General features: G+C 57.6%; 57 protein-coding genes, 2 tRNA genes and 1 pseudogene (2 of these 60 cut by a window edge). 34 read left to right on the forward strand and 26 right to left on the reverse strand.

What is annotated here, in order from left to right; genetic code table 11:
* The 3 genes from L8H52_RS03355 to L8H52_RS03365 all read left to right on the forward strand — a co-directional run.
* Positions 1-614, forward strand: the 3' end of a protein-coding gene (locus L8H52_RS03355; RefSeq protein ID WP_242204604.1) for a diguanylate cyclase. It extends 736 nt beyond the left edge of the window; only the last 614 of its 1,350 coding nucleotides appear in the window; its start codon lies off the left edge, out of view; it ends in the stop codon at positions 612-614.
* A 117-nt stretch (positions 615-731) separates the two neighbouring features.
* Entirely contained in the window at positions 732-887 is a 156-nt protein-coding gene (locus tag L8H52_RS03360; protein ID WP_242204602.1) for a KGG domain-containing protein, read from the forward strand.
* Positions 888-962: 75 nt separating this feature from the next.
* A complete protein-coding gene (locus L8H52_RS03365) occupies positions 963-1,466 on the forward strand; it encodes a DUF4142 domain-containing protein (protein ID WP_242204600.1) in 504 nt (167 codons plus the stop codon).
* An 89-nt stretch (positions 1,467-1,555) separates the two neighbouring features.
* Here L8H52_RS03365 and L8H52_RS03370 read toward each other — a convergent pair whose 3' ends face one another.
* Positions 1,556-1,966, reverse strand: coding sequence for a low affinity iron permease family protein (locus tag L8H52_RS03370; protein ID WP_007911483.1), 411 nt, complete (start codon positions 1,964-1,966; stop codon positions 1,556-1,558).
* Positions 1,967-2,131: 165 nt separating this feature from the next.
* On the opposite strand from L8H52_RS03370, the gene tam reads away from it, so the two are divergent.
* On the forward strand, positions 2,132-2,902 hold the full coding sequence (tam, locus tag L8H52_RS03375; protein WP_242204597.1) for a trans-aconitate 2-methyltransferase: 771 nt from the start codon (positions 2,132-2,134) through the stop codon (positions 2,900-2,902).
* Positions 2,903-3,065: 163 nt separating this feature from the next.
* Here the strand turns inward: tam and L8H52_RS03380 are convergent, their stop codons facing one another.
* On the reverse strand, positions 3,066-3,794 hold the full coding sequence (locus L8H52_RS03380) for a class I SAM-dependent methyltransferase (protein WP_242204595.1): 729 nt from the start codon (positions 3,792-3,794) through the stop codon (positions 3,066-3,068).
* 572 nt (positions 3,795-4,366) lie between these two features.
* Between L8H52_RS03380 and L8H52_RS03385 the strand changes: the two genes are divergently transcribed.
* Positions 4,367-4,729, forward strand: coding sequence for a DUF6124 family protein (locus L8H52_RS03385; RefSeq protein ID WP_242204593.1), 363 nt, complete (start codon positions 4,367-4,369; stop codon positions 4,727-4,729).
* A 76-nt stretch (positions 4,730-4,805) separates the two neighbouring features.
* On the opposite strand, the gene L8H52_RS03390 is transcribed toward L8H52_RS03385, so the two are convergent.
* The 9 genes from L8H52_RS03390 to L8H52_RS03430 all read right to left on the reverse strand — a co-directional run bounded on the left by L8H52_RS03390 (position 4,806) and on the right by L8H52_RS03430 (position 11,292).
* On the reverse strand, positions 4,806-6,065 hold the full coding sequence (locus tag L8H52_RS03390) for a type II toxin-antitoxin system HipA family toxin (RefSeq protein ID WP_242204591.1): 1,260 nt from the start codon (positions 6,063-6,065) through the stop codon (positions 4,806-4,808).
* Positions 6,058-6,375, reverse strand: coding sequence for a helix-turn-helix transcriptional regulator (locus L8H52_RS03395; RefSeq protein WP_242204589.1), 318 nt, complete (start codon positions 6,373-6,375; stop codon positions 6,058-6,060). The genes L8H52_RS03390 and L8H52_RS03395 overlap by 8 nt, the downstream gene beginning before the upstream one ends.
* 144 nt (positions 6,376-6,519) lie before the next feature.
* Complete coding sequence (locus tag L8H52_RS03400) at positions 6,520-6,927, reverse strand: type II toxin-antitoxin system HicB family antitoxin (protein ID WP_137218087.1); 408 nt, start codon at positions 6,925-6,927, stop codon at positions 6,520-6,522.
* Positions 6,928-6,963: 36 nt separating this feature from the next.
* Positions 6,964-7,143 carry a type II toxin-antitoxin system HicA family toxin gene (locus tag L8H52_RS03405; RefSeq protein ID WP_242204587.1) on the reverse strand — a complete coding sequence of 60 codons (180 nt, stop codon included), beginning with the start codon at positions 7,141-7,143 and terminating at the stop codon, positions 6,964-6,966.
* A 278-nt stretch (positions 7,144-7,421) separates the two neighbouring features.
* A tRNA-Gly gene (locus L8H52_RS03410) sits at positions 7,422-7,495 on the reverse strand.
* Positions 7,496-7,653: 158 nt separating this feature from the next.
* Positions 7,654-8,538 (reverse strand): alpha/beta hydrolase, encoded by an 885-nt coding sequence (locus L8H52_RS03415; protein WP_093438451.1) that lies wholly within the window; start codon positions 8,536-8,538, stop codon positions 7,654-7,656.
* 317 nt (positions 8,539-8,855) lie between these two features.
* Positions 8,856-9,548, reverse strand: coding sequence for a pseudouridine synthase (locus L8H52_RS03420; RefSeq protein WP_242204586.1), 693 nt, complete (start codon positions 9,546-9,548; stop codon positions 8,856-8,858).
* Between the two features lie 33 nt (positions 9,549-9,581).
* A complete protein-coding gene (locus tag L8H52_RS03425) occupies positions 9,582-9,812 on the reverse strand; it encodes a cysteine-rich CWC family protein (protein WP_242204584.1) in 231 nt (76 codons plus the stop codon).
* A complete protein-coding gene (locus L8H52_RS03430; protein ID WP_242204582.1) occupies positions 9,805-11,292 on the reverse strand; it encodes a sensor domain-containing diguanylate cyclase in 1,488 nt (495 codons plus the stop codon). The genes L8H52_RS03425 and L8H52_RS03430 overlap by 8 nt, the downstream gene beginning before the upstream one ends.
* Before the next feature lie 323 nt (positions 11,293-11,615).
* On the opposite strand from L8H52_RS03430, the gene L8H52_RS03435 reads away from it, so the two are divergent.
* From L8H52_RS03435 to L8H52_RS30415, 5 genes are all read left to right on the forward strand, one after another.
* Positions 11,616-11,867, forward strand: coding sequence for a hypothetical protein (locus tag L8H52_RS03435; RefSeq protein ID WP_242204580.1), 252 nt, complete (start codon positions 11,616-11,618; stop codon positions 11,865-11,867).
* Positions 11,868-12,047: 180 nt separating this feature from the next.
* Positions 12,048-12,455, forward strand: coding sequence for a hypothetical protein (locus tag L8H52_RS03440; RefSeq protein ID WP_034153134.1), 408 nt, complete (start codon positions 12,048-12,050; stop codon positions 12,453-12,455).
* 196 nt (positions 12,456-12,651) lie between these two features.
* Complete coding sequence (locus L8H52_RS03445) at positions 12,652-13,896, forward strand: glycosyltransferase family 4 protein (protein ID WP_242204578.1); 1,245 nt, start codon at positions 12,652-12,654, stop codon at positions 13,894-13,896.
* Positions 13,897-13,906: 10 nt separating this feature from the next.
* On the forward strand, positions 13,907-14,752 hold the full coding sequence (locus L8H52_RS03450; protein ID WP_242204575.1) for a hypothetical protein: 846 nt from the start codon (positions 13,907-13,909) through the stop codon (positions 14,750-14,752).
* A gap of 2 nt (positions 14,753-14,754) precedes the next feature.
* A complete protein-coding gene (locus L8H52_RS30415) occupies positions 14,755-20,316 on the forward strand; it encodes a calcium-binding protein (protein WP_277930211.1) in 5,562 nt (1,853 codons plus the stop codon).
* 67 nt (positions 20,317-20,383) lie between these two features.
* On the opposite strand, the gene L8H52_RS03465 is transcribed toward L8H52_RS30415, so the two are convergent.
* Entirely contained in the window at positions 20,384-21,496 is a 1,113-nt protein-coding gene (locus L8H52_RS03465) for an enoyl-CoA hydratase/isomerase family protein (protein ID WP_242204573.1), read from the reverse strand.
* A gap of 132 nt (positions 21,497-21,628) precedes the next feature.
* On the opposite strand from L8H52_RS03465, the gene ung reads away from it, so the two are divergent.
* Positions 21,629-22,321 carry a uracil-DNA glycosylase gene (gene ung, locus L8H52_RS03470; RefSeq protein ID WP_242204571.1) on the forward strand — a complete coding sequence of 231 codons (693 nt, stop codon included), beginning with the start codon at positions 21,629-21,631 and terminating at the stop codon, positions 22,319-22,321.
* A 119-nt stretch (positions 22,322-22,440) separates the two neighbouring features.
* Here ung and L8H52_RS03475 read toward each other — a convergent pair whose 3' ends face one another.
* From L8H52_RS03475 to L8H52_RS03495, 5 genes are read right to left on the reverse strand one after another with little or no spacing between them, the layout of a single operon-like run.
* A complete protein-coding gene (locus L8H52_RS03475) occupies positions 22,441-23,475 on the reverse strand; it encodes an AbrB family transcriptional regulator (RefSeq protein WP_242204569.1) in 1,035 nt (344 codons plus the stop codon).
* A complete protein-coding gene (locus L8H52_RS03480) occupies positions 23,468-24,982 on the reverse strand; it encodes a tripartite tricarboxylate transporter permease (protein ID WP_123594781.1) in 1,515 nt (504 codons plus the stop codon). Before L8H52_RS03480 ends, L8H52_RS03475 begins: the two co-directional genes overlap by 8 nt.
* A 1-nt stretch (position 24,983) precedes the next feature.
* A complete protein-coding gene (locus tag L8H52_RS03485; protein WP_123594780.1) occupies positions 24,984-25,448 on the reverse strand; it encodes a tripartite tricarboxylate transporter TctB family protein in 465 nt (154 codons plus the stop codon).
* Between the two features lie 60 nt (positions 25,449-25,508).
* Entirely contained in the window at positions 25,509-26,486 is a 978-nt protein-coding gene (locus tag L8H52_RS03490) for a tripartite tricarboxylate transporter substrate binding protein (protein WP_242204567.1), read from the reverse strand.
* A 53-nt stretch (positions 26,487-26,539) separates the two neighbouring features.
* On the reverse strand, positions 26,540-27,832 hold the full coding sequence (locus L8H52_RS03495) for an OprD family porin (RefSeq protein WP_242204566.1): 1,293 nt from the start codon (positions 27,830-27,832) through the stop codon (positions 26,540-26,542).
* 235 nt (positions 27,833-28,067) lie between these two features.
* On the opposite strand from L8H52_RS03495, the gene L8H52_RS03500 reads away from it, so the two are divergent.
* Positions 28,068-28,739, forward strand: a complete 672-nt coding sequence (locus L8H52_RS03500; protein ID WP_242204563.1) for a response regulator — start codon at positions 28,068-28,070, stop codon at positions 28,737-28,739.
* Positions 28,732-30,117, forward strand: coding sequence for a sensor histidine kinase (locus L8H52_RS03505; protein ID WP_242204561.1), 1,386 nt, complete (start codon positions 28,732-28,734; stop codon positions 30,115-30,117). Before L8H52_RS03500 ends, L8H52_RS03505 begins: the two co-directional genes overlap by 8 nt.
* Positions 30,118-30,222: 105 nt before the next feature.
* Here L8H52_RS03505 and L8H52_RS03510 read toward each other — a convergent pair whose 3' ends face one another.
* Positions 30,223-31,044, reverse strand: a complete 822-nt coding sequence (locus tag L8H52_RS03510) for an HDOD domain-containing protein (RefSeq protein WP_242204559.1) — start codon at positions 31,042-31,044, stop codon at positions 30,223-30,225.
* Positions 31,045-31,079: 35 nt separating this feature from the next.
* Positions 31,080-32,021 (reverse strand): folate-binding protein YgfZ, encoded by a 942-nt coding sequence (locus L8H52_RS03515; protein WP_242204557.1) that lies wholly within the window; start codon positions 32,019-32,021, stop codon positions 31,080-31,082.
* Between the two features lie 150 nt (positions 32,022-32,171).
* Here L8H52_RS03515 and L8H52_RS03520 point away from each other — a divergent pair, with 150 nt between their 5' ends.
* Together L8H52_RS03520 and L8H52_RS03525 are read left to right on the forward strand one after the other, a co-directional pair.
* Complete coding sequence (locus L8H52_RS03520) at positions 32,172-32,426, forward strand: succinate dehydrogenase assembly factor 2 (RefSeq protein ID WP_053118052.1); 255 nt, start codon at positions 32,172-32,174, stop codon at positions 32,424-32,426.
* The gene (locus tag L8H52_RS03525; RefSeq protein ID WP_242204555.1) at positions 32,410-32,862 is read left to right on the forward strand and encodes a protein YgfX; all 453 of its coding nucleotides are present in this window, start codon (positions 32,410-32,412) and stop codon (positions 32,860-32,862) included. The genes L8H52_RS03520 and L8H52_RS03525 overlap by 17 nt, the downstream gene beginning before the upstream one ends.
* Here the strand turns inward: L8H52_RS03525 and nadB are convergent.
* The gene (gene nadB / locus L8H52_RS03530) at positions 32,831-34,447 is read right to left on the reverse strand and encodes an L-aspartate oxidase (RefSeq protein ID WP_242204553.1); all 1,617 of its coding nucleotides are present in this window, start codon (positions 34,445-34,447) and stop codon (positions 32,831-32,833) included. The two genes, L8H52_RS03525 and nadB, sit on opposite strands and share 32 nt — an antisense overlap.
* Positions 34,448-35,005: 558 nt before the next feature.
* Between nadB and rpoE the strand changes: the two genes are divergently transcribed.
* The 4 genes from rpoE (at position 35,006) to L8H52_RS03550 (ending at position 38,822) form a co-directional block, all read left to right on the forward strand.
* A complete protein-coding gene (gene rpoE, locus L8H52_RS03535) occupies positions 35,006-35,587 on the forward strand; it encodes an RNA polymerase sigma factor RpoE (protein WP_003172477.1) in 582 nt (193 codons plus the stop codon).
* 30 nt (positions 35,588-35,617) lie between these two features.
* Entirely contained in the window at positions 35,618-36,205 is a 588-nt protein-coding gene (locus L8H52_RS03540; RefSeq protein WP_034153146.1) for an RseA family anti-sigma factor, read from the forward strand.
* A gap of 8 nt (positions 36,206-36,213) precedes the next feature.
* Entirely contained in the window at positions 36,214-37,179 is a 966-nt protein-coding gene (locus L8H52_RS03545; protein WP_242204551.1) for a MucB/RseB C-terminal domain-containing protein, read from the forward strand.
* A gap of 209 nt (positions 37,180-37,388) precedes the next feature.
* Complete coding sequence (locus L8H52_RS03550; protein WP_242204549.1) at positions 37,389-38,822, forward strand: DegQ family serine endoprotease; 1,434 nt, start codon at positions 37,389-37,391, stop codon at positions 38,820-38,822.
* 81 nt (positions 38,823-38,903) lie between these two features.
* Here L8H52_RS03550 and L8H52_RS03555 read toward each other — a convergent pair whose 3' ends face one another.
* Complete coding sequence (locus L8H52_RS03555) at positions 38,904-40,337, reverse strand: M48 family metalloprotease (RefSeq protein ID WP_242204547.1); 1,434 nt, start codon at positions 40,335-40,337, stop codon at positions 38,904-38,906.
* Between the two features lie 98 nt (positions 40,338-40,435).
* Between L8H52_RS03555 and L8H52_RS03560 the strand changes: the two genes are divergently transcribed.
* Both L8H52_RS03560 and L8H52_RS03565 read left to right on the forward strand, forming a co-directional pair.
* Complete coding sequence (locus tag L8H52_RS03560; RefSeq protein WP_242204545.1) at positions 40,436-40,675, forward strand: sulfurtransferase TusA family protein; 240 nt, start codon at positions 40,436-40,438, stop codon at positions 40,673-40,675.
* A 31-nt stretch (positions 40,676-40,706) separates the two neighbouring features.
* Positions 40,707-41,777: an AI-2E family transporter gene (locus L8H52_RS03565; RefSeq protein WP_077571529.1), complete on the forward strand. Its 1,071-nt coding sequence runs from the start codon at positions 40,707-40,709 to the stop codon at positions 41,775-41,777.
* 137 nt (positions 41,778-41,914) lie between these two features.
* On the opposite strand, the gene L8H52_RS03570 is transcribed toward L8H52_RS03565, so the two are convergent.
* Both L8H52_RS03570 and L8H52_RS03575 read right to left on the reverse strand, forming a co-directional pair.
* On the reverse strand, positions 41,915-42,388 hold the full coding sequence (locus L8H52_RS03570) for a peroxiredoxin (protein WP_093438315.1): 474 nt from the start codon (positions 42,386-42,388) through the stop codon (positions 41,915-41,917).
* Positions 42,389-42,398: 10 nt separating this feature from the next.
* Positions 42,399-42,959 carry a glycine cleavage system protein R gene (locus L8H52_RS03575; RefSeq protein ID WP_007911394.1) on the reverse strand — a complete coding sequence of 187 codons (561 nt, stop codon included), beginning with the start codon at positions 42,957-42,959 and terminating at the stop codon, positions 42,399-42,401.
* A 330-nt stretch (positions 42,960-43,289) separates the two neighbouring features.
* Between L8H52_RS03575 and dapA the strand changes: the two genes are divergently transcribed.
* From dapA to L8H52_RS03610, 7 genes and pseudogenes are all read left to right on the forward strand, one after another.
* A complete protein-coding gene (gene dapA / locus L8H52_RS03580) occupies positions 43,290-44,168 on the forward strand; it encodes a 4-hydroxy-tetrahydrodipicolinate synthase (RefSeq protein WP_127926200.1) in 879 nt (292 codons plus the stop codon).
* A gap of 17 nt (positions 44,169-44,185) precedes the next feature.
* Positions 44,186-45,301 (forward strand): outer membrane protein assembly factor BamC, encoded by a 1,116-nt coding sequence (bamC, locus tag L8H52_RS03585; protein ID WP_242204543.1) that lies wholly within the window; start codon positions 44,186-44,188, stop codon positions 45,299-45,301.
* Positions 45,302-45,307: 6 nt separating this feature from the next.
* Positions 45,308-46,069, forward strand: a complete 762-nt coding sequence (locus L8H52_RS03590) for an MBL fold metallo-hydrolase (protein WP_007911390.1) — start codon at positions 45,308-45,310, stop codon at positions 46,067-46,069.
* Positions 46,070-46,097: 28 nt separating this feature from the next.
* On the forward strand, positions 46,098-46,811 hold the full coding sequence (gene purC, locus L8H52_RS03595; RefSeq protein WP_008077821.1) for a phosphoribosylaminoimidazolesuccinocarboxamide synthase: 714 nt from the start codon (positions 46,098-46,100) through the stop codon (positions 46,809-46,811).
* Positions 46,812-46,894: 83 nt separating this feature from the next.
* Positions 46,895-46,984: transfer RNA gene (locus tag L8H52_RS03600), tRNA-Ser, on the forward strand.
* Positions 46,985-47,234: 250 nt separating this feature from the next.
* Positions 47,235-47,354, forward strand: a pseudogene (locus L8H52_RS03605) (type II toxin-antitoxin system HicA family toxin); the annotation flags it as partial.
* The gene (locus tag L8H52_RS03610; protein WP_242204541.1) at positions 47,351-47,683 is read left to right on the forward strand and encodes a type II toxin-antitoxin system HicB family antitoxin; all 333 of its coding nucleotides are present in this window, start codon (positions 47,351-47,353) and stop codon (positions 47,681-47,683) included. The pseudogene L8H52_RS03605 and the gene L8H52_RS03610, both read left to right, overlap by 4 nt.
* Positions 47,684-47,832: 149 nt before the next feature.
* Here L8H52_RS03610 and L8H52_RS03615 read toward each other — a convergent pair whose 3' ends face one another.
* The gene (locus L8H52_RS03615) at positions 47,833-48,024 is read right to left on the reverse strand and encodes a DUF1508 domain-containing protein (RefSeq protein WP_016984684.1); all 192 of its coding nucleotides are present in this window, start codon (positions 48,022-48,024) and stop codon (positions 47,833-47,835) included.
* Positions 48,025-48,302: 278 nt separating this feature from the next.
* Between L8H52_RS03615 and L8H52_RS03620 the strand changes: the two genes are divergently transcribed.
* From L8H52_RS03620 to L8H52_RS03645, 6 genes are all read left to right on the forward strand, one after another.
* Positions 48,303-49,268: a glycosyltransferase family 2 protein gene (locus L8H52_RS03620; protein ID WP_242204539.1), complete on the forward strand. Its 966-nt coding sequence runs from the start codon at positions 48,303-48,305 to the stop codon at positions 49,266-49,268.
* Positions 49,269-49,271: 3 nt separating this feature from the next.
* Positions 49,272-49,982, forward strand: coding sequence for a methyltransferase domain-containing protein (locus L8H52_RS03625; protein WP_242204538.1), 711 nt, complete (start codon positions 49,272-49,274; stop codon positions 49,980-49,982).
* Positions 49,979-50,365: a GtrA family protein gene (locus L8H52_RS03630; RefSeq protein ID WP_242204536.1), complete on the forward strand. Its 387-nt coding sequence runs from the start codon at positions 49,979-49,981 to the stop codon at positions 50,363-50,365. Before L8H52_RS03625 ends, L8H52_RS03630 begins: the two co-directional genes overlap by 4 nt.
* Positions 50,362-52,458 carry a DUF6311 domain-containing protein gene (locus L8H52_RS03635; protein ID WP_242204534.1) on the forward strand — a complete coding sequence of 699 codons (2,097 nt, stop codon included), beginning with the start codon at positions 50,362-50,364 and terminating at the stop codon, positions 52,456-52,458. Before L8H52_RS03630 ends, L8H52_RS03635 begins: the two co-directional genes overlap by 4 nt.
* A 73-nt stretch (positions 52,459-52,531) precedes the next feature.
* Positions 52,532-53,452, forward strand: a complete 921-nt coding sequence (locus tag L8H52_RS03640; RefSeq protein ID WP_194933718.1) for a LysR substrate-binding domain-containing protein — start codon at positions 52,532-52,534, stop codon at positions 53,450-53,452.
* Positions 53,453-53,633: 181 nt separating this feature from the next.
* Positions 53,634-53,999, forward strand: a complete 366-nt coding sequence (locus tag L8H52_RS03645) for a 5-carboxymethyl-2-hydroxymuconate Delta-isomerase (RefSeq protein WP_242204532.1) — start codon at positions 53,634-53,636, stop codon at positions 53,997-53,999.
* A gap of 3 nt (positions 54,000-54,002) precedes the next feature.
* On the opposite strand, the gene L8H52_RS03650 is transcribed toward L8H52_RS03645, so the two are convergent.
* The gene (locus L8H52_RS03650) at positions 54,003-54,938 is read right to left on the reverse strand and encodes a LysR family transcriptional regulator (protein WP_242204530.1); all 936 of its coding nucleotides are present in this window, start codon (positions 54,936-54,938) and stop codon (positions 54,003-54,005) included.
* Between the two features lie 176 nt (positions 54,939-55,114).
* Positions 55,115-55,629, reverse strand: the 3' portion of a protein-coding gene (locus L8H52_RS03655; protein ID WP_242204528.1) for a cyanate transporter. 676 nt of this gene lie beyond the right edge of the window; only the last 515 of its 1,191 coding nucleotides appear in the window; its start codon lies beyond the right edge, outside the window — the gene reads right to left on this strand; the stop codon is at positions 55,115-55,117.

Consider the following 55,629-nt stretch of genomic DNA (forward strand, 5'->3'; position numbering starts at 1 on the left):
TGATCGTCAAAAGCCTGCCCGGCGGCGAGCGCTACACCGAGCAAGACAAGGAATTGCTGCAATACGTCTGCGCCCAGGTCGCCACCGCCATCGAGCGTCAGCAATTGCACGCCCGGCTACGACGCATGGCGCAATACGATCAACTGACGCAACTGCCCAATCGTGAATTGCTGCGTGATCGCTTGAAAGCCGCGTTGGCCGGCGCTCGCGAGCAATCCGGGCACATGGCCTTGTTGTATGTCGATCTGGATCGCTTCAAACAGGTCAACGACACCTTTGGTCACGCTGTCGGCGACATGCTCCTGCAAACCGTGGCCAACCGCTTGAAAGGCTGCGTGCGGGAAACCGACACCGTGGCCAGAATTGGCGGCGATGAATTTGTCGTGCTGCTGCACAGCGTGCAGGTTTCGGAAGATGCTGACGGCGTGGCGGAAAAAATCCGACAGGTACTGGTGCAACCGATGCGCCTCGATGGCCACAACCTGCGCATCGAACCGAGCATCGGCGTTGCCCGCTACCCAGAACATGGCAGGGAGGAGCAGCAACTGTTTCGCCATGCCGATCAGGCGATGTACGCCGCTAAACGCCTGAACCATCACGCGCTCAACAGCTGAGAAGTCGGCGCCGTTCGTCGCAGCAACTGCAACTTTTCTAAACCTTTGCCGGGCAGAAAATTCTCAATCATAGGCGGGCAACGGCTCGCCACGATCATTACCAAGAGGTAGAGAATCATGCCTAACTCAAGAAACTCGAACTCGGGAAACTTCGCCAACGATCGAACGAAGGCCTCTGAAGCAGGTCGCAAAGGTGGGAAAACCACCACAACGACTGTCGACAAAGAGCCAAAACCAGAGATGGGCCGCAAGCCCGCTCAGAAATCGAAGTAGTTGGTGAAGGTTGTTTGATTGAGAGGCGGGGGCGTAAGCTCCCGCTTGAATTTTGCAAGTAAGGAGGGCGCGACCATGAGCCGAATGGCCACCCGTATACGCACTATCAGTTTTGCATCGCTGTTGGGCCTGTGTGCCAGCAGTGCTTTTGCCCAGTCGCCCGCCGATTTCATCAACGATGCCTCGGCCAAAGGCATGGCCGACATCGAGGCCAGTCGTCTGGCCCACAGCAAAGCCGAATCGAAAGAGGTCAAGGACTACACCATCGTCGTCATCAACGACCGCACGACGGCCAACCAGCACCTGGCGAAAATCGCCAAGAAGCTCGACCTGCCCGTCGCGCCCCGTGAAGAACTGGCCGACAAGGCCAAGGAATTGATGCCACAAGTGACCGATGGCGCCTCCTTCGATCAGGCCTATGCCGCGAGTCAGGTCAAAGCCACCGAAGAGGCCATCGAGCAGATTCAGCAGGAAGCGCAGACCACCGACGTGCCGGAGATCAAAGCCTTCGCCGACGAGACACTGCCAAAACTGCAGATCCACCTGGAAATGGCCCGCCAGTTACAGGCAAGCCGTTAATCAAGATCAAAAGATCGCAGCCTTCGGCAGCTCCTACACCAAACTTTGTAGGAGCTGCCGAAGGCTGCGATCTTTTGATTTTTCAACCCTCAACATTCATTCAAGTCCTGCTTCGACTTACTCTTCTCGCCCAGCCCCTCAAGATTGAACACTTCGCCTTCGCCCAAAGAACGGTAGTGCCTGCGCAGTGCCTCCAACTGCTTCAAATCCAGCGCCTCCAGCCCGAGCATCGCGTTCTGCGCCTCTTTGGTCACCAACAGCAATTCATCGATCTTCAAATGCAGAATGTCGGTATCGCGGTTCTGTGTGTTCTGGATCAGGAACACCATCAGGAACGTGATGATCGTGGTTGAGGTGTTGATGATCAGTTGCCAGGTATCGTTGTAATCAAAGATCGGCCCGCTTAAACCCCACAACCCGATCAAGATCAACGCGCCCATGAAGGTCTTCGGACTACCGGCCACCATCGCGAGCTTCTGGGAGATTTTTGCGAATTTCATAGCCGTGTTCCTTATTGGGAAGAGTCTTGAAATTCAGACATCTGCGGTACGTGGAAAATTCTAATTACAAATCAGTTCATGGCATCGGACGTTGGTAGGGGAGGCACATGTACTGGATCGCTGTATCGTGACGGACCGCTGAAATGTCCCCGACAGGAGAACGCAATGAGTTGGTCCGCCAAACAATACGTCGCTTTCGAAGATGAACGCACCCGCCCGGCCCGCGATTTGCTGGCGGCGATTCCCACGCCTGAAGCGGGAACAGTGGTTGATATCGGTTGCGGTCCCGGTAACTCGACGGAGCTGCTGGTGCAGCGTTTTCCCGGGGCGAAGGTCAGCGGGCTGGATAGCTCGGCAGACATGATCGACGCGGCTCGCAAGCGCTTGCCGCAGTTGCAGTTCGATGTGGCCGAGATTGATCAATGGGCGGATGCAGGCCCCTTCGATGTGATCTTCGCCAACGCTGTGCTGCAGTGGGTGCCGGATCACGCGACGTTGCTGCCAGCATTGGCCAGCAAGTTGTCGGTGGGCGGTAGTCTGGCGATTCAGATGCCGGACAATCTCAATGAACCCTCCCACCGTTTGATGCGTGAAGTCGCCGCGAATGGCCCATGGGCGAGCAAGCTTTCAGGCGCTGCGGGGCAGCGTACCGACATGGCGAGCGCCAGCGATTATTTCTCGATGCTGCGGCCACACTGCGCGCGGGTCGATGTGTGGCGCACCACCTATCACCATCAGCTGTCTGGCGGGGCGGCGGGGGTGGTGGAGTGGTTCAAGGGCAGCGGGTTGATTCCGTTTTTGAATCCGCTGACCGAAGCGGAAAAGGCGCAGTACCTGGAGCAGTATCTGGCGGAGGTTGAGAAGGCTTATCCGGCATTGGCGGATGGCTCGGTGCTGTTGCCATTCCCACGGTTATTTATCGTCGCGACTCGCTGAAATAAATTGGCCCCCTCACCTCAGCCCTCTCCCGAGGGAGAGGGAGCCGATTGGTATCGCTTGCAAAACCTGAGTTCGCTTCGATTTTGCACGTCGGCGTAGTTCGTGCCGCCACCGCGGTCAGTCCCCTCTCCCTCTGGGAGAGGGTTAGGGTGAGGGCTTCTCAGCGCTGCACCGCCACCAACATCATCATCGGCCGCTCCCGCTCTTCTGCCAGCGCCGGTTGCGCCGCGACCTCCGCTTCGCTCGGCCCCCATTCATTGACATGTCGAATCGAGAACCCCGCATCGATCAGCGAATTGAGCAATGTCCCGACCGTACGATGCTGCTTGATCACGCCTTCAGCCAGCCAGTTCGTCACCCGCTCACCCTCCAACTGATAACTGTCCAGCGGCCAACGCTTGTTACCTTCACCATCCACAAACGAACCCGGATTACGTGGCGCCATAAAGATCGGATGCTCAATGGAAAAGACAAAGTGCGAACCCGGTTTCAGCGCCGCGTACAGGTGCGCAAACAGCCCCGGCAAATCCTTGATGTAATGCAGCGCCAGTGAGCTGTAAGCCAGATCAAAACTGCAGGCGGGCAAGTCGATCTGTTCCAGATCGGCACGCTCATAACGAATATTTGCCGCCGTTGTGGTCGCCCGCGCCCGCTCCAGCATCTTCTCCGAGACATCCAGTCCCAACACACTCCCCGCATCATTCTCGATGGCCCAACGGCTGAACCAGCCATAACCGCAGCCCAGATCCACCACTTTCAAGCCATGCATTGATGGCAGCAGCGCTTTTAGCGCCGGCCACTCCGGCGCCGCGTCGAGGCCGCCGATGGAGCGGTTCATCTGGCTGTAGCCCTGGAAAAATTCGGGATCGTCGTAAATGTTTTGCGTCATGTTGAAATGCTCTTTTGAGTTCGATCGTCAGCGGCAAAGTGGCCGCGATTGGAATCCCTCGAAAGTGATGGCGCGTATTCGTCGATGGCCGCGCAGGGGGAGGGTAGTGGCTGATATGGAAATGCTAGTCGGTCGAGAGGAAGGTGAAAAACGATGGAGTGTTGTGGATCTGTAATGTCAGAAAATGCTGCAAGGTTTTTGTCTGCTTAAACGCATTCGGTGGCCAGTGTTTATAAGTGTTCGGTGTTACGTCCTGAAGCCTACAAATCCTTGCGCCGTTGCCTACCGCTACGCCAGAATCCGCCGGCTTGTGCGCTTTAGGAGCGGTCGGTAACTTGGTTCGCGTCACTGATTTCCAGTGATCGGGTTTAGTAGCCCGGAATCCCCCCTAAATGGCTGCACAAGTACCATTCAAACAGGCAATGCTTGTACTCGATGGTGGCTGTGCGCATGGCGCCCTCGGGTGCGCCGGATTTAGGGGTTGGGATCCGGTCTACTAACTTGCGCACAGCTGCCTCCCATCCGTTTAGTAGCGAGATTGGTTGCGGCCCCTATTGATAGGTACCAAGCCCATGTTCAAAGTAACGCCAAATCCGCCGGAAACCGATCCGGCATCCCCCTACGAATCACCCAACTCAAAGAAATTCCACGAAGCCGCCGAACGCGCCCTCGACCACTACCTCAGCCCCACAGCCAGAATCATGGGTTGCACCCGCGAACCCGAACCGATGTACCTCGCCAACCCTGCCTACGACACCGAATCCTTGCTGGCCAACGCCAGCGAAACACTCGGCTCGGCCACCACCATGCTTAACAACTTCGCCGCGCTGCTCGACACCTCACACCGCAAGACTGCACTCGGCATCGCGCAGGTGGTCATGTTGGGTGAATTAGCGGTGAATCAGGCACTGGATAAGGTTGTGCCGGCGGATTAACCCTAACGCTTTAAGAAGCCAAAGAAACCGGCCAATTAGCGCCGGTTTCTCGAGACTGCAACGTGGCAGCACGAACTCAGGCAAGTAGCCCGATGTTTTGGTCGATGCGTTGTTGAATGGTGCGCAAGGTTTCCTGGGTGATCACACCCGGATACAAACTTTCAGCCATGGCTGAGAATCGGCCAGCTACCTCGCAAAATCTGTCAATGATGTCGGCGGCGGTAGCGGCGTTTACTTCAGCCTCCACTGCAAGGTTGAGCAGGTTTTCTCTTCCAATTTCCAAGGCTTCACCCATCACGTCCATCTGGTGATAGCCTCCCGGCCCCTCGCAGAAAGTGACGTCATAGGCCGGCGCTAATTTCCAGTCTCCGCCAGGCGACATGATGTAAGCAAAGTTCTTCGGATGGTCGTCTCGGTTGTTGAATGCGACATTGAAGACGACCCGCTCAAACGCTGCGGCTTTCTCTCGTACGTCATTGCTGCACTTATGAGTCGCACGCAGGAAGTTGACGTAGTCCAGCGCCCCGGGGGATCTGAAATCCGCACCGGTAAAGGCTGCAAGACTCTGCATGGGCACCCGCAAGTCATTTTGTCGGTCAAAGCGTTTGGTGGCAAAAGCGGCCATTCCCTCAGACAGGCTGAAATAACGAGTGTCAGGAGTTTGGATACCGCACAAGCGTAAACACTCGGCATAGACCATTTCGATGGCGCACACCTCGGGATGTTCTTGCTGAGCCGGAAATTTCACCAACCAGGCTTCGAAACCGGGAGTGGCAACCGTAGTGAAGGCATCAGTGTGCGGATCGCGATATACCAGCGCTTTTGGTCGGGCGCCCTGTGGAGAACCTCCGACCAGTAGCAGCTTCTGAAGAAGCTCTCCACCTTTACCTTTGAGTACTTCCTGCACTTCGGACGCGAGCAACTCGATGGGAACATGCATTTGCGGTTCCAGCGCCTCGGGTGCAACAGGTTCAAACGACATGGCCCCCATGGCATTGTTGCCAATGTAGGCTAGCCGCTCCAAGGGGCCTATGCGCGCAGGGTTGAGGCCTCGACGTTTGAACAATCGGTCCATCAGCAACATGCCCCAGCCATCCGGCAGCGAGTCATAAACCGGCCCAGGCAGTCCCAACTGATGTGACGGGAAATCCCGGTTTAACCTGGCTCCCTGTAATGAAAGCCTCAAGGACGAGAGTTCCAGCCCTCTGTTTTTTGCCTCATCGCTGTACTCAAACATGACCTGCGGGCGACCGGTCAGGGCTTTCGTCGAAGCAAGTGTGCCCCACCGCCAACGTTCACCCCAGCCCTCGTAGTAGACGTCAACTCGTTCAAGCATTGTCGACTTTCCTTTTGATGCGATGACGCTTGGCCGTTTTTTCGTAGCGAATGATATCGTCAAGAGTTTCGAGCCTTGGCAGAAACAACCCTTCGAGTTCCTTTTCGCGCCCGAGAACCATCGCCACTCGCACCATGTTGTCGAAACTCACATTACGACCGGCTTCAAGGTTTGACACCGTATTCGTCGCAATGCCCGCGCGAGCGGCCACGTCTGCCTGTGTCATCTCCAAAGCCAATCGTTCTGTGCGCAGGCGTTGGCAAATCCGGTTGACGATCTCGCTTGCGGTGGTGAGGCTTAAATCCAGCATGTCGTGGGTACCGTCGGCGTTCAGTTTTGATTCTCTATACGCAATATACTGTGGATTAAACCTAAAAATATCATTTAACCCACATTAAAATGTAATTAGGTTTAATGGGTAGGATAAGGTCGGCACAGGTTGACGCGACAAGTTTCAACCCTGCTGCAAAACTTTCAGAGCCGCCGACGCCAGAAAGCCGGAGCGGCTTTTTTCTTCCGGGTGGTGCAACACATATTCGTCAATGCGGTTAAGCAAATGCCCCGGCAACGTGATGTTGAGTTTCTGGGCTTTACCCAAGTACTTCACGACATCTATATCGACCACGGCCCATGCACATCCTGCGTACTTCGGATTAGCGACGTTCACGCCCAGTTTGCTCGCAGCCGGGATCGGCGCACCGTCCTCAGCCAAAATTTCGAAATGTCCCTCGATGGCTTCGCGAGCCATGGCGACGGCATCATCCAGATCATCGCCAGCCGAAAAGCAGCCCGGAATGTCCGGCACCTCCACGCCCCAGGCGTGTTCCTCATCACCTATTGAAATCGCAATCGGGTAGAGCATATTCGTTTCCTCCATCGCGCCGATGACCTGAACAAGTCAGAGCAGCGCTTGTTGCAAAATACTGATGGCCGTTTTCTTCAACAGATCTTTCTTCGGATGCGGCACAGTGACCAGTCCAGGCTTGACCGGGTGTTTGAAGTGATGGTGGCTGCCTCTGACTCGCACTAAATACCAACCGTCTGCGACGAGTTGGCCGATTAAAAAACGGCTATTCACAACACCTCCTTGTGATGTGCTTGGTGGGTACTATACCTGCTTGGCTTTTGCGATCAACACTATAACCACCAAGTGGTCATCGTCCATCATTCGGCTCAGCGGTGTGAATCAGTCTAGATGGGGAGGCAGCGCAGGGATTCTGACTGTGTTGCAGGTTTTTGCATTGTTTCGAAATGCAGCATCGGATTTTTTCAGGCACAAAAAAACCGGCCATCAAGGCCGGTTTTTTCTGTTCCTGCATCCCCCGTCAAAAAACACAACGTGAGACAAAAATTGAGTGGAGCGGGTAGAGGGAATCGAACCCTCGTCGGAAGCTTGGGAAGCTACTGTTCTACCATTAAACTATACCCGCTCAGAGCGGCTGACTTTGTACCAGACTCGGCCACGGATTTGAAGTTTTTCTTTTACTCATGAACGCTTTGAATCACTGAAAACGGTCAATCGCGGGCGAGCACTGCGGTGAGAAAAGCAAAATCTCAATCCCGCAGTCCCGCACGCGAAGACACTCTTTCAAATAGCCAATGCATGTTGATCCTGAACAAACGAGTAACGCGTTCGGCTGGCCTGCTGCGCCGGTTTCAGAAAGCCGAGCAGGGCATTCTGGCTATCGCGGCACGCGGCCTTGTGTTCCATGTCGAGGAAGTGCCCGGTGGCTTGCAGCGTGGTGAACGTGCTCTGCGCCACGTGGTTGCCGAACAGGCGTGCATCTTCGGCAGCGGTGTATTCGTCCCATTCGCCGTTTAAAAACAGCACCGGCACGTTGATCTTTTTCGCCGCATTCAAGTAGCACTGCCGATCGCTGTGCAGCACGTCGCTGATGTGAAAGTGCATCTGCCCGTATTCGTGCTCGGCGAGGCTGCTGACGTGGCGATAGTTGAAGCGTTTGAACAGTGACGGCAGGTGTTTGCCGATGGTGTTGTTGACCAGATGGCCGACGCGGTCGCCGTCGCGTTGGCCGAGGTAGTCGACGCCGCGTTCGAGGTAATCGAGCATGTGCGCGTTGATCACTGGCGAGAACGAGCTGATCACAGCTCGTTCAATGCGCCGTGGCTGATGGGCGAGGGCGACCAGGGTCGCGGCGCCGCCCCAGGAGAACGACAGCACGTGTTCGGCGGCGAAGTGGTCGATCAGCTCGAGCAGAATCTGCCCTTCGACGTCCTTCGTCAGATGTTTCTCGTGGCGATTGTGGGCTTTTGACCGGCCCGCGTAGGGCTGGTCGTAGCAAACCACGTTGAATTGCGGGTGCAGGTTTTTCACAGTCTGTGCAAACGACGCAGTCGTGGCCATCGAGCCGTTGACCAGGATGATGGTCTTTTCTGCGGCGTCTGCGCGATAGAACTCCGTGTAAACCCGATACTGACCCTGTATATCCAGCACAGCGATTTCTGGCCTCATGTCATAAGACTCCTGGCAAGCAAGCGGGTATGCGCGCAAATAGAGATTGCACGAGCTTTGTGACAGGTAGGCATACGCCTGGAATTTGCTTGGCCCATGTCGATCCGTTACGGCAGGTCGACGGGTATTGTTATTGGCGGGCAGTCTGTCGGCTGAGGCGAAGCCCTTGGGGCTTACGACCGACAAAAAGTTTCTTGGAAGTATGGTGTGACTCGTCGGTCACAATTTGGCCGACGTCCTGATTCAAGCAGGGGAGTCGGGATCGCGCAAGTGCCGTTGGTAAATTGTTCGACAACTTCTGCTGAGCGGTCGCGGGCTTAGAACAAATGGATCTCTTCGGTGCGCAAAGCGCGGTACTCGCCCGGTTTTAGCGCGTTATCGAGCAGCAGCGGGCCCATCGATTCGCGGTGCAGGTGCAGGACTTTGTTGTTGAAGTAACCAAACATGCGCTTCACCTGATGGTAGCGCCCCTCGATGATACTCAGCCGCGCCGACCGTGGCCCGAGCAGCTCCAGCTGTGCCGGTTGCGTGGTCAGATCCTCGAAAGCGAAGTAGATGCCCTCGGCAAAAGTGCTCGCATATTGCGCGCCAATCTCCTGCTCGGTCTCGACGTAGTAGACCTTCGGCAGTTTGGTCTGCGGTTGGGTCAGGCGGCGCGACCATGCGCCGTCGTTGGTGATCAGCATCAGGCCGGTGGTGTTGAAATCCAGGCGTCCGGCGATGTGCAGGTCGTCCTTGTCCGGTTCATCGATCAGGTCGAGCACGGTCGGGTGTTGCGGATCGCGGGTAGCGCTGACGCAGCCCGGCGGCTTGTGCAGCATGAAGTAGCGTGCTGGTTTGCCGCATTGCAGGACTTCGTCATCGACTTCGACGCGGCTGAACTCCAGCACTTCACTGTGCGGATCACTGACGACTTTTCCGTCAATCCGCACGCGCTTTTCCACCAGCAACAGGCGAACCTGCTGACGGTTGTAGCGGGGCAGGTTGCTGAGGAAACGGTCGACGCGCATGTTCAGTGTTCGTTGAATGAAGGGGCGCGCATCTTACGGGATCGGCCGCCCGGTTGCTTGCAGTTGCGCCTCGACCTGCGCGCAACGTGGGCACAGGCAGGATTGGTCGCGCAGTTCTGGCGGCAGCGCTTCAAGTACGGCCGGATCGATGCTCACGCCATAACACCAGCATTCGCGGTCGGCTGTGCGCGGGTCGGCCAGGCTGCAGTCGTTACGGGCGCCGCAGGCCGGGCAATGGTCGGGTTTAACGTCGGAATCAGGCATAAGTCGAGTGAGGCATTTCCACGCAGGTGCGATTGCGGCCGGTTTGTTTGGCTCGGTACATCGCATGATCGGCCCGCGACAGCAGGCTGTGCAAGGTGTCATCGCGTTGTAGGGTGGTGGCGCCGATGCTCACCGTCAGATTGAGGCGGTGGCCGTCGTAGGCATATTCGTGCTGTTCGACATGTTGGCGGATCTTCTCGGCAATTTTCTGACCGGTGTCGCCGTCGGTGTCCTTCAGTAACACGATGAATTCCTCACCGCCCCAGCGGCAGACGATGTCGGCGTGGCGCAGGCAGCTTTGCAGATCGCGGGCAAAACCGATCAACACCTGATCGCCGGCCATGTGCCCGTAAGTGTCGTTCAACACCTTGAAGTGATCGAGATCGAGCAGCAACGCGGTCAACGGTTTGGTCTCGCGCTGGGCTTCGTGCAGGGCCTGTGCGGCGAGAATGTCGAAACCTCGGCGGTTGGGCAGTTCGGTGAGGCTGTCGAGAATGGCCTGCGCCTGGATTTTGCTTTGATAACGTTTGATCACGCGGTTGAGCAGCGCCAGCACAATCAGCGTGACCAACAGACAGATCAGCAGATTCAGATACAGCGACTGACGGATTTCGCTCAAAGCGCCGTCTTCGCGTTTATCCACGAACAGGTACCAGTTCAACTCTGGAATAAACCGCACGTTGAGAAAGTGCCCCTGACCGTGGGCGGAGTATTCGTAACTGCCGCTGTGCGGTTTGGGCAACTGGCTGACCAGACTCTTCATGCTCTCCAGTTCACTCAGGCTCTGGTCAATGTGCGCGCCTTCCGGACCGCCTTCGGCGCCGGTCAGGACCAGTCGGCCAAAGGTGTCGACGAAGTACACGCTGCGTTGATAGCGCTGTTGATACTTGTCGATCAGCTTGATCACCGCATCCACCGTCAGACCGACGCCCGCCGCGCCGATGAAACGATTGTGGTAGTCGTAAACCTTGTAGTTGATGAAGAAGGTCAGGTTGTCCTTGTTGGCCAGATCCGGGTCGACGTTGATCTCGTACGGATCCTTCATGTCACGCACGCGGAAGTACCAGGCGTCGCGCGGTTCGTCGACCTTGACCTGCTTCAGCACGCCTTTGGCGTGGTAATAGGTGTGCGTACTGTTCGAAACGAAGAACGCCGTGTAGGCGCCGTAGTGGGTCATGACCTCGTCGAGGTAGCGGGTCATCTGCTCGGGATTCTGCTCGCCGTTGACCACCCAGTCGCGCATGAAGGTGTCGCGGGACATCATCGAGGAAATCAGGATCGGCCGGACGAGGTCTTTCTGGATTTCCGAGTAGACGGTGTCTGAGGTCAGCGGCAGTTCGGTGTTGACGATGTTGTCGCGGATCGACGCGCGGGAGGCGTAGTAACTCAGCAACGACGTGGCGAGGAAACCGGCGCCGAGCAGGGCGATCAGCGTCAGTACCAGCGAGCGTTGCGAGTAGAGGGGAGAACGAAGCGGCATGGCAGATCCGTTGGCAGTGGCCCGATGGCATGCATTCTAGTGGCACTGCCGGGAAATAACTGCTTCATGTACGGCGCGAATGGTCGTTCCTGCATCGTAGGAGGGATGGACATGAACCTGTGGAAGCGAGCTTGCTCGCGAATGCGGTATGTCATTCAACACGGATTGGCTGACCCACCGCCTTCTCGAGCAAGCTCGCTACATCGTGGCGGACACCGCTGATCTGAAGCCGGGTCGGACCGGGCACTTGATTGATCTGCACCAGTCAAACATGTGTCGGCAGCTCTGTTCCGTTGCTGCCGTGGGTCTTTCAGGAGGCCGCCATGCGTGTTCAGAAGATGTTGCTCGGTGCAGTGCTGATTTTCGGTTTGTCCGGTTGTTACTACTACGCCGGTCCCTACGATGCTTACCCTGCCACCTATTACTATCCCGGTTATTACTCACCCTATTACTACGGTGGTTATTACGGCCCGCGCTACTACGGCGGTTCGCGTTATTACTATGGTGGTTACGGTTATCGGGGTGGCTACGGGCGGGGTTATCACGGCGGCGGATATCACGGTGGCCACCATTGATCAGTGGCTGAATGACAGCGTTTTGCAAATGAACAGGATTTCATCAATCACTTGTTTCAACTTGTTGCAGGAACGCACCAGATTCGGAAAACGCTGTCTGATTTTTCGACAGTCACCGATTAAATGACTGTCGCCTGCCAGCGTCGCTGGTGTGGCCAACCCGCGGTCCAGGAGGCCGCCATGTATAGACGAATTCTTCTACTTGCTGCGTTGATGTTTTCCGTTGCCGGTTGCGTCCCGTACTCCTACGCGGACTCGTATTACAGCTCAGAGGTCTACACATCCCCCGCACCGGCTTACTACAACACGGGCGGCACCTATTACAACGGTGGCAGCACGTATTACGCGCAACCACGCTACTACCAGCCAGCCCCGCGGTATTACCAGCAACCGCGTTATTACCAATCGGCGCCGCGCTACTATCAACCGGCCCCGCGTTACTACGAAAGCCGTCGCTGGCACGACAACGATCGCGGACGTTGGGATGGCCACCGTCGCGGCGGTTGGGATAACGATCATCGCGGTCGTGGCAACTACGATCGACACAGTGGGCGCGGTGACCACAACGGACGTGGCAACCGCTGGTAATCACCCGCAAATGAAAAGCGGCGCTTAGAGCGCCGCTTTTTTGTGCCCGTCGAAAAGTCGCCTCATTCGCCATCTCCTAGGGCATTCCCAGACGCTTCCTACAGTTTCATTTCCTTGCATTTGTTAGCGTTTGTTCCTGCCGATCGAGGTGAGGAAAACTCAGTTCAATAGCGGCGAATAAGAGGACGATGCCGCTATGAAGCTTCTTGTTATTCACCAAAACTTTCCGGGCCAGTTCCGTCACGTGGTGCTGGCGGCGATTGACAGGCGTTATGAGGTTTTGGCGATAGGTCGGGATACGGCGCCGGGTATCGCGGAGGTGAAAATATATCGATACCGTGCTGCCCGCAGAGCACCGGGCGATACTCACCCCTATCTGGCCCGTTACGAGCAAGCGGTGATTGATGGACAGAAGGTTTTTGAAATTCTGAGCAGGCTGAAACATTCGGGTTATCAGCCGGACGTGATTCTCGCTCATCCCGGATGGGGGGAAACGCTCTTCGTCAAGGATGTCTATCCTGACACGCCACTTATTCACTATTGCGAATATTACTATCGAGCGCAGGGTGCGGACTCTGGGTTCGACCCTGAATTCCCGCGAGCCACAAGGGAGTCATCAAGCCTGCGAATACTCAATTCGCTGCATCTTTTGAATCTCGAACAATGTGACATTGCCATCGCGCCTACGCGGTGGCAGCGCAGTCTGTTTCCTGCAGCTTATCAGCCGGCCATTCGGGTTATTCACGAGGGCGTCATTCAAAGTTCTAACCTGGCGAAAGCTGGGGCAGTCAGGTTGCCCAATGGCGTCGAGCTGAGAGCTGGGCAGCCGATCATTACTTATGTCGCGAGGAATCTTGAGCCTTATCGCGGGTTTCATAGTTTTATGCGAGCGATCCCGCATATTCAGGCTAAGTGTCCCGATGCACAAATTATCGTAGTTGGCGGTGATGACGTCAGTTACGGGTGTAAGCCGGTTGGATATGCAAACTGGCGCAGCAGGATGGAGGCAGAGGTAAGTTTCGATCATTCCACCGTTTATTTTACAGGGAGGCTTCCTTATCAGACTTACCGGGCAGTTCTGGACTGTTCAAAGGTTCATGTTTATTTGACGTATCCGTTTGTTTTGTCGTGGTCGTTACTGGAGGCGATGGCGGCTGGGTGTCTGGTAATAGCGTCAGATACAGCTCCGGTAAGGGAGGTGATCGTAGATGGTCACAATGGAATGCTGGTGGATTTCTTCGATCATCACGGTATCGCCAAACGTATTGCCAAGGTTCTTGATTCCGTTGATGAGTACGACTGCCTTCGCAGTGCTGCGAAGTTGACAGCTAGCAGATTTGATGTGGAGAACGGCACGAAACAACACTTTGAGGTGTTTGAAAGCGCGATGTCCGGGTATCTCAAAAAACAGCCTGTTCCTCAGTTTGACAGGGGGATTTGAAATGCTCCGGATGTCGCGTAAGCAATTGGTTAAATGGTTTAAGAAGTTGTTGAAGTATGGCCTGTTTATTTATGTTTTTTATTGCGTGGTAGATTTTTATATTCGTGAAGAAGAAATCGCCAAGGCGATGGCAATCTATTACGCGGATCAGGAGGCCTGTCAAAAGAAGCTGGCGAGCATGAAGCAGGTGCCCATACTGGGCGGCAGCTATGTGGATAAGACTCTGGTCCCGGAGTTTTATGTTGGCATGCCTGAGTTGTCGAATAAGAAAGCGTGTCTGGCCAATACGCTCAAGGGGCATTTCTGGTGGACCGGGACGGATATACGGTCGTACCACGATCAGAGTGTAAAGCCGACTCCTGAAAGTTGGCGTCTTTATAAAGTGAACGCCGGGCTTTATACAAAAAAAGAGACTGCCGAGCCCCATGAACGGGGCTATCGCCACATCAACTGGCCGGATGAGTTGATTGTAAAGCTAAAAAATTATCCAGGACTGGAGCTTTGGCTTAATGCGCCTCCGCCGCATTTCAAGAATGAGGCTTCCGTTCGCAAGTTTGTCATTGCTGACTGGCCGCGGCGTGATGGCACCCCTCGATTGATAAGCTGTAACGGCTTGATTCGCCCGGCTGCTGAGGAAGAACTGACTGACAAGAAATTGGCAAAGCTCAGTAGAGCCGAATTGGAAAACCTGGATTTTGGGAGTTTGAATTTTTTTTGCACTGTGGAGTTACACAGCTTTGATTTTTCCGGAGGGCACGGTCGGGTAAGTCTCGGTCTAACGTCATTACGAGAGTCACCTGAGATGCTTAAGTTTCTCAGTGGCTATCTTTCACGCTCTGTTATTACAAGGAAGTAACGATGAGTTATGTTTTTAATGATCTTGAAAAAACAGAAATCTTAAATGCAGCAAATATTTGCAAGGGACTGATGTTCGATTCTGAAGATGTCGAATATCTTGCGCTGGAATTAACAGGGGCTAGCTGCGCTCCCTTGTATCAAAAACTATTCGATATTATTGGCGGAAGAGTTTCTGAGGTTACAGTTGTCGATAATGAAGCGGGAAAAATTCTGAAAAGCGCCAGGCTCTGGCTTGCCGTGGCCATTGATGCCAACGGTGGAAACGGTGCCTACTCCGCCCTGATTCGCGGCTACACCTCGCGGCAAGGTGAACTGAGATTGAATAAAATCTTCAGTGAAAACCTGATGCAGCTGTCATCGAATCAGGTCGCCGCCAATTTCATCAATACCTTGATCGACGGATCCCTCGCGGGTCGGCTGGCACCCTGGACGGTTCCATCCATCAGCCAGATTGCAGAGATTGATGCCAGCGCGATCGGCAAGGCACTGTTTAGTGAGGCTTGCGGAGAGAGGGATACAGCGGTGAGCCATAACACCGGCTGGTCCGGGACAGTCGGATTCAGCCTGTTGGGTGGAGCGCCTCCCTATGAAACCTGGAGATTGATCTCCGCTGGTGATTCGCAAGGGGAGGATGGCGGACCGCCGACTCAAGCAAAAGCCAACAGGCTCGATGACTATAAAAATATTCTGTTCGCCATCGATTCATACAGTGTCGGCCTGCGGGCGGCGCTCAGCAATTTCGGCGTTAATCCATTGCAAAGTCTGCTTTCGGTGGTGCCGGAACAAATCAATATCGCGCTCGCCAGTGGCAGCCTCAATCCGCTGATTCAGCATGTCGTGAAAGGCACGCCAGTTTCCGTCGTGGTCGACCTGATATTGCGCTATGGCCAGAACGAATTCCTGGACATGTTCAAGCGCACCTACGACGGCGATTCAGCAGCACCTACCACCGATGAAACCTTCGCCACCAACGCTTACGCATTCTTCTCGGCATTTTCACCAGAGCAGTCCCAAAGCATCGTCACTCAATCAATAGGCGAATATGGAAGCGCTAATTCATGGGCAAAACTGGCTGGCGAGTCGACACCCATCGGCCTGTCGTTGCGCAACTCCCTGAAGCAACTCAGTGAAATCGTCATTGAACGAGCTGACGGTTACCCCGGACGCGGACTGGAACTCTACGATCCGCTGACCGGCGAAGGTTTCATCACCGCGCAATGGCTTGCCGATCGTGCGCAGATGCTGGCCCGGTTGATTGCCCGAACTCAGCACTCGTTTGGAGAACACTCGCTGCAGAAGTTTTCCTACTCCGATCTTGCTTCCGCCAAACAGGTGCCGATGACCACCGGTGTGTTGAACCCGCTGGTCATGTTCGGTGATGACGGCGCGCGGTCTTTCGAGGGCGGTGCGAACACGGATCATCTGTTTGGCGGCGCGGGCAATGACACGATCAACGGGCTGGCAGGTGAGGATGTCATCGAGGGTGGAGGCGGCAACGACTTGCTTGCCGGAGGCGACGGCAATGATGCGTTGCACGGAATGGCCGGTGATGATGTTTTGGTCGGCGGCAAGGGCAATGACTCTTTGATCGGTGGCGAAGGCAGCGACCGCTATGAGTTTTCCAGCGGTGATGGCATCGATGTGATCTTCGACACCAACGCAAATGGGCAGCTATGGATCAACGGCTTGCCGATTCCTTCACTCAAACGTCGCGCCCCTTTGAGCAATATCTGGTCGACCGAGGATCAGGCCATCACCCTGACCCTCATCGAAGAAAGCAATGAACCTACGCTCAACATCAAATATGGCCTGAACGATCTCGTCGTTATCAAGAACTTCCGCCCGGGGATGTTAGGTATCCGACTTCCCGAATACCAAGGCCATACGGTATCTGCTCCCGATCTGGTTCTCCAGGGCGACTGGAAAGCGAAGGATATCGACCCCAATGTTCCCGGTGATCAGTTCTCATACGATGAGCTTGGCAACGCCTTGCTATTGGCCAACGTAAAACAGAGAAACAAGGCCGATGTGCTCTACGGCTCTGCAAAAGACGACGTCATTCTCGGACTTGGCGGATCAGACCGATTGTTCGGCAAGGACGGAAACGATCAGTTGTTTGGGGACAAACAGACGACGCTCGAAAAGGCCATGGCCGCTGGCGACTCTAAAGGGAAAGCAACTCGCGGCGATTGGCTTGATGGAGGTGCGGGTCACGATCTGCTCATCGGTACGGCATCCCAGGACGTGCTTCTGGGCGGTAATGATCGGGATACGCTGATTGGAGGTGCGGGAGATGACGTTTTATCAGGGGATGCAACGACCGGCGCGCTGGAGCAGAAATGGGGATTCAAACGCGTCGACGTACTTATAGACGGTGGTGTCACCAGCCACCGAACTGTCTTTTCAAAGGCCTCCTTTAACAGTTCGACGCAGGGCGATAACGATGTTCTCTACGGCCAGGGCGGTCGCGATGTTCTCAATGGCGGATGGGGCGAGGATCTGCTTGATGGCGGAACTGAAGATGATCTTCTTGGAGGGGATGGGGGGGATGACACGCTGGCGGGAGGATGCGGTAACGACACACTATTGGGAGACAACCTCGACTGGGGAGGTGGACTGCAAAGCAAACACCATGGCAACGATGTATTGGACGGTGGCAGTGGCGATGATTGGCTCGCTGGTAACGGTGGAGCCGATGCAATTTATGGTGGCCCAGGCAATGACACTCTCCACGGGGATGACGATGTACTGAACGGCGTTGCCGGTGACGCCGCCCACTTTTTTGGAAATGACCTGCTGGACGGTGGTGCGAGAGACGACAAACTTTTGGGCGGCGGGGCGAATGATCTGCTGTTCGGAGGGGAAGGTAACGACGCGCTGGCCGGGGACAATGCTGAGCATCCGATTCGGTACCACGGTAATGATTTACTTGATGGTGGAGCGGGCGATGACACACTTCAGGGAATGGGTGGCTCCGATACCCTGATCGGTGGGGCAGGAGCTGACGCGCTGGATGGCGATGTCTCCAACCTGCAGTCAGGTGGAATCAACAATGATTACCTTCAAGGCGATGAAGGAAACGATACCCTTTTAGGCGGCTTGGGCGCCGACACGCTTTATGGTGGCGCTGATGATGACATTTTATCCGGCGACTACGAGCAGACAGCCGAGGTTGAACACGGCGCAGATTATCTGGACGGTGGTTCAGGCAACGATACCTTGCTCGGCGGTGGTGGGAATGACACGTTATTGGGCGGGGAGGGCGTAGACCACCTTCGTGGGGATTCCGGCAATAACGTGTTTGATGGCGGGGCCGGTAACGACGTGATGGAGGGCCATGACGGCGCTGATGTTTACTGTTTCGGGGTGGGTGATGGTCTTGACGTTATCACCGATTCAGGTGGCAGCAATGTCATCAAGTTCGGCGCCGGGTTTTCTGCGGAAAGTCTGAAGGCCGACATCATTGAAGTTTCCGTAGGCCGGGTCTTGCGACTGTTCAATGGCGAGGGGGACGCCATCCTTATCAGGAATCATGAAGAATGGAAGAATTCAACGTTCACGTTTAGCGATGGTGTCATTCTCGGCTATCAAGAGGTCATGAAAAAAACGCTGCCAGCCGTAGAGATCATCGAGCCGCCAGCAGGGGATGGAGTGCTGGCCAAAGAAGAAGTTAAACACATCATTGAAGAGAAAGATCAGGTTGCTGTTCCGGACCAATCAGGGATCGTTGTTCCTGGCGAGGAACGAAGTAATGCCATTGATCATGATGTTGGCTGGACAGACAGGTTCCTGGCGGAGCTCAAAGCAAAGCGCTCCGCTAGCAGGCATGCAACAGGATTTACCTTGAGCAAACCAGGTGTCTGGGTTCGTAACCATATAACCACCAACGATACGGGTTATATCACCCACATTGATGTGATCGATGAAAGCATCGAAACGGGGGCATTGTCTGAAACGCCTCAATGGATGGGGTCTGCCACTGGCGATGCGGTGTTTAGCGAAAGACAGTCAAGCTCTACATCCCAATCAAGTTTTCGAGAGGTAAAGAAAGAGGGCATTACGGCGCCGTCATCGCTGAAACCGCATTATTTTCGATCTGGCACTGCCAGCGTTTTTTCATTCAAAATCGGCGACGTAATTATCGCGGATAGAAAAGATTCAGGCGCTATTGAAGGGTGGTACATCTATCCCGCTGAAAGTTTCGCGGCGGGCGAAACTGTCCGCAAGGAATTTCGGCGGGATGTCACAACTGAAACGATCAAGCATAAACTTGTCCACGGCAACGATGCCGGTGGGCGAGTTAATGTCGAAGTCGGCAATCTTTTCCAGGGTGGTGCGGGCGATGACCTGATCGTCGCCTATTCTGGGTTTCTACTTAATTATGGCTCTGTTAATGACAGGATACCGGGTGCCTTTTTGTCCGCCGGGGCAGGCAACGATACCCTGCTCGGTTCTGAAGGCGCTGATTATTTATTGAGCGGCGCGGGGGATGACTACCTGTACGGTGAAAACGGTGCCGATACTTACATCGTGCAGGCGCATGCTGGCGCAACGACCATTATCGCGGATGTGCTGAATCCGGTTTTTCTCCGACCTGAAGTAGGTGTGGCCGGATGGAAGGACGAGTATGGATTGGTCGATCAAGATACTGTCGTGCTTCCAGAGGACGCGACGCAGGAGAATTTGCAGCTCAGTTGGGGCGCAACACTCATTGAAACAGTGAATATTGAGTTGGCATCTGATTCGCGTCGTGATGCCTATCGCCATCCGCCTCGGGCGAAAATGCTCTATTCGACACTCGATATTAAATGGGGTGGATCTCAGAAAGTTCGCATTGTTCTACCCAATGCCGGAGATATCGAGGGTTCCGGTATCGAGGTTATAAAGTTTGCAGATGGATCAAGCGCTAGTCTCAAAGATCTGTTGGGCTCCAGTCAGCTGGGTCCTGCCCCGGATACTTATCACAATGGTCTCTTGGTCGATAATGCGGCCAGTGCCAAATCTATGAGGGATGGCCAAGCGCTCCCACTGGTGGGAAGTCACGGTAACGACACCTTAAGCGGTGCTGGTGAAATCAGAGGTATGCAGGGCGATGACATGCTTGCTGGCAGTGTCGGCGATGATGTTTTGGTAGGCGGCGATGGTAATGACACATTGTCTGGTGGTGCTGGCAACGATCTCTATAAATACGATGGTCTTGGAAGAGACTTGATCAATAACATTGGGGGCGGGATCGATGGAATCGATTTTTCTGGTGTGGACCTACCTATTGAACAATTAAGGTTTCACCGCGATCAGGATGATCTTGTGATAGTGGTCAGTTATGGCATGGGCCCCAAGATTCGAGTGGCTAATCATTTTTCTGGAGGCGAAAGCGCGATTGGGTTCATAAGGGTTAGCGGCGAAGGAAAAACGGTTCAAGACTACACCGCAACGCAAATTGCCGAACGACTGCATCCTCTTCCGCCACTGCGTGATGTGGAGGATATTCTTGTAAGGGAAAATGAAGAGTCGCAACTCGCATTGGCCGAAATAATCAAGTTCTACGAACTGAACATGTGACCGCAATAACTTCAGATTGAGGAAACCGCGATGGGACCAAAAGGTGTGCATCGCGGGCAATCGATCTTCAATACTGCGTCAAATCCGCCAACGGATGCCGCCCCTCCCAAACCTTGTGAAAGTGCGCCTCAACCACCGCATCCGGCACATTGTTAATGTCCGGCCAATGCCAATGCGGTTTCTGATCCTTATCGATCAACCGTGCGCGAACCCCTTCGCTGAATTCCGGATGCCGGCAGCAATTGAGGCTCAGGGTGTATTCCATCTGAAAGACTTCCGCCAGCGACATGTGCCGGGCGCGGATGATCTGTTCCCACACCAGATGCGCGGTCAGCGGTGAGCCTTCGCTCATGGTTTTCGCCGCCCGGGCGATCAGCGGATCGCTGCTGTCGCGTTGCAGGCTGATGGCTTTCCAGGCGCAGGTAACGTCGCTGACATCGAGCAGTTCGTCGATCTGCTGACGCCGCGGCAGCCACTGCGCCTCGGGCATCTGCGCCACGGCTTCCTGTTGCAGCGCTTTGAGCAGGCTATTGAGCTGCCTGTCGGTCTGCTCCTGCCAATTCAGCTGCAACAGCCCTTCGATCAGTTGCGGCTGCTGTTCGTCGAGCAGGAAGCGGTCAGCCAGATCCAGATCGATCGCATCACGACCGTTCATGTGCGCACCGGTCAATCCGAGGAACAGACCGAGCTTGCCCGGCAGCCGCGCGAGAAACCAACTGGCGCCGACGTCGGGATACAGACCGATGGTGATTTCCGGCATCGCCAAGCGGCTGCTCGGCGTGACGATCCGTGTGCTGGCGCCTTGCAACAGGCCCATGCCACCACCAAGCACGTAACCATGCCCCCAGCAGATCAGCGGTTTTGGATAGGTGTGCAGGCTGTAATCCAGACGGTATTCCGCGCTGAAAAACTGCGCGGCCAGTGGCGGGACTTCGCCGGGATGGGCGCGACAGGCCTCGACCAGGCTGCGTACTTCGCCGCCGGCGCAGAAGGCTTTGGCGCCGTTGCCGCGCAGCAACACGCAGACGATTTGTGGATCCTTGGCCCAGGCGTTCAGTTTGTCGCTGAGGGCGTTGATCATCGGCAGGGACAGCGCGTTCAGCGATTTTTCAGCATCCAGGCTGGCGATACCGATGCGGGCGCCGTCGGTGCCGGTGAGTTCTTCGAAGTGCAGATTCATCGTGACCTCGATCGGGAATTTGAACGATCAGTATGATCGTTGTGTGGGAAAGTGCCGGATCTGTGTCAGAGCAATTGACAAGCGTGGTCGGCTTTCCTAGGGTTCGCCCCATTGTTTTTGCCGGGTATGACCATGACTGCTGACGACCGTATCAAACTCGAACCGAGCTGGAAGGAGGCACTGCGTGCTGAGTTCGACCAGCCTTACATGGCAGAGTTGCGCCAGTTTCTGCAGCAGGAGCGGGCGGCCGGCAAGGAAATCTATCCGCCGGGGCCGATGATTTTCAATGCCCTGAATTCGACGCCGCTGGATAAAGTGAAAGTGGTGATCCTCGGCCAGGACCCTTATCACGGTCCGGGTCAGGCCCACGGTTTGTGCTTTTCGGTGCAGCCGGGCGTGCCGGCGCCGCCGTCGCTGGTCAACATCTATAAAGAGTTGAAGCGCGATCTGAACATCGACATTCCCAATCACGGCTATCTTCAGAGCTGGGCCGATCAGGGCGTGTTGATGATCAACACCACCATGACCGTCGAGCGCGCCAATGCCAATGCGCACAAGGACAAGGGCTGGCAGTTTTTTACCGACCGGATCATTGAACTGGTCAGCGAGCGTCAGCCGCATCTGGTGTTCATGCTCTGGGGCGCGCACGCGCAGAGCAAGCAGAAGCTGATCGACGCGACCAAACATTTGGTGCTGACGTCGGTGCATCCGTCGCCGTTGTCGGCTTATCGCGGGTTTTTGGGTTGCGGGCATTTCAGCCGGACCAACAAGTTTCTTGAGCAGAATGGCCAGACGCCGATTGAGTGGCGCCTGCCACCGATCTGATCGGTTGGCTGAGCGGGCCCCTTCGCGAGCAAGCTCGCTCCCACATTGGTTTTGCGGCGTTCACATGACCAGTGTGGGAGCGAGCTTGCTCGCGAAGGAGGCAACTCGGTCTTCCAGACTTACTCGGGATTACGATTCCAGTATTTGAACAGCGGCTCCGCCAGAAACAGCACAAACAACAGCCGCATCACCTGCATCGCCGTCACCAGCGGCACCGACAGTTGCAGGGTCTCCGCCGTCAGACTCATCTCGGCGATCCCGCCGGGCATCATGCCCAGCGTCAGCGAGCGCAGATCCAGATGGGTCAGCGCACTCAAGCCCAGCGCCGCCAACGTCGCGATCAACATGGTCAACGCCGTGCCAATCAACGTCCGCCCCATGAATGATGGCGCACGGCGGAAGAACTGCCGGTTGAAGTGGCAGCCCAAACCGCTGCCAATCAGCCACTGACCAATCTGGCTGCCACCATTGGGCAGACCGATGTGCAAATCCCAGATGATACTCACCGCCGCACTCACCAGCAACGGCCCGAACAGCCACGGATTGGGTTGGCGCAAACGCTGCCAGAGCCACGCAAGCAAACCGCCCGCCGGAAATAGAATCGCCAGCCAGCGCCAATCGACGCTGCCGGCGTGAGCAATCGGGTTGCCGTCGCCGAGCAAATACTTGAACGCTGCCGGCACACACAAAACCACCACCAGCACCCGCAAACTTTGCCCCGCCGCGACGTGGCTGAGCAGCGCGCCGTTACGCGCGCCGAGGTTGACCATCTCCCCGGAACCGCCCGGCATGCTTGAGAAAAACGCGGTGGCGCGATCCTCACCGGTGCGGCGCATCAACCACACGCCGACCACCGCCGACAGGCTGGTGACCAGCGCACCGAAGAAGATCAAACCGAAATGGCTGAGTACCTGCTCCATCACCACCGGGGTGAAGTGCAGGCCGATGCCGATGCCAACGATCCACTGGCCGCACTTGCGGCCGCCAGGGATTTCGGTGAGTTGCCACGGCGTCAGGCAGCGCACCAGGATGATCGCCAGCAACGAGCCGACCATCCACGGTAGAGGCCAGCCGATCTGGCTGGCGAGGTAACCGCCAAGCAGACCGACCAGCGGGGTTCCCCACCAGGATTTCAGTGAGGCGCGATCAAACATCGGCAATGGCGCGTTGCGCAGCCGAACGTTTACGCCAGATGCGGATGATCGGCATCAGCAGCATGATCGCCGTCAGTACCCAGACCCCGAAAGTGATCGGGCTCGACCAGAGAATTTCCAGTGCACCGTTGGAGATCGACAGAGCGCGACGCAGGTTCTGCTCCATCAGACCGCCGAGGATGAAGCCCAGCAGCAGCGGCGACAACGGGAAGTCCAGCTTGCGCAGGATGTAGCCGAAAATGCCGATACCGATCATCAGGAACAGGTCGAATGTGGTGGCGTGCACTGCGTAAACGCCGATCCCGGTAATGATCGCAATGACCGGCACCAGCGCCCAGTTCGGCACGGCGAGGATGCGGGTGAAGATGCGGATCATCGGAATGTTGAGGATCACCAGCATGACGTTGGCGATGAACAACGAGGCGATCAGGCCCCAGACGATGTCCGGTTGTTGCTGGAACAGCAGTGGGCCCGGCGTGATGTTGTACAGCGACAGCGCGCCAATCATCACCGCAGTGGTGCCCGAACCCGGTACGCCAAGGGTCAGCATCGGCACCAGTGCGCCGCACGCTGCGCCGCCGATGGCAGTTTCCGGCGCGGCGAGGCCACGAGGGTCACCTTCACCGAATTTGCCGCTGGCACCGGCGATGCGCTTCTCGGTCATGTAGGCCACGGCGCTGGCGAGGGTCGCGCCGGCACCCGGCAACACGCCCATGATGAAGCCCAGCACGCCGCAACGGACGTTGACCACGAATACCGAGGCCGCTTCCTTGAAGTTGAACATCATCCGGCCGGTGGCTTTTACCGCTTCCTGGCCATGGTGGGTTTTTTCCAGCAGCAGCAGGATTTCGCTGATGGAGAACAGACCCAGCACCAGCACGACGAATTGAATACCGTCGGTGAGGTGAATATTGTCGCCGGTGAAGCGATAAACCCCGCTGTTGGCATCGATGCCGACGGTCGACAGGAACAGGCCGATCAATGCCGCGATGAAGGTTTTCAACGGTCGATCACCGGCCATGCCGCCGAGACAGACAATCGCGAACACCATCAACACGAAGTATTCCGCCGGGCCGAAGGCAATCGCCCATTTCGCCAGCAGCGGCGCGAACAGGACCATGCCGCAAGTGGCGATAAACGCACCGATGAACGAACTCCACGCCGACAACGACAGCGCCACACCGGCCAGGCCTTTGCGGGCCATCGGGTAGCCGTCGAGGGTGGTCATCACGGTGGAGGCTTCGCCCGGAATGTTCAGCAGGATCGAGCTGATCCGGCCGCCGTATTCGCAGCCCAGATACACCGCTGCCAGCAGGATCAATGCCGACTCCGGTGGCAGACCGAGGGCGAATGCGATCGGGATCAGCAATGCCACGCCATTGATCGGACCCAGGCCCGGCAACAGGCCGACGACGGTGCCGATCAGGGTGCCGCACAGCGCGGTCACCAGGTTGTAAGGGCTCAGCGCGACGCCGAAACCCTGGCCCAAATAGCCAAGAGTATCCATATCAGTTCTCCAGAACGCTGAGCAGGCCGAGAGGCAGCGGAACGTCCATCACACGGTCGAACAGCAGGTAAAGACCGATGGCCATCAGGCTGATGATCACCACGCTCGGCAGCCAGCGGCCGCCGTAGAGGCGAGCCATCGGTACGCCGGTGATAATGCTGGCGACGATGAAACCAAGGGGTTCGAACGTGCCGGCGAACACCAGCAACAGGACCACGCAGATGCCGATCTTGGTCAGGGTTTCGCGGTCCAGTGGCGGCTCGTCGTCACTGTGCTTGATCGCTGCCGGACGGAACACCATGTACAGCAGTGCTGCGCCCATCAGGGCAAGCATCAACAGGGGAAAGGCACGCGGGCCGACCGGTTCGTAGGAAAAAGCCGCTTGGTACGGCCACGCCATCAGTGCCAGGCCGACGCAGACCAGCAACAGCACCGAGGCGAAAATGCGTTGTAAAAGTGTGGACATGACAAACTCCTGGGCCATGCCCCTGATGCGCAGGGACACGGCCGTGGGATGCAGGGACGGTTACTGGATCAGGCCGAACTCTTTGGCCAGCACTTTGTAGTCCGCTACCTGTTTCTTCACGTAGGTGTCCAGTTCCGGGCCAGTCATGGCGAACGGGAACAGTTCACGCTGATCGCGCAGCTTGGCGAACTCCGGCGAGGCCAGCAGTTTGTCGAACGAGTCTTTCCACCAGGCGTAATCTTCGTCGCTGACTTTTGGCCCCAGGTAGAAGCCGCGCACCACCGGCCAGACGATGTCGTAGCCTTGCTCGCGAGCGGTCGGGATGTCTTTCATTTCCGGCTCGTCGAGACGCTTGTCGGCGAACACTGCGAGCAGACGCATGTCACCGCTCTGGATGTGCGGCATGGAGTCGGAGATGTCGGTACTGCCGACCTGGATGTGACCACCGAGCAGCGCGGTAGCGATTTCGCCGCCACCTTCGAGGGCGACATAACGCAGGTCGCGCGGGTTGATCCCGGCAGCCTTGGCGATCAGTGCGGTTTGCATCCAGTCCTGACTGCCGACAGTGCCGCCGGAACCGATCACCACTTTGCTCGGATCTTTCTTCAGTGCCTGAACGAGATCGTCGAGGGTCTTGTAGGGCGAATCGCTTTTCACCGCGATGGCGCCGTAGCTGGTGCCGACCGCCGCCAACCAGCGCACGTTGGTTTCATCGAAGCGACCAAACTTGCCCTGCGCCAGGTTCAACAGCGAGCCACTCGACCACGCCACCAGCGTGCCGGCATCGGCCGGGCGCTGAGCGACCACAGCGTTGTAGGCCACCGCGCCGACACCGCCGGGCATGTAGGTGACGCGCATTGGTTTGGTCAGCAGTTTTTCGTTGACCAGGGCGCTCTGCACCAGTTTGCAGGTCAGGTCGAAACCACCACCGGGCGAGGCGGGGGCGATACATTCCGGACGTTTCGGTTCGGCCATCAGTTGGCCGGCAAACAGGACACAACTGGCGGCTAGTGCAACTTTACGCAGTGACAGGTTCATTCGATTCTCCACGGGCATTGTTGTTATTCGACGTGTTTTTCTTCAGCAGGCCATTACCAGAGCGCAACGCTGTAGCTCACCAGCAAACGCACTTCGTCTGCATCGCGAGCCGAGTAATTGGAGCGGTAGGTGGCATTACGCAAACGCACGGCGACATCCTTCAAGGCGCCGCTTTGTACTACATATTTGATCTCGGTGTTGCGCTCCCACTCTTTGCCTTCTTCGCCGTTCTTGAGCTTGATGTTGTCACCGCTCAAGTAGCGGCTCATGAAGCTCAGGCCGGGGACGCCGAGTTTGGCGAAGTCAAAGTCGTAGCGTGCTTGCCATGAGCGCTCTTCAGCACCGGCGAAGTCGTTGATCTGCACGAAGTTGACCAGGTACGGGTCGCTGCCATCGACATACGGGAAGGCGCTGTCGCCGGACATGTGCTGATAACCGGCGCTGAACTTGTGGCCGCTCAGCGCGTAGCTGACCAGACCGTTGAGCGAGCGGTTGTCGATCTCGCCGCCACGGGCCGCGCCCTGATCATCGCTGACGGCAAAACGCAGGTCAGTGGCAAACGTGCCAGGGCCCATCGGACGTGAGGCCACGAGACCGAAGAAGTGTTGGTTGTAAACTTCGTCGAGCTGGGCGAAGTGGTAACTGCCGGTGATCTTGTCGGTGAACTTGTAGTCCACGCCGCCAAAATCGAAATGCTTGCCGGCAGCGGTGCCAGCAAAACGGCTGTTCTTGTTGTTGAGGGCGATGTCCTCGAAATCGGTGCTGTCACGATCCTTGGCTTTCTCCAGTCGACCACCGGTGAAGGTCAGGTTCTTGATCTCTTTGGAGGTCAGCAAACCGCCTTCAAAGGTCTGCGGCAGGATGCGCCCGTCGTTGGGTTTGAGGATCGGCAGTTCAGGAATCAGGCTGCCGATTTTCAGCTCGGTGGCGGAAATTTTCACTTTGCCGGTCAGGCCGACCTTGGAGTACTCATCGGCGGCGCGTCCGTCATCGTGGGTCGGCAGCAGGCCGGTACCGGTGCGGTCAGGGCTTGAATCGAGCTTGACGCCGAGCATGCCTAAAGCATCGACACCGAATCCGACGGTGCCATCGGTGTAGCCCGATTGCAGATTGAGCATGAAGCCCTGGGCCCATTCATCACGCTTGGATTGCTGGGCGCTGGTGCCATCGCGAAAGTCGCGGTTGAAATACATGTTGCGGGTTTCGAAAGTGGCGCTGCTGTCTTCGATGAAGTCGGCAAAACTCAGCGGCGAAAAACCGGCAAGAGCGGCGGCACTGGCAAGGGCGGTGTGGCTGAAACGGGAAGGGCGAACAGGCACAGGTGCCTTGGTCTGCATGGACGGCATGCGGGGTACTCCGTTTATTGTTCTTATTGGTCGAAAACGCTTCGTGGCGTTTTTCTTTACGCTGTGTGGCATCAGCGACGGCAGTCGGAACTGTCCGTGGGCCGACTCTAACGGGCTAACCTTTCGCTAACCTTTCAGCTGACTTTCACGGTTTTCGGGCTTCACAGCGGCGGTTGCGGCTGTAAACTCCGCGGCAAAGCGTGGCGCCGGCCATCCCTGAACGAGGTAAAAATCCATGCGTGTTCTGCTCGTCGAAGACCATCTGCAACTGGCCGAAAGTGTCGCTCAGGCGCTCAAGAGCACCGGTCTGACCGTGGATGTGTTGCACGATGGCGTGGCCGCCGATCTGGCGCTGGGCAGCGAGGAATATGCCGTGGCTATCCTCGATGTCGGCCTGCCGCGCATGGACGGTTTCGAGGTACTGGCGCGATTGCGCGCTCGCGGAAAAAATCTGCCGGTGCTGATGTTGACCGCGCGCAGCGATGTGAAGGATCGCGTCCATGGCCTCAATCTCGGTGCCGACGATTACCTCGCCAAACCGTTCGAACTGACTGAACTGGAAGCCCGGGTCAAAGCCTTGCTGCGCCGCAGTGTGCTGGGCGGCGAGCGTCAACAGCGCTGTGGCGTACTCGCCTATGACCTCGACACCCGACGCTTCACCGTCGGTGAAGAATTGCTGACCCTGACGTCCCGCGAGCAAGCGGTGCTGGAAGCACTGATTGCCCGTCCGGGGCGGGTGATGAGCAAGGAGCAACTGGCCTCTCAGGTGTTCGGCCTCGACGAAGAAGCCAGCCCCGACGCCATCGAAATCTACGTGCATCGCTTGCGTAAAAAACTCGATGGCCAACCGGTGGCGATCGTGACTTTCCGTGGCCTCGGTTATCTGCTGGAAAGCCGCGATGCATAAGCCCAGCAGCCTGCGCTGGCGCTTGCTGTGGAACCTCGCATTGCTGCTGGTGGTGTTGATGCTCGCCAGTGGTTTGAGCGCTTACTGGAATGGCCGCGAAGCTGCCGACACCGCCTACGACCGCACGTTGCTGGCCTCGGCACGGACCATCGCTGCAGGCCTTTCGCAACGCGATGGCAGCCTCAGCGCCGACGTGCCCTACGTGGCCCTCGATACATTTGCCTACGACAGCGCCGGGCGGATTTACTATCAGGTCAACGATATCCATCAGAAGCTGATTTCCGGCTACGAAAATCTCCCCGGCCCACCACCCGGTACGCCGCGCACTGACAGTTACCCGGCGTTGGCGCGGTTCTACAACGCCACCTATAACGGCCAGAACGTGCGCGTGGTCAGTCTGCTGAAAGCGGTGACCGAGCCGAACATGAACGGCATGGCGGAAATCCGCGTGGCCGAAACTGACGAGGCGCGGGTGAGCATGGCCCGCAGTCTCGCCGCAGACACATTGCTGCGCTTGGGCATGTTGGCGATCGGCGCGTTGTTGCTGGTGTGGTTTGCGGTCAGTGCTGCGCTGCGACCGCTGGAGCGCTTGCGCACAGCGGTGGAAGAGCGACAGCCCGATGATTTGCGTCCGCTGCCATTGGTTGAAGTGCAGCATGAACTGTGGCCGCTGGTACGCGGGCTCAACCATTTCACCGAGCGCTTGCGTGGCCAGTTTGAGCGGCAGGCGCAGTTCATTGCCGATGCGGCGCATGAGTTACGTACGCCCTTGGCAGCGCTGAAGGCTAGGCTTGAGTTGGGCCTGCGTTCGAACGAGCCCGAGACATGGCGCACGACATTGGAATCCTCGGCGCAAAGCACCGATCGCCTGACCCATCTGGCCAATCAGTTGCTGTCGCTGGCGCGCGTAGAAAACGGTGCGCGGGCGATCGCCGAGGGCGGTGCGCAGTTGCTCGATCTGAGTCAGTTGGCTCGTGAGCTGGGCATGGCGATGGCGCCGTTGGCGCACAAACGCGGGGTGGCGCTGGCGCTGGAGGCGGACGAACCAGTGTGGTTGCGCGGTGAGCCGACGTTGCTCAACGAGTTGCTGAGCAATCTGGTCGACAACGCGCTGGCGCATACGCCACCGGGCGGCAATGTGATTTTGCGGGTCACGGCGCCGGCGGTACTTGAGGTGGAGGATGACGGCCCGGGGATTCCGCTGGAGGAACGTGATCGGGTGTTCGAGCGGTTCTACCGACGCAATCAGCAGGTGGCGGGTTCTGGATTGGGCTTGGCGATTGTCGGTGAGATCTGCCGGGCGCATCTGGCGCAGATCAGTCTGCATGATGGCGAGCAGGCGGGGTTGAAGGTGCGGGTCAGTTTTATTGCCGGGTAATTGTGGTGGTTTGCTGGCCCCTTCGCGAGCAAGCTCGCTCCCACTCTGGAATGCATTCCAATGTGGGAGCGAGCTTGCTCGCGAAGGTCGCGCCTCGGTCTCGGATCAGTAAAACATCGTCCGCGATTCTTCCAGATCTTCACACAATGCTTTGTTCTCCGGATCAATCCCAAGCTTCCTGAACGCCGGCACGCTCAGTGGATCGATCCGCGCAAACGGATGATCAGTACCCTTGTGGCAATACAGGCTCGCCACTTGCACCAGATCGACGTAATCAATGGCCGTCGAGTCGCGCTTGAAGTCCTGATAGCGCCCCGGCAATTCCACCAGACGTTCCGGAAACTCCCAGACCCGCAGCAGTTTGTCGCCCAGCAACGGATGAATGTGATCGATCACATGGTTGAGGCTGACCGGGTCCGAGAGCAGTTCGTAGTGATCCTCGGCGTAAGTCAGAATCGGCAGCACACCGATCTGATGCACCAGCCCGCCGAGCGCAGCCTGATCGGGTTTGAGCTGCGTGTAGCGGCGGCACAGCGCGTAACTGACCCCGGCAATTTCCAGGCTCTTGCGCCAGACTTCGCGCATTTTCTGTTCGACCACTTCTGAGCGGGCGTGGAAGATCTGCTCCATCACCAGACCGATCGCCAGGTTGCTGCTGTAGTTGATGCCCAGACGGGTGATGGCTGTGTGCAGGTCGGTGACTTCCTGTGCGGCGCGCAGCAGCGGGCTGTTGACCACTTTGATCAGGCGCGCCGACAGCGCCGTGTCCCGGCCGATCACTTTGCTCAGGTCGCTGACGCTGATTTCCGGGTCTTCAGCGGCCTTGCGAATCTGCAGGGCCACTTCCGGCAACGTGGGCAGAACCAGGTCATCGTTATCGATGGCCTCAACCAAATCCTGTTGGACTTTTTCCGCCAGTTCGCTCATTTAAACTCTCTAGGGTGTTGCAACAAATGCTGCGATCAGCGCTGGATTTCGCGGTCGCGATCCAGTTCGTAAGGCAGGTCGAGCAGATGCAGCGCGGGTCCTTCGAGGGTGCCCAGATGCAAATCACCGGCTTCGGCAGCTTCGGCCTGCAGCACCGCCAGGAGTTCAATGTTTTGCCCGGCGTTGGCGGCCAGCACCACTTCGCCGATGGAGCTGTTGTGGCTTGGCGCGAACAATTGCGTGCCAGGCTCCGGCAACTCGGCAGCGTCCAGGCTCAGGCGATACAGACGACGCTTGAGTTTGCCCAGGTACTGCATGCGCGCGACGATTTCCTGGCCGGTGTAGCAGCCTTTCTTGAAGCTCACGCCGCCGACGGCTTGCAGATTGAGCATCTGCGGGATGAACAACTCGCGGGTGCTCGGCATGACCTGGCCGATACCGGCGCGGATCTGGCCCAGCAGCCATTGATTCAGCTCGGCTTCAGGCACGGCCGCAGCCAATTTGGCTTTGATTGCGTCAGCCTGATCGGCCGGAGCCCAGAGTTCCGCGCGATCGGGCGAGACGCGAATCGCGATCAGACCTTCGTTACGCGCGACGCTGTCGGTTTCGGCCGGCAGGTCCAGACCGAGGCTGGTCAAAGCGTTGTCGCCATTCTCCACGCCGAAACGCACCCAGGCGGCGCTTTCGTCGGTCAGTTTCGATTTGGAGAACACCGCGTACTTTTTCAGGTCCGCCAGTTGCGGCTCCAGCAGCTCGCTGGCCATTGCCAGGACCACGCCATCACCTTCGAGCAGAATGCGGAAGCTCGACTGCATCCGGCCCTTCTGCGTGCAGCGGGCGCCGAGGCTGGCACGGCTGTCGCTCAGGTAATTGAGGTTGCAGGTCAACTGGCCTTGCAGGAATTTTCCGGCATCCGCGCCGCGAACCGCGAGAACGCCTTCATGAGACAGGGTGCAGAAAAAAGCAGAATCGGCCATGGGTCATCGCAGGGTAAATAGACTGGGGCACATCATAAGGGGGCGTCGGTGAAATGGGTAGTTGATAAAGGATCGGTGGTGCCCGACCAAAGCCGACTGTGCGACCCGCGTCGGGGCTGTATACTTGCCGGCAAATTTGAGGAGGGCCCCATGGTCGAACAAGTTGAACTGAATCGCCTGTTTTGGCACAGCCGTCGCGGCATGCTTGAGCTTGACGTATTGCTGGTGCCGTTCGTGAAGGAGGTTTACGCGACTCTGAATCAGGTGGATCGCGATCTGTATGTGCGTCTGCTGACGTGCGAGGATCAGGACATGTTCGGCTGGTTCATGGAGCGCAGCGAGTCTGAAGACCCGGAGCTGCAGCGCATGGTTCGCATGATTCTGGACCGTGTCCAGCCCAAGTAATACGTTCGAATGCCGCTGGCATGCCTCACGGCAGTTGCTGGCGGCGTATCTGTTGGCCCAGGCGCTCGCACTGGGTTCGTTGTTTCTGCTTTCTATTCCACTTTGGGCCAGTCTGCTTGGGGCTTTAGTCTGCCTGTTTCATGGCTTTTGGGTGTTGCCACGGCAGATTCTGTTGAGTCATCCCGCTGCGTTTCGTGGATTGCGCCGGGACGCCGATGGCTGGCAGCTGTGGAATCAGGTGGAGGGTTGGCAGGCCGCACAGCTGCGCCCGGACAGTCTCGCGCTGCCGCTGATCGTGGTGCTGAGGTTCAGGTTGCGCGGTGAATGGCGGGTCAGATCGATCTGCGTGCCAAGGGATTCGCAGGCGGCGGATCTGCACCGACGCCTGCGAGTGCGGCTCAAGTTCAGCCGACGTAGGTGGGCGGCACCAGAATAGTGTCGAGCGCTTCGGGCAGCATATCGGGATAGTCGAGCGTGTAGTGCAGGCCACGACTTTCCTTGCGCTCCATGGCTGAGCTGATCATCAGTTCGGCGACCTGAGCGAGGTTGCGCAACTCGATCAGGTCACGGCTGACTTTATAGTTGCTGTAGAACTCGTCGATCTCGTCCAGCAGCAGACGCACGCGGTGCTGCGCCCGTTGCAGGCGCTTGTTGGTGCGCACGATGCCGACGTAGTCCCACATGAACCGCCGCAGTTCATCCCAATTGTGCGCGATGATCACGTCTTCGTCGGAGTCGGTCACCTGGCTGGCGTCCCAGACGGGCAGGGCGCTTGGCGCGGCGACATCGTCCAGTTGCGCGAGGATGTCCGCTGCGGCCGATCGCGCATAGACAAAGCATTCCAGCAGCGAGTTGCTGGCCATGCGGTTGGCGCCGTGCAGGCCGGTGAAGCTGGTTTCACCGATGGCATACAAGCCCGGAACATCGGTGCGACCTTGTTGATCGACCATCACGCCACCGCAGGTGTAGTGCGCGGCGGGTACGACCGGAATAGGTTGTTTGGTGATGTCGATGCCGAAACCGAGGCAGCGCTCATAAACAGTGGGGAAGTGGGTCTTGATGAAGTCTTCAGGCTTGTGGCTGATGTCGAGATAGACGCAGTCGACACCCAGACGCTTCATTTCATGGTCGATGGCCCGAGCGACGATGTCGCGCGGTGCCAGTTCGGCGCGTTTGTCGAAGCGATACATGAAGCGCTCGCCGTTCGGCAGCTTCAGGTGTGCGCCTTCACCACGCAGGGCTTCGGTAATAAGGAAGCTTTTCGCTTGTGGGTGGTACAGGCAGGTCGGGTGGAACTGATTGAATTCCAGGTTCGCCACCCGACAGCCGGAGCGCCAGGCCATGGCGATGCCATCACCGCAGGCGCCGTCGGGGTTGCTGGTATAGAGGTAAACCTTGGCCGCGCCGCCCGAGGCCAGAATCACAAAACGTGCGCCGTAGGTATCGACTTCACCGGTTTTGCGGTTGAGTACGTAGGCACCGAGGCAGCGCTCGCCTTCCATGCCTAAACGGCGTTCGGTAATCAGATCAACGGCAACCCGCTGCTCCAGCAATTCGATGTTCGAACGCTCTTTGGCCTGAGCCAGCAAAGTTTTGAAGATTGCCGCGCCGGTAGCATCGGCCGCATGGATGATGCGACGGTGGCTATGACCGCCTTCTCGGGTCAGATGAAATTCGAATCCGCCATCTTCAGTGCCGGATTGATCGTCGCGGGTGAACGGTACGCCTTGGTCGATCAACCACTGGATGGCTTCGCGGCTGTGCTCGACAGTGAACCGCACGGCGTCTTCATGGCACAGACCGCCACCGGCGTTCAGGGTGTCATCAACATGGGATTCGACAGTATCAGTGTCGTCGAGCACGGCGGCGACGCCACCCTGGGCCCAGAAGGTCGACCCATTGGCCAGATCGCCTTTACTCAAAACGGCAATGCGCAAATGACCTGGCAGGGTCAGCGCGAGACTCAAACCGGCAGCACCGCTGCCTATGACCAGAACATCATGTTGGAATTGTTGGCTCATTACAGGATTCCGCTCAAAGCGACCCGGGTCGGGGGTGGCGCAAGACAGCTGGATCGGCGAGTCAAGACAGCCACACAGCCCACTAGTATATAGAGGGGGGGGGCGGCACAATAGCCGAGCCGACATGGCATTGTGAAACTACTGCGTAGGAAAAAACCGCGTGCTTCGTCGGAAGTTTTTTTCACCCTTTTGGGTAGAACACGACTGTATCGGCGCTGAAACAGGATTTTTCTGCCCTGGGTTGCCCAATGTCAGGGCGGTGCGGCTATAAATAATTGGAACTTTTGCCAAAGGCCCAAGATCAATAGTCGGTGCCAGAAACAAGGGGCGTGTCGGCTTCAGTGCGGAATCTGCGGTTGGATTCCTGCCCGGCGAAACCGATAACAAGATTATTCGCGCAGCCGGTTTATCCCGCGCTGCGTTTTTCGTGCGTGCCAAATCAGAGCCCGCAGGAAACTTGCCTGGAGGGGGAGAACTTTTGCGAAAAGCCCGAGTCTATGTTTGCAAGTCTGGTCGTTTAGTTATGCAAGTCTCCTTCGGGCTTATCGAGGAGTGTTCATGCTAACCCAGGAAGAGGATCAGCAGCTGGTCGAGCGCGTTCAACGCGGCGACAAGCGAGCTTTCGATCTGTTGGTGCTGAAGTATCAGCACAAGATTCTCGGGTTGATCGTGCGTTTTGTGCACGACACCCATGAAGCCCAGGACGTGGCTCAGGAAGCCTTTATCAAGGCGTATCGAGCACTTGGAAACTTTCGCGGCGACAGTGCGTTTTATACGTGGCTGTACCGTATTGCCATTAACACGGCGAAGAATTACCTGGTTTCACGCGGCCGCCGGCCGCCGGATAGCGATGTAAGTTCCGAAGATGCAGAGTTCTACGATGGCGATCATGGCCTCAAGGATCTCGAGTCGCCAGAACGTGCACTGCTGCGGGATGAGATCGAAGGCACCGTCCATCGAACCATTCAGCAACTGCCAGAGGATTTGCGTACAGCTTTAACTTTACGTGAATTCGATGGTCTGAGTTACGAGGACATTGCGAGCGTCATGCAGTGTCCGGTGGGTACCGTGCGCTCCCGGATTTTCCGCGCCCGGGAGGCCATCGATAAAGCCCTGCAGCCGTTGTTGCAGGAAAACTGAGACAGCGGCGACAGCCAAGAGAGGAACGCCATGAGTCGTGAAGCCCTGCAGGAATCGCTGTCCGCAGTGATGGATAACGAAGCGGACGAACTGGAATTGCGTCGAGTGCTCAATGCACTGGATGATGTTGATACCCGTGAGACCTGGGCTCGTTACCAGATCGCTCGGGCAGCCATGCACAAGGATCTGCTGCTTCCGCGTCTGGATATCGCTGCGGCAGTGTCTGCTGCACTGGAAGACGAAACGGCTCCGGCCAAAGTATCCCGTAGCCCATGGCGCAACCTTGGCCGTCTGGCTGTTGCAGCCTCGGTGACTGTTGCCGTTCTGGCCGGTGTTCGCCTGTACAACCAGGACGAAATCGCTGGTGTCGAACTGGCTCAGCAGTCCAATCAGCCAACCCTGGCCACTCCACAGGTCAAAGGTCCGGCTGTTCTGGCAGGCTATAGCGAGAGTTCGGAAGCCACTGGCCCGATGGCTAACGGCGTACTGCAAGGTCAGCCAGGTTGGCACGATCAGCGTCTGCCAGGTTACTTGCGCCAGCACGCTCAACAGGCTGCACTGAAAGGTACTGAAAGCGCGCTGCCTTACGCACGTGCTGCAAGCCTGGAAAACCGTTAAGGAGGATCATGCGCGCCATACCTCTACTTTCGCTTCTGCTAAGTGGCTGGTTCATTGTTCCAGCCCACGCTGACGAGGCCCAGGACTGGTTGACCCGTCTGGGCCAGGCCGAGCAGCAGCAAAGCTTTCACGGCACATTCGTTTACGAGCGTAACGGTAGCTTTTCTACCCATAACATCTGGCATCGCGTCCAGAATGGCCAGGTCCGCGAGCGTTTACTCCAGCTCGACGGCTCGGCGCAGGAAGTCGTGCGCGTTGATGGACATACTCAATGCGTCAGCGGCACCCTGATTGCCGGGCTGGGGGATTCTCCGAACTCAGCCGCTCGTCCTCTCGATCCGCAAAAGCTGAAAAACTGGTATGACCTTGCCGTCATCGGCAAATCGCGCGTGGCTGGGCGAGACGCAGTGATCGTATCGCTGACGCCTCGCGATCAGCATCGTTACGGCTTTGAATTGCATCTGGACAAGAAAACCGGCCTGCCGCTGAAGTCGTTGTTGCTGAACGACAAAGGGCAGTTGCTCGAGCGCTTCCAGTTCACCAGTCTTGATACTGACGACGTCCCTTCGGACAAAGATTTGCAGGCGGATGCCGACTGTAAAGCGATTACGCTCGACAGCGACAAGGCTTCGGCCGTCAAGACTGCACAGGTCTGGCACTCTGAATGGCTGCCGCCGGGTTTTGAATTGACCAGCAGCACCTCGCACAAAGATCCGGAAACCAAGACTCAGGTCAACAGCTTGCTGTATGACGACGGTCTGGCGCGTTTTTCGGTTTTCCTTGAGCCATTGAACGGCGCAACCGTTACTGACACGCGGACTCAACTGGGCCCGACCGTTGCCGTTTCCCGTCGCCTGACCACGCCCGAAGGCGAGATGATGGTGACGGTGGTCGGTGAAATTCCGATTGGCACCGCCGAACGAATTGCTCTGTCGATGCGTAACACTGATGGCACTGCCACCAGCAAGCAGTGAGCTGATTCAGTCACTACCACTTCTTCATCGAGACGTAGATGAAATGTTTGCTGAGCATTTTCATTTGCAAATAACCCGAAAATTTTTTATAGGTCAGAGCCTCACGGCTCTGGCCTTGTTTGTTGTTGCCGGAACAAAAATGCCGGTCGGTGGTTTACGGTGTTCCTTGCTCCATATCGCTTAACCCTGCTCGTCGTAACGGGAGCTGTATGTCGATACCAAGTTTGAAATCTTATCTCTCCATTTTCGCCACTGTGCTGTTGCTCGGTCAGGTGGTCCCTGCTGCGCAAGCGGCCGATCTGCCTGACTTCACCCAATTGGTCGAACAAGCTTCGCCAGCTGTGGTGAACATCAGTACCACGCAGAAACTGCCGGATCGCAAAGTGAACCAGCAGATGCCTGACCTGGAAGGCCTGCCGCCGATGCTGCGCGAGTTCTTCGAACGTGGCATGCCGCCTCAGCAGCGTTCGCCGGGCGGCGGTGGTCGGCAGCGTGAAGCGCAGTCGCTGGGTTCGGGCTTCATCATTTCTCCGGACGGTTACATCCTCACCAACAATCATGTGATTGCCGATGCCGACGAAATCCTCGTCCGCCTCGCCGACCGCAGCGAAATGAAAGCCAAACTGATCGGCACCGACCCGCGCTCCGACGTGGCTTTGCTGAAAATTGAAGGCAAAGATCTGCCGGTGCTCAAACTCGGCAAATCCCAAGACCTGAAAGCCGGTCAGTGGGTCGTCGCGATCGGTTCGCCATTCGGTTTTGACCATACCGTGACTCAGGGCATCGTCAGCGCCGTCGGCCGCAGTCTGCCGAACGAAAACTATGTGCCGTTCATTCAGACCGACGTGCCGATCAACCCGGGTAACTCCGGTGGTCCGCTGTTCAACCTGAACGGTGAAGTGGTCGGGATCAACTCGCAGATATATACCCGCTCCGGCGGCTTTATGGGCGTGTCGTTTGCGATTCCGATCGATGTAGCGATGGACGTTTCCAATCAGCTGAAAAGCGGCGGCAAAGTCAGCCGTGGCTGGTTGGGCGTGGTCATCCAGGAAGTTAACAAGGATCTCGCCGAGTCGTTCGGTCTGGAGAAGCCAGCCGGCGCGCTGGTTGCGCAGATTCAGGATGATGGCCCGGCAGCCAAGGGTGGCCTGCAAGTTGGCGACGTGATCCTGAGCATGAACGGCCAGCCGATCGTCATGTCTGCTGACCTGCCGCATCTGGTCGGCGCACTGAAAGCTGGCGCCAAAGCCAATCTGGAAGTGATTCGTGAAGGCAAGCGCAAGAACGTCGAGCTGACGGTCGGCGCGATCCCTGACGAAGACAAAGAGCTTGATGCGCTGCCGAAGTCCGGCGCTGAAAGTACCAGCAACCGCCTCGGTGTTTCGGTGGGCGAGCTGACCGCCGAGCAGAAGAAAACCTACGACCTCAAAGGTGGTGTGGTGATCAAGGAAGTGCAGGACGGTCCTGCGGCGTTGATCGGTCTGCAGCCAGGTGACGTGATCACGCACCTGAACAATCAAGCCATCGGCTCTTCCAAGGAGTTCGGCGAGATCGCCAAAGCGCTGCCGAAGAACCGTTCGGTGTCGATGCGCGTGCTGCGTCAAGGTCGCGCCAGCTTCATCACCTTCAAGCTGGCTGAATAATTCAGCGGTAAGGTAAAAAAGAAACCGCCTCGAAAGAGGCGGTTTTTTTATGCCTGAAGCTTTTGCCTTGCCCGGTAAGACTCAGCCCATCATGTCCTTGATCATGCGCTCCTGCTCCATCAGCTCCCGCTGACGAGCATCGATGCGTGAAGACAGTGGGAAGTTGCTGCCTGCCTTGCGCTTGGCGAAATCGAGCTGCTGGATCGCCTGACGATAATCACCCACCAGTGCGAAGTACTCGGCACGCGCCTGGTGCAGGCCGATGATGTTGCCCGACAAACCACGGGTTTCGGCGACTTGATACCAGACATCCGGATCATCCGGACGTGACTTGAGCAATGCTTCCAGCGCCTTTTCGGCATCAGGTGCGCGATTCTGTTTAAGCAACAGATCCACTCGAACCTGATTCAACGGATAGTTGCCCGGGTATTGTGTGAGCATCCGGTCAACCCGCGATTGCGCATCCGGCAAACGATTGTTGGTAATGTCCAGATCCACCTGCGCGAGGTTGTAAATGATCTCGTTCGGCGAGGTCGCCAGCAATTGCTTGAGATTCTCGCGAGCCTCGTTCAGCTGGCCGCCCTTGATCTGCGCAATCGCCAGACCGTAACGCGCCACATCGTTGTTCGGGTTTTCGTCCAGTTGCGCACGGAAACGCTTGGCACCCAGGCCAGGGGTTTCTTCGTAGATCAACTGCACGCGGGCGCGGATCAGTTGATAGCGCTTGGAGTCTTCGATACCGCCTGGCTTGGCCTGTTCGGCGCGGTTGCGGGTATCGGCGATACGCGATTCGGTGACCGGGTGAGTCAGCAGGAATTCCGGGGGCTTGGCGTCGAAACGGTATTGACGCATCAGGCGCTCGAACATGGTCGGCATCGAGCGCGGATCGTAGCCGGCCTTTTCCAGATTGAGAATGCCGATACGGTCGGCTTCCTGTTCGTTCTGGCGGGAGAAGGTGCGTTGCGATTGAATCGCCGCTGCCTGCGTACCGGCAATTGTGGCGATGCCTGCGTCACCGCCACCGGCCGCCGCGATGACGATGCCGGCCAGCAGCGCAGCCATCATCGGCACCTGCATCCGCTGTGAGGCTTCGACGCCACGAGCAAAGTGGCGTTGCGACAAGTGAGCCAGTTCGTGCGCCAGTACCGAAGCGTATTCGCCCTCGGTCTGCGCATTGAGGAACAGACCGCCGTTGACCCCGACCACACCGCCCGGCGCCGCGAAGGCGTTGAGTTGCGGGCTGTTGATCAGAATGAACTCAAGACGCCGGTCAGTGACCTGGCTGGTCTCCACCAGTTTGTAGACGCTGGATTCGACGTAGTCCTTGAGTTGCGGATCGTTGAGCTGGGAAACCTGGCTACGCAACATCGCCAGCCAGGCGCGGCCGAGCTGATATTCCTGTTGCGGCGAGACAATGGCAGAACTGGCGTCGCCGAGTGACGGCAGATCGTCGGCAAAGCCTGGTGAGGCGAGCAGGCAAGCGAGCGTCAGCAGGGTAGGGCGCAGAAAAGTCATGCACAAAGCCTTAGAAGACAAAGACCTTACTGTAGCCGGACACCGGAGCTGCGACCAGATATTCTAGGCAGCTCGACGACCCGGACCGGAGTGACGCAATGACCGACGCTGTAGCCCATGACGTGGAACTGGACGCCAGTGGCCTGAATTGTCCGTTGCCGTTGCTCAAGGCAAAAATGGAACTCAACAAGCTCAAGAGTGGCGCCGTTCTCAAGGTGATCGCTACCGATGCAGGCTCGCAGCGCGACTTTCGCACCTTTGCCAGGTTGGCCGGTCATACCCTGCTGCGCGAAGAAGACGAAGCAGGCATTTACCGTTACTGGTTGAAAAAGGCCTGAACTCACAGCGTAAAAGACCTAAGGATTATTGATGTTCAAAGTGTTACGCGACTGGATTCAGCGCTATTTCTCCGATGAAGAAGCGGTGGTGCTGGCGGTGCTGCTGTTTCTCGCCTTCACAGCGGTGCTCACTCTCGGCGGTATGCTCGCGCCGGTGCTGGCGGGGATGGTGCTGGCGTATCTGATGCAAGGCCTGGTGGTCACGCTGGAACGCCTGCGTGTGCCGGGTGGCGTGGCGGTAGGGTTGGTGTTTGCGCTGTTCATGGGCGTGCTGATGCTGTTTATCGTCGTGGTGCTGCCGTTGCTCTGGCATCAGTTGATCACGCTGTTCAACGAGCTGCCGGGCATGCTCGCCAAATGGCAATCGCTGCTGTTATTGCTGCCAGAGCGTTATCCGCATCTGGTGTCCGATGAGCAGGTGTTGCAGGCGATCGAGGCGGCGCGTGGCGAGATCGGCAAGTTCGGCCAGTGGGCGCTGACATTCTCACTGTCGAGTCTGCCGCTGCTGGTGAACATCATGATTTATCTGGTTCTGGTGCCGATTCTGGTGTTCTTCTTCCTCAAGGATCGGGTCATGATCGGCGAATGGGTGCGTGGCTACTTGCCGCGTGAGCGTGCGTTGATCACCCGGGTTGCGCAGGAAATGAACCGGCAGATTGCCAACTACATTCGCGGCAAGGTCATCGAGATCGTGATTTGTGGTGGCGTGACCTACATCGCTTTTGTGGCGCTCGGATTGAATTATGCGGCGCTGCTGGCGTTGCTGGTCGGTGTGTCGGTAGTGGTGCCGTATGTTGGCGCGGTGGTGGTGACCGTGCCGGTGTTGCTGATCGCGCTGTTTCAGTGGGGCTGGAGCGATCAGTTCATCTATTTGATGGCGGTGTACGGAATCATCCAGACACTGGATGGCAACGTGCTGGTGCCGTTGCTGTTCTCGGAGGCAGTCAACCTGCACCCGGTCGCAATTATCTGCGCGGTGCTGTTGTTTGGCGGGTTGTGGGGATTCTGGGGGGTGTTCTTCGCGATTCCGCTGGCGACGCTGTTCAAGGCTGTACTGGATGCGTGGCCGCGCCAGGAACCGGCGGTGGCACCACTACTGTAGCGATTGATCCAGATTTTGCAGGAAGGCTATTCGCGAGCAGGCTCGCTCCCACACTTGATCGATTCGCCCATGCGAACACGGTTTAATGTGGGAGCGAGCCTGCTCGCGAAGCCGTCAGTAAAAATGACGCAAAAACATCAGGCCTTGTTCAGATCCTGAGCAGCAGCCAGAACGGCATCCACGTGCCCGGGCACTTTCACACCGCGCCATTCCTGACGCAGCACACCGTCCTTATCAATCAGGAACGTGCTGCGATCAACGCCCAGGTATTCCTTGCCGTACAGCTTCTTCAACTTGATCACGTCAAACAGCTGGCAGACGGCTTCGTCCTTGTCGCTGATCAACTCGAACGGAAACTCCTGCTTGCACTTGAAGTTCTCGTGGGATTTCAGGCTGTCGCGGGAGATTCCGAAAATCTCGGTATTGGCAGCCTTGAACGCGGCGTACTGATCACGAAAGCCCTGGCCTTCGGTGGTGCAGCCCGGCGTGCTGTCCTTCGGGTAGAAGTAGATCACCACTTGTTTGCCCTTCAGGGCAGACAGGCTGACAGTCTGCCCACTGGTGGCAGGTGCTGCGAAATCGGCAACCGGTTGGTCGATGACAACGGCCATGAAAGCTTCCTTACATTGGGTTCTGTGGGCGCCAAGGCTCGATCAGTGCGTCCAGGTTCATCGCATCGGAGAAGTCGAGGAACTGGTCGCGCAGCCAACTGATCTGGGTGCCGGCCGGCAGGGTCACGGTGAACGTGGCGTTGAGCATGGTGCCGCCGGTCTGTGGCGCCTGATAGGTGTCGCAGGTCAGGTTTTCCAGCTCGACGTTGTGATCCATGAAGAACTGGCACAACTCATTGATGATGTCCGGGCGATACGCCGAACTGACGTAAGCCACGTACGGCAGCGCCTGCGGACGATTTTCCAGCGGCGCGCTGCGCACCACGTTGACGGTGAAAGCGTGTTTCTTGGACAGGCCCGACAGACTGCCTTCCAGGCGAGCAAGGGCGTCCCAGCTGCCGGAGACCTCAAGGATCAGCGCACTGCATTCGCCATGGCGAGTCAGGCGCGAAGTAACCACGGCGCAGCGATTTTCATGGCTGGCGCGGCACAGGACGTTAGTCAGCTCCATGGGGTTGGCGCCAAGGGCACTGATGACAAGGAATTGTTCGCGAACTGTGGGGGTGGACATGCAGCATTCCTAAAGCGATGAGCGGTCGGTAGGTTTACGCGCGTTGGCTGCCGGGGAGTGCCTGTTGTGGCCGTCCGTACTAAAAGACCCGGCAAGCGCTCGCGGCTCGCTCCACTATAGCGGGAGCGCGTCGATGCGACGCAGGAACGGGGTCTGGGAGGCCGTAAAGGAAGGCTGAAACCCGGCGTACAAGCTGATCAGTACCGATCAAAGTCTGAAGGGTAGCGAAAAGCGACGCCAAGGGGAATGGCGGCAGCGCAGTACTTCGCTTGTGCAAGCATCTTGGCGCCAGTACCATTACCGCTCTCTTTTTCCGGCAGGAGCGGTTTCATGATTGCGGGCAGTATGGTGGCACTGGTCACTCCCATGGATGCACAAGGGCGTCTTGACTGGGACAGCCTCAGCAAACTCGTGGACTTCCATCTCAAGAACGGCACCCATGCCATTGTCGCGGTCGGTACTACCGGCGAGTCGGCAACCCTTGATGTTGAAGAACACATCGCCGTCATCAAAGCCGTGGTCAAACAGGTTGCCGGGCGCATTCCGGTCATCGCCGGCACTGGCGCCAACTCGACCCGCGAAGCCGTCGAGCTGACCCGCAACGCTAAAGAAGCCGGCGCCGATGCCTGCCTGCTGGTCGTGCCGTACTACAACAAGCCGACCCAGGAAGGCTTGTACCAGCACTTCAAGTACATCGCTGAAGCGGTCGACATTCCACAGATTCTCTACAACGTTCCTGGCCGCACGTCTTGCGACATGCAGGCCGAGACCGTGATTCGCCTGTCTACGGTGCCGAACATCATCGGCATCAAGGAAGCCACCGGCGACCTGAAACGCGCCAAGGCGATCATCGATGGTGTGAGCAAGGATTTCATCGTGCTGTCCGGCGATGATCCGACCGCCGTTGAACTGATCCTGCTGGGCGGTAAAGGCAACATCTCCGTGACCGCCAACGTCGCGCCGCGCGAAATGGCCGACCTGTGCGAGGCCGCGCTGAAAGGCGACGCCGACACCGCACGGGCGATCAACGAAAAACTGATGCCGCTGCACAAAGACCTGTTCATCGAAGCCAACCCCATTCCGGTGAAGTGGGCTTTGGTTGAAATGGGCCTGATGCACGAAGGCATCCGCCTGCCACTGACCTGGCTGAGCACACCTTGTCATGAAACGCTTCGCACGGCCCTGCGCCAGTGCAGCGTCCTGGTTTAATTGAGGAAGTACAACGCATGAAGCGAATGGCCGGACTTTCCGCACTTGCCTTGATTATCTCCAGCACCAGTGGCTGCGGATGGGTCTGGGGGCCGGAAGGTTATTTCCGCGACCGTGGTAGCGATTACCTGCAAGCGCAACAGACTGCACCGATGCAACTGCCGCCGGAAGTCAGCACTTCCAAACGTCTGGATCCGCTGTTGCCGATTCCGCGTAACGTTGCTGATGACACCGACAAGGGCGAATACATTGTGCCGCGTCCTCAGCCGCTGTCGGCCGTTGCCGATGCCAGCGATTACTCGCTGCAGAAGAGCGGTGATTCGCGTTGGGTCGTGGCCCAGCATCCGCCGGCCGAAGTCTGGCCAGTGGCGGTGCAGTTCTTCCAGGACAACGGTTTCCGTCTGGACGAACAGCGCCCGCAAACCGGCGAATTCACCACTACCTGGCAGCATTCCGATGAACTGTCCGCGTCCATGGCCAAGCGCCTGAGCGCAGCCGGCATTGCCAGCGACAGCGAAACCCGTGTGCGTGTTCGCATCGAGCCGGGCGTGCAGCGCAACACCAGTGAAATCTACGTGGTCAGCGCCGAGCGTCCTGCCGGCAGCACTGCCGATGTGGCCTTCACCAACCGTTCGGTCAACACGGGCCTGGACGCAGCACTGGTCGACGACATGCTCGCAAGCATGAGCCGGATCTCCGAGAAGGGCGGTTCGGTGTCGATGCTGGCCTCGCGTGATTTCGACACGCCAAGCCGTGTCAGCCTCAGCGAAGACGGCAGCGGTAACCCGGTGTTGAACGTCGGTACCGATCTTGACCGTGCCTGGTCGAGCGTTGGCCGCGCGCTGGAACAAGGCGAATGGCGCGTTGAAGACATCAACCGCAGCCTCGGCCTGTACTACATCAACCTGGCCGAAAAAGCCGAGAAGAAAGACGACAAGCCTGGTTTCTTCAGCAGCCTGTTCGGCAGTGCGCCGAGCAAGGAAGAAGTTGAAGCCCGTGCCGAGCGTTATCAGGTTCGCCTGAGCAAGGTTGGCGAGAACATTCAGGTGACCGTCGAGAAAAACATCAACACCGTCGCGCCGGCTGAAGTGGCACGCAAAGTGTTGAGCGTGATTCAGGACAACCTGGGCTGATCAACCATGCGTTTTGCCGTTCTCGGCAGCGGTAGCCAAGGGAACGGCACGCTGATCGCCAGTGCTGATACGTACGTGCTGGTGGATTGTGGTTTTTCCCTGCGGGAAACCGAAAAACGCCTGTTGCGCCTGGGTGTGAACCCGGCGCAACTGAGCGCGATACTCGTAACCCACGAACATGCCGACCACGTGCATGGCGTGGGTTTGCTGTCTCGGCGCTACAATCTACCGGTCTACCTCAGTCGCGGCACACTGCGCGGGATGCGTAAACCGATTGAACCCGCAGGCTTCCTGGCCGGCGGCGAGCAACTGCAGATCGGTGCACTGAACATCGGGGTCATTGCCGTGGCCCATGATGCGCAGGAGCCGACCCAGTATGTCTTCAGTGATCACGAGCAGCGGCGCTTCGGCCTGCTGACCGACCTGGGATCCTACTGCGAGCGGGTGCTGGACGGTTATCGGGACCTCGATGCGTTGATGATCGAGTCAAACCATTGTCGCGACATGCTGGCCCGTGGTCATTACCCGTACTTTCTCAAGCAGCGGGTGGGCGGCGAGCTGGGACATTTGAACAACCATCAGGCGGCATTCCTGGTGTCGGAGTTGGGCTGGCAGGGCTTGCAACACCTTGTCCTGGCTCATCTGAGCAGCAAGAACAACCTGCCGCAGCTGGCCCGGCAATGTTTTGTCGACACCCTCGGGTGCGACCCGGACTGGCTGCAACTGGCCGATCAAGATTCAGGGCTCGACTGGCGCCACATCGCCTAGCCCACCTACTTAGCAAGCGGAGCCCATCATGGAAAAACGTGAAGAACTCTACCGCGGCAAAGCCAAATCGGTTTACAAGACCGACGACGCTGACCGCTTGATCCTGCTGTTTCGCAACGACACCTCGGCGTTCGACGGCAAGCGCATCGAGCAGCTCGACCGCAAAGGCATGGTCAACAACAAGTTCAACGCCTTCATCATGCAGAAACTCGAAGCGGCCGGCATCCCGACCCAATTCGACAAGCTGCTGGCCGACAACGAAGTCCTGGTGAAGAAGCTCGACATGATCCCGGTCGAGTGCGTTGTGCGTAACTACGCTGCCGGCAGCCTGGTCAAGCGTCTGGGCGTCGAAGAAGGCCTGAAGCTCAACCCTTACACCTTCGAACTGTTCCTGAAGGACGACGCCAAGGGCGACCCGTTCATCAACGAATCCCACGTCGTGGCATTCGGCTGGGGCACCGCCGAGCAACTGGTTCGCATGAAAGAACTGTCGCTCAAGGTCAACGAAGTCCTGACCAAACTGTTCGACGACGCCGGCCTGCTGCTGGTCGACTTCAAGCTTGAATTCGGCGTGTTCAGTGACGGTTCCATCGTCCTCGGCGACGAGTTCAGCCCGGACGGCTGCCGTCTGTGGGACAAGGACACCAAGAAGAAGATGGACAAAGACCGCTTCCGCCAAGGCCTCGGTGATGTCATCGAAGCCTATGAAGAAGTCGCCAATCGTCTGGGCGTACCGCTTTAATCGACGCAAGCATCTGATAGCACGAAGAAATTTTCGAAAGAGGGTTTGCTTTCGGTAAAAGTGTTGTTATGATGCGCGCCGTTGGAGAGATGCCAGAGTGGCCGAATGGGACGGATTCGAAATCCGTTGTACCTTCACCGGTACCTAGGGTTCGAATCCCTATCTCTCCGCCATTACATAGAAAAAGCCCCGTAGCTGAGAAGCTACGGGGCTTTTTTGTTTCCTGTGTCATTAAAACAATAACTCCTGGATATCGTAGTTGATGTCTGTTCGTACATAACTCTCGGAGTTTGCCTACAACCTGGGCACTGTTTACTCAATTATCCTGATACCCGCTTAAATGCATAACCAACAACACCGCTTCCAATTTTTGGACAAGCGGCGTTTCTGTTTGTGCCTAGAGGGCGCTTCACGTATCCGCAACAGTTCGAACTCAGCGGTGTGGTCGCGACTTTCCACCGTCCCCACCCAGACAAAGAAGCAAAGCCCTATCAGGTTCGCGATGCTCGGGCTTTCCTTGAACAAGCAGGAGTCTTTCCATGAACGTGATGAATTACAACGGGTATGCGGCCCGAATCGAATATAGCGATGAAGACGGCCTGTTTGTTGGTCACATCGCCGGCATCAAGGATGTTGTAGGTTTTCATGGGGAGTCAGTTAGAGAGCTTCGGACAGCTTTTGAAGAAGCGGTTACTGATTATCTGGATACCTGTTCCAAGCTCGGTCGAGCCCCACAGAAGCCTTACTCCGGAAACCTAAGCCTGCGTTTAGCTCCCGCACTTCATGCAACCGTTGCGATCAAAGCGCAGTTGGCTCGCAAAAGTATCAATCAGTGGGTGGCTGATATTCTTGACCGTGAAGTGCATGCCTGATCTGGCATGTGATCGAGCCGAACCTTGCGCGTCGCACTGATGCTCTCAGCGCACCGAGGATAAAAAAGCCCCACAGGCCATACGGCTGTGGGGCTTTTGCATTTCACAGGGTTACATCACCCTGTGCGTCCGATCATTCGCTTTCGCGATTAAATCTCCTTAACCGGCGTCTCCCCCTGCACAGCCTTGATCAACCCGATCACATGCAAGCAATCCGCCTTGTTCACATAAGACTCGCCACTGGCGATCGTCTCGTGATTACCCGCCCTCAACCTCCAGCGCCATTGTCCCTTGCCGGTACTCGGGGTGCCTCTGGATTGCCTGTAAATCTCGAAATACATTCAGTTCGCTCCATGCGATTGATTTTGTGCGACAGCCTGTGTGGCGCATGGTCGCAAGCCTAGCGCAGAGGGTTTTTTTGGCTATCGGACATTTGTTTCCAATCGTTCGCGGATGTTTCTGAAGGGCGCGGGCCAGAGCGCATGGATCAGCGTCTGGATTGGCCAATATGACGCCGTCTGCTCCTTGCAACGCCGTCGACGCTCCTGCTTAATACGGGACGGCTCATGGCGTCGAACAGCGTTCGGCGACCGACAAACACTATAAAAAGAGCACTCCTTTGACCGAGCACGGAACGCAACAGGCCGGGCAGGTAACGTTATCGCTGGTGGTCCCCGTATTTAACGAGGAGGACAGTCTCGACACGTTTCTGCGGCGCATCAATGAAGTCTTTCGGGCACAGACGTTGATCGATCTTGAGCTGGTGTTCGTCAACGACGGCAGCACCGATGCCACGCTCGAACGCTTGCTCGAACATCAGCGCCAGGATGCGCGTCTGCGCATCGTCGACCTGAGCCGCAACTTCGGCAAAGAAGCGGCGTTGTCTGCCGGTTTGCAGATCGCCACCGGGCAGATCGTCGTGCCGATCGATGCTGACTTGCAGGATCCCCCGGAAGTCATTCTGCAAATGATCGAGCGCTGGCGTGAGGGTTATGAAGTGGTGCTCGGTCACCGCATCAGTCGTCGCAGCGACACCTGGGCCAAGCAGACTTCCGCTCACTGGTTCTACCGCCTGCACAACAAAATTGCCGAACAGCCTTTGCCCGAAAACGTCGGCGATTTTCGTCTGATGGATCGCTGCGTGGTCGATGCCTTGCTGACGTTGCCCGAATCCCGGCGCTTCATGAAAGGCCTGTTTGCCTGGGTCGGCTTTCGCACCACCCACGTCGATTACGAACGTCCGGAGCGCGTGGCGGGGCAGAGCAAGTTCAATGGCTGGCGGCTGTGGAATTTCGCGCTGGAGGGCATCACCAGTTTCAGCACCGAGCCATTGCGGGTCTGGACGTATGTCGGCGCGCTGGTATCGCTGGTGTCTTTTGCCTTTGCCATTTTCATTGTCGTGCGCACATTGATTCACGGTGTCGACATGCCCGGTTATGCCTCGCTGATGGTGGCCGTGACCTTTCTCGGTGGGCTGCAATTGATTGGCATCGGAGTGCTCGGCGAGTACCTGGGCCGCACCTATATCGAATCCAAACGCCGGCCGGTTTTTCTGGTGCGTCGCGTCTACGACCCCAAGGACTGACACATGGATCTCAAGGAAACCGACATCCTCGGCGACAGCATCAACGAGCATTGGTATTACTGCTCGAAAGCTGCAGCCACCAGGCGATTGCTGGGCGATGCCCGGATCAGCCGAATCCTCGATGTCGGCGCCGGCTCGGGATTTTTTTCCCATCATTTGCTGACGCATACCGATGCACGTGAAGCGTGGTGCGTGGACATCAGTTATCCCGCCGACTCCAGCGCGACCACTGCCGGCAAACCGGTGCATTACCGTCGCGCAATTGAAACCATCAATGCCGATCTGGTGCTGCTGATGGACGTGCTGGAGCATGTCGATGACGACCTCGGCTTGCTCAAGATGTATGTCGATAAAGTGCCATCGGGCAGTCGATTCCTGATGACAGTGCCGGCATTCCAGTTCCTGTGGAGTGGTCACGACGACTTTCTCGAACACAAGCGCCGCTACACTCTGGCGCAGTTCGAAACACTCGCTCGCGATGCCGGTTTGACAGTGCAGCGTGGGGCCTATTATTTCGGTGCGGTGTTCCCGATTGCGGCGGCGTTGCGATTGGTGCCGCAAAGCGCCCAGACCCAGCCGGCGCGTTCGCAACTCAAGCGCCATCATCCGCTGGTGAATGGCGTGCTCAAGACCTTGTGCAGCCTTGAGTTGCCGTTGATGGGCATGAACCGTCTCGCCGGTTTGAGTGTTTTTGTGTTGGCGCAAAAGCCGTGACTTCAGGGGAAAAATCAGCGCTGCTCCAGCGTGGTTTGCGCTTTGCCCTGACCGGTCTGTTCGTCACTGCGCTGCACGCGCTGGTGGCGGTGCTGTTCATCAACTTCATCGCCGCGCAACCGCCGCTTGCCAACGGTGTGGCGTTTGCCGTGGCGACGGTGGTGTCCTACGTAATCAACACCACCTGGAGTTTTTCTGCCCGGCTGCACGGGCGAACACTGCGGCGTTTTCTGCTGGTGTCCACGGGTGGTTTCTTCCTCGCGATGTTCGTTGCCTGGGCGGCGCAGATTGCCGGGTTGCCCTACCTGCTGGGCATCGTTGCAGTCGCGCTGACGATTCCGGCATTCACTTTTGTCTTGCACAATTTCTGGACGTATCGATGAAGGATTTAGCAAAGCATCCGGCGTTCGGCGTTCTGCCGTTGTTGCTCGGCGTGTTTGCGTTCTTCTGCGTGATCGGGCCGCAAGCGCTGGATCCGCAAAACATTGCCTGGCTGGAGCAGGGCGATCCGGCAACGCATTATCTGGGCTGGGAATATTTCCGCCATTCACCCTGGACCTTTCCGCTCGGGCTCAACCCGTTCTATGGTCTGGAACTGGGCAATTCGATCATTTTTTCCGACTCCAATCCGCTGCTGGCGCTGCTGTTCAAGCCGTTCAATGAGTGGTTACCGGCGACCTTCCAGTATTTCGGCCTGTGGCTGCTGGTGTGTTTCGTACTGCAAGCCTGGTTCGCCTGGAAACTGCTGGGGTTGATGACCGGCAATCCGCTGATTCGCTTGCTGGGCACCGGATTGCTGGTGGTCTCACCACCGATGTTCCTGCGCATGGGCGGACACCTTTCTCTGTCCGGGCATTTTCTGATCCTGGCGGCGCTGTACCTGGCGTTGTTGCCGAACCTGTCTCGACGTCGTCTGGCCTGGGGCGCGTTACTGGCGGTGACGGCGATGGTGCATGCGTACCTGCTGGCGATGGTGGCGCTGATCTGGGTGGCGGATCTGCTTGGCAAGACCTTCAGCCAACAACTGACTCGGCGCCAAGGGCTGCTCGAAGGCGTTTCGCTGTTTGCCGTGGTGAGCGTGTGTTGCTGGCAGGCCGGGTACTTCGCCATTGCTGACGGCGGGCAATCCGGTGGTTTCGGTTTGTACCGGATGAACCTGCTGTCGCCATTGGATCCGGCAGGCTGGTCGTTCATTTTGCCGAATCTGCCGAAAGCCAGCGGCGATTACGAAGGCTTCAACTACCCGGGCCTCGGCGTGCTGTTGCTGGTGCCGTTGGCACTGATTGCCTGGGTGAGGAACCGCAAGCCGCTGAAGGAAGAGCTGCGCGTTCGCCCCTGGTTGTTGCTGGCGTTGCTCGGATTGGCGTTGTTCGCGTTATCGAACCAGATCGGTGTCGGCGCGCACACGTTCAGCTACCCGCTGCCGAAAATCGCCCTCAAACTGGCCAATGTCTTTCGCGCTTCGGGACGGATGTTCTGGCCGGTGTTGTACGCGCTCATCCTGATGGTGATGTTCCTGCTGGTGCGCGGTTACCGGCCACGCATCGTCGTCGCGCTGCTGGCACTGGCATTGACGATACAGATTGTCGACACACGCAACGGCTGGATGGGTTTGCGCAACAGCAAGATGATCACGCCCTCCGCAGAATGGGCAACGCCGATGCACGATCCGTTCTGGGCGAGTGCAGCGGCGCATTACTCGAAGGTGCGCAGTCTGATGCCACAGAATCAGTCCGAACGCTGGCAAGTGATTGCCGATTTCGCCGCGACCCATGGCCTGAAAACCGATGCTGTCTATTTGGGGCGCATGAGTGCCAAAGCACTGGATCAGGCCCGGCAGAAAACGCAGCGCATGCTCGACTCAGGGCAATACGATGCCGACTCGTTGTACATACTCGACGATTCCGTGCTGGCCGATGCTGCGAAAAGCGTCAACAGTGAAACCGATCTGCTGACCAGAGTAGATGACCTGGTGGTGCTGGCGCCGGGCTGGAAGCGCTGTTCGCAATGCTTGAGCATGCCGGATGAAGGTCGGCGAATGTCATGGATGGCGCTGTCCCGTCCCGGTCAGGTGATGACGTTCAACCACACTACCCGGCAGCTCAGCAGCGGTTGGTCGACCCCGGAAAACTGGGGAACATGGTCTGCGGGGCAGCAAGCGCAGGTCGACTTGCGGGTGACACCCGAGGCACGCTCGATTGCGCTGGAGGTCATGGCATTCGTTCTGCCGCAACACCCGGCGCAGCGAGTGATTGTCAGTTTGAATGGCGAGCAGGTGCTGACCACGCGGCTGACGCAACTTCAGGATAATCAACTGGAAATCCCGATCCCTGCGGCGATCCGCGAGCAACTGGTGGACAATGATCGTCTGACGATCGAGCTGCGATTACCCGACGCCATCAGTCCGCAACAATTGGGCCTGAACGACGATTCACGGGTCATGGGCCTGGGCTTGAAACGCTTGACGGTGAACTGACGCACTGTGGCGATGGACGCCGGGGCCTGCGCCTTTCTACACTGCCGGTATTCCGGGGGGTAGGGGGTAAAGGATGAACCGAAATGAACTACGCAAGGCCGACATCAACCTGATGGTGGTGTTCGAGACCTTGATGCTCGAACGCAACGTGACCCGGGCCGCCGAGAAACTGTTTCTCGGCCAGCCGACCATCAGTTCGGCGCTTAACCGCTTGCGCACGATGCTTAACGATCCGCTGTTCATCCGCGTCGGTCACCGCATGGAACCGACCGCCCGCGCCGAAGATATTTTCCGCCATCTCAAACCCGCACTGGATTCGCTGTCGGTGGCGCTGAGCCTGACCCGCGATTTCGACCCGGCCGTCAGCACCATGACGTTCCGCATCGGCCTGTCCGATGACGTCGAATTCGGCCTGCTGCCGCCGCTGTTGCGCGCGTTGCGTCAGGAAGCGCCGAATGTGGTGTTTGTGGTGCAACACGTCGATTACTGGCGAATTCCCGATCTGCTGGCGGCGGGCGACATCACGGTCGGCATCAGTCAGACCCGTGGTCTGCCGGCCAACGCCAAACGCAAACTGTTGCGGCACATCCAGCCGAGCATCCTGCGCGCCGACGCCAGCGACACACCGCTGACACTGGATGAATATTGCGCGCGTCCGCACGTACTGGTTTCGCACACGGCCAATGTCAGTGGTTTTGCTGATGAGTGGCTGGCGGAGCTCGGTCGTACCCGTCAGGTGGTGCTGTCGGTGCCGCAATATAGCGCGTTGCCGGCGCTGCTGGCCGGTACTGATCTGATCGCCAGCCTGCCGGATTACACCGCGGCCGCCATGGCCACCTCCGGGCTACTGTTCAAGGAACCGTTTCCGTTCAAGACGCCAACGCTGGATCTGTCGATGGTCTGGCTCAGCCACGTGGACAGTGACCCGGCCGAGCGCTGGTTGCGTTCCAGGCTGGAGCAGTTCATGAGCGAACGGCCGCTGACCCCAGTCTGACGAACATCACATACCGTGTGGGAGCGAGCTTGCTCGCGAACGCGGCGTATCAGGCACCTTAAGTGTCGCTGAACGACCGCATTCGCGAGCAAGCTCGCTCCCACATTGGAAAGTCACCGGGAGGGTAGGACGGAGCTGTGCTATATGTACGAGCTTTCTGCCAAACCACCGGGGAACTGCAATGCCACACCTGCATCTGGAATACACCGCCAACCTGCCGCAGTTGAACGCCGACGTCGCGTTGATCCGCCTGAACAACACCCTGGTGGGCTCCGGGCAGTTCGCGGCGGAGTTCGATATCAAAAGTCGCGCGGTGAAAGTCGAAACGTTCAAGGTCGGCACCGCCATGGCCGAGCGCGGTTTCGTCTATGTGAAGCTGGCTTTGCTCAGCGGGCGTTCGGCGCAGATCAAGAAACAGTTGTCAGAAAGCCTGTTGGCCGTCTTGCAGGACTTGTGCGAATGGCCGGCCGGCGTCGAAGTGCAGCTGTGTGTTGAACTGGTCGACATGGATCGCGAGTCCTACAGCAAAACCGCGATTGGCGCGTAGGATTCAGGCCGTTTCCAGCTCGTTGCACACATTGACCACCTGCTCGCGCAACCACAGATTGGCGCTGTCCTGATCAACGCTTTGGCTCCACTGCATGTCCAGGGTAAAACCGGGCAAGCCGTTCGGCGCTTCACAGTGATTGAACACTGCTTCGTTGGTCAGCAAGCGCTGAATACGGCGGGGCAGGGTGAGGATGAAGTCAGTCCCGGTGATCATTTTCAATGCGGCGCTGTAGCTGTTCGAGCGCGCGACGATCTGGCGTTTCTGCGCCTGCCGCGCCAGCCAGCCGTCGACCATGTTGGTGGTCGATGTCCACGGTGTCGGAAACACATGCCGGCGTTCAGTGAAGGCTTGCAGGCTCAGGCGTGGTTCCAGTGGCGTGGCGCGCTTGTCGAAGACGCAGACCAGATCATCCTCCAGCAACATCCGTGATTTGAGGTCAGTGTGATGGCGGTGGAAGTTGGGACCGAAGCTGATCACCAGATCGAGGCTGCCATCGCGCAACTCATCCGCCGGGACATCGGTTTCAAACTTGTGCATGTTGACCATCACCGGCAGGTCGTCGAAATCAAAACGTTTCAACAGGCGCGGCAGAATCAACTGTTCGAAGTATTCCGGGGCACAGATGTTGAAGGTGACGGCTTGTTGGGTCGGGTCGAACGTGGGGGCGCCGGCGTGGCACAGGTTTATGCTTTCGAGGATCTTCTGCACATGGCCGTACATGCTGCTGGCCTTGTAGGTCGGACGCATACCGGTGCGGGTGTTGATGAACAGTTCGTCTTCGAAACTGGTGCGCAGTTTTTTCAGACAGTAACTGACGGTGGACTGGCTGACGAACAGGGTTTCCGACACATCGGTGACGCTGCTTTGCTCATAAACGGCGACAAACACCATGAGGTCCTGCATGTCGAGCTTGCGTAGCAAGTTACTGTTCAGCATCCGTTCTGTCTCGCTGTGCTCCTTGCGCTGAATCCGCGCAAACGTGTGCGAACGATCCTAACGGAACGATGGTGCCAGGACAAAGCCCTGTAGGACGTTTCACGGTCAGTTGTGGGACAGAAAGTTTTAGTAACACGACGTCGCCGATCAAAGCGCGCAAAGATGGCCAGAGGCCTTTAGCTTGATCCCCGAAAGTGCCGCACGTAATGCCGAGGATCGAAGCGCCACACCATCAGCAACATCAAACCCATCACCGCCATCAATGACCACCAGGCCCCTTCGAAGCTGCCGAGTCGATCGCGGATCATTCCGGCCAACAACGGTGAGAGGCCAGCGATCAAATAGCCGATACCCTGCACGAAAGCGACCAGGCCCCCGGCACGTTGCGGATTGTCGAGGTGGTCGAGAGCGACGATCAGACTCATCGGAAACAGACCGCCGATACCCAGACCCAACAGGCAGGGCCATAGCAGGCTGAAGTGTTGCGGGCTGAGGATCAGGCCGCAAAACCCGGCGATGATCAGCGTCAGCAGCGCCATCAGAATCACCCGTCGATCCCGGCTGCGATTGGCGATAGCAGGAACCACCAGGCCGGAAATCACCTCCATGGCCGTCAGAAAACCTAACAGCAGCCCGGCGTTTTGTTCGCTCCAGCCTTTTTCCACGTAGTACGGGGCGAGCCAGGCCAGCA

It is taken from the genome of Pseudomonas sp. CROZ-RG-20F-R04-15, assembly GCF_022662375.1.
Taxonomy (GTDB): Bacteria; Pseudomonadota; Gammaproteobacteria; order Pseudomonadales; family Pseudomonadaceae; genus Aquipseudomonas.

Coding starts and splice junctions, on each gene's coding strand:
- L8H52_RS03360 (WP_242204602.1), top strand. CDS start 732: ATGCCTAACTCAAGAAACTCGAACTCGGGAAACTTCGCCAACGATCGA.
- L8H52_RS03365 (WP_242204600.1), top strand. CDS start 963: ATGAGCCGAATGGCCACCCGTATACGCACTATCAGTTTTGCATCGCTG.
- L8H52_RS03370 (WP_007911483.1), bottom strand. CDS start 1,966: ATGAAATTCGCAAAAATCTCCCAGAAGCTCGCGATGGTGGCCGGTAGT.
- tam (WP_242204597.1), top strand. CDS start 2,132: ATGAGTTGGTCCGCCAAACAATACGTCGCTTTCGAAGATGAACGCACC.
- L8H52_RS03380 (WP_242204595.1), bottom strand. CDS start 3,794: ATGACGCAAAACATTTACGACGATCCCGAATTTTTCCAGGGCTACAGC.
- L8H52_RS03385 (WP_242204593.1), top strand. CDS start 4,367: ATGTTCAAAGTAACGCCAAATCCGCCGGAAACCGATCCGGCATCCCCC.
- L8H52_RS03390 (WP_242204591.1), bottom strand. CDS start 6,065: ATGCTTGAACGAGTTGACGTCTACTACGAGGGCTGGGGTGAACGTTGG.
- L8H52_RS03395 (WP_242204589.1), bottom strand. CDS start 6,375: ATGCTGGATTTAAGCCTCACCACCGCAAGCGAGATCGTCAACCGGATT.
- L8H52_RS03400 (WP_137218087.1), bottom strand. CDS start 6,927: ATGCTCTACCCGATTGCGATTTCAATAGGTGATGAGGAACACGCCTGG.
- L8H52_RS03415 (WP_093438451.1), bottom strand. CDS start 8,538: ATGAGGCCAGAAATCGCTGTGCTGGATATACAGGGTCAGTATCGGGTT.
- L8H52_RS03420 (WP_242204586.1), bottom strand. CDS start 9,548: ATGCGCGTCGACCGTTTCCTCAGCAACCTGCCCCGCTACAACCGTCAG.
- L8H52_RS03425 (WP_242204584.1), bottom strand. CDS start 9,812: ATGCCTGATTCCGACGTTAAACCCGACCATTGCCCGGCCTGCGGCGCC.
- L8H52_RS03430 (WP_242204582.1), bottom strand. CDS start 11,292: ATGCCGCTTCGTTCTCCCCTCTACTCGCAACGCTCGCTGGTACTGACG.
- L8H52_RS03435 (WP_242204580.1), top strand. CDS start 11,616: ATGCGTGTTCAGAAGATGTTGCTCGGTGCAGTGCTGATTTTCGGTTTG.
- L8H52_RS03440 (WP_034153134.1), top strand. CDS start 12,048: ATGTATAGACGAATTCTTCTACTTGCTGCGTTGATGTTTTCCGTTGCC.
- L8H52_RS03445 (WP_242204578.1), top strand. CDS start 12,652: ATGAAGCTTCTTGTTATTCACCAAAACTTTCCGGGCCAGTTCCGTCAC.
- L8H52_RS03450 (WP_242204575.1), top strand. CDS start 13,907: ATGTCGCGTAAGCAATTGGTTAAATGGTTTAAGAAGTTGTTGAAGTAT.
- L8H52_RS30415 (WP_277930211.1), top strand. CDS start 14,755: ATGAGTTATGTTTTTAATGATCTTGAAAAAACAGAAATCTTAAATGCA.
- L8H52_RS03465 (WP_242204573.1), bottom strand. CDS start 21,496: ATGAATCTGCACTTCGAAGAACTCACCGGCACCGACGGCGCCCGCATC.
- ung (WP_242204571.1), top strand. CDS start 21,629: ATGACTGCTGACGACCGTATCAAACTCGAACCGAGCTGGAAGGAGGCA.
- L8H52_RS03475 (WP_242204569.1), bottom strand. CDS start 23,475: ATGTTTGATCGCGCCTCACTGAAATCCTGGTGGGGAACCCCGCTGGTC.
- L8H52_RS03480 (WP_123594781.1), bottom strand. CDS start 24,982: ATGGATACTCTTGGCTATTTGGGCCAGGGTTTCGGCGTCGCGCTGAGC.
- L8H52_RS03485 (WP_123594780.1), bottom strand. CDS start 25,448: ATGTCCACACTTTTACAACGCATTTTCGCCTCGGTGCTGTTGCTGGTC.
- L8H52_RS03490 (WP_242204567.1), bottom strand. CDS start 26,486: ATGAACCTGTCACTGCGTAAAGTTGCACTAGCCGCCAGTTGTGTCCTG.
- L8H52_RS03495 (WP_242204566.1), bottom strand. CDS start 27,832: ATGCCGTCCATGCAGACCAAGGCACCTGTGCCTGTTCGCCCTTCCCGT.
- L8H52_RS03500 (WP_242204563.1), top strand. CDS start 28,068: ATGCGTGTTCTGCTCGTCGAAGACCATCTGCAACTGGCCGAAAGTGTC.
- L8H52_RS03505 (WP_242204561.1), top strand. CDS start 28,732: ATGCATAAGCCCAGCAGCCTGCGCTGGCGCTTGCTGTGGAACCTCGCA.
- L8H52_RS03510 (WP_242204559.1), bottom strand. CDS start 31,044: ATGAGCGAACTGGCGGAAAAAGTCCAACAGGATTTGGTTGAGGCCATC.
- L8H52_RS03515 (WP_242204557.1), bottom strand. CDS start 32,021: ATGGCCGATTCTGCTTTTTTCTGCACCCTGTCTCATGAAGGCGTTCTC.
- L8H52_RS03520 (WP_053118052.1), top strand. CDS start 32,172: ATGGTCGAACAAGTTGAACTGAATCGCCTGTTTTGGCACAGCCGTCGC.
- nadB (WP_242204553.1), bottom strand. CDS start 34,447: ATGAGCCAACAATTCCAACATGATGTTCTGGTCATAGGCAGCGGTGCT.
- rpoE (WP_003172477.1), top strand. CDS start 35,006: ATGCTAACCCAGGAAGAGGATCAGCAGCTGGTCGAGCGCGTTCAACGC.
- L8H52_RS03540 (WP_034153146.1), top strand. CDS start 35,618: ATGAGTCGTGAAGCCCTGCAGGAATCGCTGTCCGCAGTGATGGATAAC.
- L8H52_RS03545 (WP_242204551.1), top strand. CDS start 36,214: ATGCGCGCCATACCTCTACTTTCGCTTCTGCTAAGTGGCTGGTTCATT.
- L8H52_RS03550 (WP_242204549.1), top strand. CDS start 37,389: ATGTCGATACCAAGTTTGAAATCTTATCTCTCCATTTTCGCCACTGTG.
- L8H52_RS03555 (WP_242204547.1), bottom strand. CDS start 40,337: ATGACTTTTCTGCGCCCTACCCTGCTGACGCTCGCTTGCCTGCTCGCC.
- L8H52_RS03560 (WP_242204545.1), top strand. CDS start 40,436: ATGACCGACGCTGTAGCCCATGACGTGGAACTGGACGCCAGTGGCCTG.
- L8H52_RS03565 (WP_077571529.1), top strand. CDS start 40,707: ATGTTCAAAGTGTTACGCGACTGGATTCAGCGCTATTTCTCCGATGAA.
- L8H52_RS03570 (WP_093438315.1), bottom strand. CDS start 42,388: ATGGCCGTTGTCATCGACCAACCGGTTGCCGATTTCGCAGCACCTGCC.
- L8H52_RS03575 (WP_007911394.1), bottom strand. CDS start 42,959: ATGTCCACCCCCACAGTTCGCGAACAATTCCTTGTCATCAGTGCCCTT.
- dapA (WP_127926200.1), top strand. CDS start 43,290: ATGATTGCGGGCAGTATGGTGGCACTGGTCACTCCCATGGATGCACAA.
- bamC (WP_242204543.1), top strand. CDS start 44,186: ATGAAGCGAATGGCCGGACTTTCCGCACTTGCCTTGATTATCTCCAGC.
- L8H52_RS03590 (WP_007911390.1), top strand. CDS start 45,308: ATGCGTTTTGCCGTTCTCGGCAGCGGTAGCCAAGGGAACGGCACGCTG.
- purC (WP_008077821.1), top strand. CDS start 46,098: ATGGAAAAACGTGAAGAACTCTACCGCGGCAAAGCCAAATCGGTTTAC.
- L8H52_RS03610 (WP_242204541.1), top strand. CDS start 47,351: ATGAACGTGATGAATTACAACGGGTATGCGGCCCGAATCGAATATAGC.
- L8H52_RS03615 (WP_016984684.1), bottom strand. CDS start 48,024: ATGTATTTCGAGATTTACAGGCAATCCAGAGGCACCCCGAGTACCGGC.
- L8H52_RS03625 (WP_242204538.1), top strand. CDS start 49,272: ATGGATCTCAAGGAAACCGACATCCTCGGCGACAGCATCAACGAGCAT.
- L8H52_RS03635 (WP_242204534.1), top strand. CDS start 50,362: ATGAAGGATTTAGCAAAGCATCCGGCGTTCGGCGTTCTGCCGTTGTTG.
- L8H52_RS03640 (WP_194933718.1), top strand. CDS start 52,532: ATGAACCGAAATGAACTACGCAAGGCCGACATCAACCTGATGGTGGTG.
- L8H52_RS03645 (WP_242204532.1), top strand. CDS start 53,634: ATGCCACACCTGCATCTGGAATACACCGCCAACCTGCCGCAGTTGAAC.
- L8H52_RS03650 (WP_242204530.1), bottom strand. CDS start 54,938: ATGCTGAACAGTAACTTGCTACGCAAGCTCGACATGCAGGACCTCATG.